Below are 57671 nucleotides of genomic sequence, written 5' to 3'. Positions count from 1 at the left end.
GCTTTTCAAAACTGACGATACGGGCGACCAAGTGCTGGAATTTTGCCAAGGTTTCGGCAGGCGTCAGTAAGAATAAAATCGAGTTTAAATCGGCTTTTTCTGGAATGACCGAGCTTTCACGCAGATAATGCGCCAAAATCGCGGCAGGAATCCCTGTCGCTTCATACTCACCGGTTTGCATATCAATACCTGGCGTGGTCAGTAGCAATTTACAGGGGTCGATAAAGTATTGGTCATCGGCATAATGCTGAAAATCATGCCAACGTGCGCCTGCCTCAAAGCGGAAGAAACGAATATCATGGGCAATGGTTTCGGTATCGTAGTCTTGCCAAGCTTGCCCATCTACTGTAGGCGGAACAAACGGCAAAATCATGGTACAAGTGTCTAGCAGCATTTTACGTGCTTCGATACCACCGATGACACACTCATGCCACATGCGCTGACCGGCTTTTCCTTCATGCATTTTGGCATTGACATCAAGTGAGGCAAACAATGGGTAAAACGGCGAGGTCGACACATGCATCATAAACGAGTTGTTAAAGCGTTTGTGATTGACATAACGCGCTTGCCCGCTGATATGGTTATCTTTTTTATGGATTTGTGAGGCTTGAGAAAAGCCCGCTTGTTGCTTATGTACCGATTGGGTCACCAAAATTCCAGGATCATTTTCACCGAGCTCAAGCAGCAGTGGCGAGCAATCACGCATCATCGGGATAAACTGCTCATAACCCACCCAAGCACTGTCAAACAAAATATAGTCACACAGATGCCCGATGCGATCTACTACTTGGCGTGCGTTATAAATAGTGCCATCATACGTGCCCAGCTGAATTACCGCCAAGCGAAATGGGCGGGCATCATCGGCTTTATCGGGCGCAACTTCACGAATACGCTCACGGATTTCGGCTTCCTCAAAACAATGGGCAGGAATGCCGCCAATCAAACCATAAGCATTGCGGTCGGTCTCTAAATACACAGGCGTACCACCTGCCATGGTTAAGGCGCCTTGGTACACAGATTTGTGATTGTTACGGTCAAACAGTACCAAATCACCATGCGCCACTAAGGCACCAATCGCAATTTTATTGGAAGAGGAAGTGCCGTTGAGCACAAAGTAGGTTTTATCCGCATTAAAAACTTTCGCCGCATGCGCTTGTGCCTCAAAAGCTGGTCCTTCATGAATTAGCAAATCGCCAAGACGGACATCGGCATTACAGGAATCGGCACGAAATAACGTTTCCCCAAAGTATAAATAAAAGCGTCTGCCAGAAGGATGCTTACGAAAAAACTGTCCGCCTTGGTGTCCAGGACAGTCAAACGCCGCATTGCCATAGTCGGTGTAGTCCATCAAGGCTTGGAAGAAAGGCGGATCGAGCGTGGCGATGTAATCCGCCGCTGCTGCATTGACCAATTGTCCGTTATAAAACTTTTGGTCATCTGCCAGCTCTAGCACACCATACACATTGGGTAGCCATTCATCAGGCACTACATCACCATATTCAATCGCCACAAATATCGGAATAGCAAAACCCAAATCTTCAATATCTTGATACACACGCGGTAAGTCTGTCATGGTGACCACAATCGCTGCAATATTGGTATAGTCGGTCGATTCAATATCGATGGTACGATAATTAAGATTTAGGGCGTATTCGATGCCATCACTGATGACTACTTTCATAATTATTTTCCTTGCTGCAACCGTGTCAGTTGCCAAAGCGTTTTTTAGACAATTATCTTAACGTAAAAATATGAAAAAGTGAAAAAAGTGCTTTTGTAGACGCTTATTACAGTGTTTGAAAATAGCTAGTAACATCGCTACCACACATCATTACGTGAATGACGTAAAATAGCTGTTAAGACCTGTTACACTAATGCTAACAATAATAAAAAGGAGTCTTTCATGGGCGTAGATAACAGTATTTGGACTACTATTATTATGTATATGATTGCTGCCGTAATCTTAGGCATATTAACATATTTATGGCTAACGTTCCGACTCAAGAAAAAACAGCGCGATGATGCGATTCGTAATCAAACAATGGGAGCTAATCAAAGTATTGATAGCCAGCGCATCGATAATCAGCGTTAACTTAGATTGTCTCACAAGGATCAAGTATGCAAGTAGATAGTCAAATCTGGATGACCATTTTAGGTTTTATCAGTTTATCGATTGTGATTAGCATCGTAACCCATTTTTGGATTCGCTATCACTTAAAAAATAAAGCCGCTAATCTGCCGCCGCAATCTCATACGACGCGTGCTCATACAACATCTGAGTCGCATCAGAAAAATCACTAATAAGCACGGTGTGAAATTTTTAGACAACACTTTTTAGACAACACTGTAATTAAGCGCATTAGTTAGCTAATGCGCTTGTCCTGCCTCTCTACCAAGTATCATGAGGTACCGAATTGTGGGCTAATTTTTAAAAATATAAAAAAATACATAAAAAACAGTTGACGGCAAAAATAAAAATATATATTATACGCTCCACTTCGACATTAACGGTGAAAGCGGTCGAGGTCGCGCTATAAACTAAGCGTGCTAGTGTCCCCATCGTCTAGAGGCCTAGGACATCGCCCTTTCACGGCGGTAACCGGGGTTCGAATCCCCGTGGGGACGCCAATCTTTTTTAGTGTTAACGCTAAAAAATACAGTTAAAAAGCCATGCTAATTTAGTATGGCTTTTTTGTTTTTGTAGCTTTATAAATTCTCTTTCCCGTTTTTTGCTCGTGCGCTTTTTTTATTATGGGCTTCTTTTCTTTCTTATGCGGTTTTTAGCGGTAACCTCAATTTGTTGCAAAGCCATTTTTGCTAAGGTTTTGCCAAATACACCTGCGCAAACTGCAAATCCTCTGGAAACGTCAGTTTGATATTGCTATGACTGCCTTCCACCAATAACGGCTGTTTGCCAAAATGCTCAAATAAACTGGCTTCATCAGTAAATGCAATCGTTTGCTCAATAGCTTGGCTCAGATAATCATACAGTGTTGCCAATGGGAAAATCTGCGGGGTTTGGGCTAGCCACAACTGACTGCGATCAAGCGTTTTTTGTGACAACACTTTGTCTTGTGCATGGATGATTTGTTTGACCGTATCGCGTACCGGTATTGCTAATAAGCCACCCGCCGACTCCTGCGCTCGTTCTTGTTGTGACTGTTGATGCGACTGTTGCGAAAATTGCTGCGTGGTCTGTGTGATCAATTTTTCTATATCGCTCGGATTGACACAAGGACGCGCAGCATCATGAATCAGCACCCAATGATTATCATACGCATGATGACTAGCTTTTTCACTAAAGGCTTTGTCATTGAACGCTTTATCATTGGAGGTCTTGTCACTCAACGGATTCTGATATTGTTGCCAAATCGTTTTCACGGCGTTAAACACCGAATTCATCCGCTCTTTGCCACCTATCACCCACTCGATTGGCATGCTAAAGCCCAGTGTTTTGGCAATCGTATCTTCTTCAGAAACTACCAAATAGCAAGTGCTTAGCTGGTGGACTTTGCTTAGCGCCGCTATGCTGTGTTGTAGCACCGTCTGACCGCTAATATGGGCGTACTGTTTTGGCATTTGACTACCAAAGCGTTTGCCAACGCCTGCAGCGACGACCACGGTGTCAATCGTAAAGTTGTTAGATAAATTGGCAGGTATTGTGCTAAGTTCTGACATGGCGTCTTTTCAACAATAAAGTAAACAGTTGACAGTAAAAATTGAGACAAATATAACTTTGGCAGTTTTTATGGTTGAGGCGTGGCGGTGTTGTGGGCGGTCGGTGTGACCACATCTGTACTATACACACTGCTAGCGGTCGACATTTGCACAAAAGTTTCGCCTTGTTTGATTAAACCTAAATCAGAGCGAGCGTGTTCTTCCACCGCTTCAAGTCCGTTTTTTAAGTCTTTAACATCGGCAAGCAATACCTCATTGGCTTTTTGCTGATCACTATTGATGGATTGCTGTTCGCTGATTTGTTTATTTAACGCTGCCAAATCGCCACGACCATTGGTGCCAAACCAATACTGGTATTGTAGACATACCAACACAATCACCGCAAAAATAATCATAAACAGTTGACGCAAATAAGTCATGACAGCACTCAATAATAAAAACTTTTGGCATAAAAAAACCTTACCCCACGCATTGTAGCAAATTCAATGTCATGGGTTAAGGTTTTTATCACTTCAATGCTTCATCAAGCTTTAAAATTTAAGCTTTAAAATTTAAGCTTTTAAAGTTAGGCTTTTGGATTGCGTAAACCGATAAACTCGTCAGCACCGTGGTAGCTTGCAGTGACCATCTGCTCGATACGAAGCAGTTGGTTGTATTTGGCAACACGGTCAGAACGGCACAGTGAGCCTGTTTTGATTTGACCTGCAGCTGTCCCCACGGCTAAGTCAGCGATGGTGCTGTCTTCAGTCTCACCTGAGCGGTGTGAGATGACGGTGGCATAGCCATTTTTCTTCGCTAGATAAATGGCGTCTAAGGTTTCTGATAAAGTACCAATTTGGTTAAATTTAATCAAAATCGCATTGGCAATGTGTTTGTCGATACCTTCTTGTAGAATTTTTGGGTTGGTCACAAACAAATCGTCACCCACGAGCTGCACTTTGTCGCCCAATTTTTGCGTTAAGTACGCCCATCCATCCCAATCGCTTTCATCTAGACCATCTTCAATCGAGATAATTGGGTATTGGCTCACAAGACTGGCTAAATAATCCGCAAAACCTTCTGAACTAAAGGCTTTATTACCTTCGCCTTCAAGTACGTATTGACCGTTTTTGTAAAACTCTGATGAGGCACAATCAAGCGCTAAGTAAATATCTTTACCTGCGGTATAACCTGCCTGCTCAATCGCTTGCATGATGACAGTAATCGCTTCTTCGTTTGAGCGTAAGTTTGGTGCAAAACCACCTTCATCACCGACTGCGGTATTTAAGCCTTGTTTTTTTAGCACAGATTTTAGGCTATGAAACACTTCTGTACCCGCACGCAACGCTTCACCGAAGCTGGTGAAATTAACAGGCTCAATCATAAACTCTTGGATATCAACGGTGTTGTCCGCGTGGGCACCGCCATTTAGGATGTTCATCATCGGTACAGGCATGGATAGTGATGTTTGCCCACGTAGGTTGGCAATGTACTGGTGAAGTGGCAGTTTTTGTGATTGTGCGGCGGCACGGGCTGCTGCTAAAGATACTGCTAAGGTCGCATTGGCGCCCAATTTTTCTTTGTTTTCTGTGCCATCAAGCGCTAATAATTTGTTGTCAATGTCTTGTTGTTTTGATACGTCCATATCAACGAGTGATGAACGAATTTCACTATTGACGTTGGCAACGGCTTTTTTGACCCCTTTACCTAGATAGCGTGATGCGTCACCATCACGCAGCTCAAGCGCTTCACGTGAGCCTGTCGATGCCCCCGATGGTGCTGCTGCACGACCTATAGTACCATCCGCTAAAATCACATCGGCTTCAATGGTTGGGTTGCCGCGTGAGTCCAAAATTTCGCGGGCAATGATATCTTTGATTTGGTTATTGGTGGTGGTTTCTTCAGCGTACATGGTATTTTCCTTGGCTGTCACAATCAACAATGGGATTGTTAAAATACAAATGGGGTGGGTTTATCATAGCACATTTTAACAGGTTTTAGCAGCTTATCACTATCGCCTATAGGTGATGCATAGTCATGCCTAGCCAAGTAAAACCAGCCCCAACAGGTTGTCAAAACAACCATAAGCCGTTAGGAAATGACCTTCATGCGGGTGAGTCGCAAGGCATTGAGTAGTACAGAAATTGAGCTCAGCGCCATCGCTGCGGCTGCAATCATTGGATTGAGTAGCCCAAACGCCGCTAACGGTATACCAAGGCAATTATAGATAAACGCAAAAAATAGGTTTTGCTTGATATTACGCAGGGTTGCGCGAGCAATTGTGACCGCATAATCGACATGTTTGAGCGACTCGCCCATCAGCCTTGCCGTGGCGCTATGCTTGGCAATATCGGTTGCCCCTTCTACCGCAAAACTTGCAGTCGCCGTCGCCATCGCGGGGGCATCATTCACCCCATCGCCCACCATTGCCACCTTTTTGCCTTGTTGTTGCCATTCATCAATGCGCTGCGCTTTGTCACGTGGCGACAGCTCGCCAAGTGCCTTGCTGGCGTTAATCTGCTGACCCACATAATCCACCACCGATTGCTTGTCACCACTCATCACTACCACATCTAGATGATGGGCTTGCAGCGACGCAATCACCTTAATGCTGTCTTGTTTAAGCTCGTCGGCTAGCGCAAAAGCTGCCACAGGGGTGTCATTGATACTTACCGCCCCTTGACTGGCAATTTGCCAAACGGGATTGGCTTGGATAATCGCTGCAGGCAACTGAAGGTTGGCAAAACTTGGCGTGCCGATTTTCACCCGCCCAATCGTGGCTACCTGTGCCTGTATCCCCTGCCCCAGCACTGTCTCTACATGGCTTATGGTAAATGCCGCTGGACTTTGAGGCGTATCAGTTTGCTTAGTATAGGATTCAGCATAGTTCACTAGCGTGGTCGCAAGCGGGTGGTTCGCATGACGCTCGACACTGGCAACGAGCTGCAGCAGTGCGGCTTTGTCTAAGTTAAACAGTTTTAGATTGTCATCTATCAGGTACGCTGCAGATAATTGGGGTTTGCCTTGGGTGATGGTGCCTGTTTTATCGAGTACTACTGTATCAATTGCGCCTGCCGCTTCTAAGGCTTGCGCATCTTTAAACCAAACCCCTGAGCGTGCTGCCACACCCATGCCCGCCATGATGGCTGCCGGCGTCGCCAGTCCCAATGCACAGGGGCAAGCAATCACTAACACGGACACCGCGCGCATAAGTGCCGTGTCAAACGCGCCTAAGAACCAATAATTGGCAAAAAAAGTTAACAAAGCGATGGCAACCACCACCGGCACAAAGATACCTGCGACTCTATCTGCGAGACGGGCGATGTGAGCTTTACTGCCTTGTGCGTCGTTGAGCGCCTGTATCATATCACCGAGCCGTGTTTGGCTACCTTTGGCGGTGATTTGGTATTCAAAGCTGCCGTTTTCTACCATGGCACCTGCCAGCACCGTGCTGCCAATATGTTTAGACAGGGGCACTGATTCACCCGTCAAATGGCTTTCATCACACCAGCCTTCGCCAAAGGTGACGATGCCATCAGTGGCAATGCGAGTACCTGCTTTAGCACGTAAAATTTGACCAGCCGTGACTTGATCAAGGGGCAGGGTTTGCCACTGTGCATCTTGGCTTTGTGGATTGGGGCTTTTAACTTCCACTTGCTCAGGGGTGAGCGCTAATAGCAAATTGATGCTATTTAGGCTGTGTTTTTTGGTACGGGCTTCTAGGTATTTCCCCATTTTGACAAAGGCAATTACCATCACGCTGGCTTCAAAATACACATGGGGCATACTATGCGCCATCCCATCATGCCCCATTTGGGCTGTGGTTTGCAGATAGCTCAACCAACTATAGGTCGAGTATGCCCAAATTGTCAGTGTGCCAAGCACCACCAGCACGTCCATATTGGCAAGACCGCCTTTGATACTCGCCCAGGCACTTTTGTAAAACCCCATCGCCAAGCCAAACTGTACGATAGTTGCCAACACAAATTGTAGCCACAGCGGCGGCATCAGTGCATGACTGCCCATCATCATGCCTGCCATGCCAATCAAAAAAGGCAGCAAGCAAATCCAAACCGCAATCAAGGTGTAGGGCACTGTCTGCTCATGGGCTTCATGCTCAAATAGCGCGTTCTGCGGCTGTACTTTTGCCTCATAGCCTGTCTTTTTCACCCATTCTACAATCTGCTCGGCGTTGGTTTGTGATGCATCAAACTGCACCTGCGCTACTTCATTGGCATAATTGACATCGGCTTTCACTATCGCAGGCTTTTTATTGAGCACTTTTTCGATGCGGCTGGCACAGGCTTGACAAGTCATGCCATCAATATCAAGAATGATTTGCTCGGTATGGGCGTTGTCTGACGCGTGGGTGATCGATTGGGTAGTCATGATAGTGTCTGTCTTGTATGGAGTCCTTGTATGGTGTCTTTGTATGGCGTCGTTATACTACGTCAAAGCCAGCGTCTTCAATCGCTTCTTTAAGCGCGCTTTGTTGTACTTGGCTGTCATCAAAGCTGATGGTTGCGTTGTTATGATCAAGGCTGACATCGACAGATTGCACCCCTGCCACTTGATTGAGGGCATTGGTTACGCTTTTGACGCAGCCGCCACAAGTCATGCCTTGGATATTTAATGTGATGGTTTGGGTTGTCATACTACGCTCCTTTTTTTTGGTGGTTTTAGGTGGCTATTTTTTTAGTTAATGGGCTTGTTTGCTAAGCCAATCTTGCATTTGTTTGATTTCTGGCGTTTGCGCTTGTTTAATCTGCTTGGCGAGTGTTAGCATCGCTGGATTTTTACCATAGGTTTGCTCTATCGTTGCCATATCAATTGCGCCTTGGTGATGCGGTATCATACCCTTGGCAAAGGCAATATCAGGATTGGCGTCCATAGTCCCTTGCATCATGGTATCATGGTTGCCCATATCTTTTTGCTGATAGGCTTGCGTTATTTCTTTGGCATTGCTCGCCGCTACCTGACTTGATTCGTTTTTAGCTAACCAGTTTTGCATGACGCTGATTTCACTTTGCTGGGCATCGACGATTTTTTGCGCAAGGGCTTTCATCTCGGCATCTTTGCCATATTGCAGCTCCACTTTTGCCATCGCAATTGCGCCTTCATGATGCGGTATCATGCCTTTGGCAAAGCCGACATCGGCATTCTTAGCTTGCACCCCTGCTGACATGGCTTGGTGCATTTTATTCATGATATCCATATAAGCCATGATATGCGGCGGCTGTGATTGTGACTGCGTATCCGCTGCCGAAGCCATATGATGCATTGACTGCGCTTGGGTCATGCTCGCATCGGCACTTCTCGCATTGGTACTTGTAGCATGGCTACTTGATGCTGTCGCTGCAGTTTGGGTAGTGTCATTTTTTGTACACGCCGTCATACCTAGCACTAATGCCACCAGCCATGGCAAACCCATGATGTTATTCATATTCATATCCTTCAGGTTGATTTTTTTACGTTCTTTAAAAAAAAGATTGATTTATCACACTGTGGTATTACTATAAACCTTAACATTAGGTCAAGGTCAAGCAAAAAATGAATATTAATGAAGTCGCTAAATTGACTGAGTTATCGCCTAGACAAATTCGTGAGTATGAAAAACTCGGTTTATTACAAAGCATCCAACGCACTGACAGCGGTTACCGTATTTTTAGCGATACCCAATTACAGCGTCTAAAATTTATCAAACATGCCCGTGATGTGGGATTTTCATTAGCGCAGATTGAAGCGTTATTGGCTCTACAAGACAACAAGCAGCGTAGCAATGCCAAAGTCAAAGCATTAACGCGCAATCACATCGATGAACTAAACGATAAAATACAGCGGTTACAATCAATGAAAGCCACCCTGCAAGGATGGCACGATAGTTGTTTGGGAGACGGCTCGCCTACCTGTAGTATTCTAGAGGGCTTACAAGATGGCGTACAGGATAACTCAGTGACCAAGCACACTTGCCACACCGAGCGTAGCTACTGAACAAGCGATTTAGTTTAGGAAAGTCTACCATCTTTTGCCAAATCACCCGCTAAAGTACGATTGTTGGCAGGGTTGGCAGGTGCTTCAATCGGGAAAGGCTCGGTAATATAGTCAACATTGGTCAGCGCAGCTTTGAAAGCAAAAACTGACGTCTGGGTATCATCAAAGCTGACAATCACGCGATGATTTTCAGGCTCAAGATGTACTGCCTGCACCCCGCCGATGGTGGTTAACGCTTTCATGACTTCCTCATAGCCTGCAGGGTCATTAATGCCTTTTAAATCATACGCGACTGTTTGAATTGCCATGGTTATTCCTGTATTTATGCGGTGGGTGATAAAATATTTTTCTAGTCCTGTAATCTAGCACTATAACATAGCCAAAAAAAAGCCTCGTTATTGATTGATAGCATTTTAATAACAAGGCGTTGCAAATTTGTGTTTAAAACTTGCGTAAAAATTAGTGGGTATCTAACACCTCAAACCCTTTGACTAAGGTATCAAGCTGTTTTAACTGGGCCAAAAACGGCTCAAGCTGGCTCAGCCGCAGCGCACAAGGACCATCGCATTTGGCAACATCAGGATTTGGATGCGCTTCCAAAAATAACCCTGCCAATCCTGTTGCCATGCCAGCACGTGCTAACGTGGTAATCTGTTCTCGGCGACCGCCTGCACTATCTGCTCTTGCCCCTGGCTGCTGCAAGCTATGGGTCACATCAAAAAACACGGGAACCTGCATTTTTTTCATAGTGTCAAACCCCAGCATATCGACAACGAGATTGTTATAGCCAAACGCGCTACCGCGTTCACATAAGATGATTTTATCATTACCGGCTTCAAGGCATTTATTGATGATATGCTTCATCTCATGGGGTGCCAAAAACTGCGCTTTTTTGACGTTAATAATCGCACCGGTTTTTGCCATCGCTGCTACCAAGTCGGTTTGGCGGCTCAAAAACGCGGGCAACTGGATAATATCCGCCACCGCTGCCACAGGCTCAGCTTGGTACGGCTCGTGTACGTCAGTGATAATGGGCACATTGAAGGTTTTTTTGATATCGCTTAGCCATTCGATACCTTTTTCCAGACCTGGACCACGAAACGAGTACAAGCTTGAGCGATTGGCTTTATCAAAACTTGCCTTAAACACATAGCCGATATTTAAGCGCTTACAGATTTCAATATAGCTTTCAGCAATTTCAAATGCCAAGTCTTTGCTTTCTAGTACATTCATGCCGCCAAACAGCACAAACGGTTGATCATTGCCGATGGTGATATCATTGAGCTGAATATGGGATTGTGGTGTCGGTAAGTTAGTGGTCATAGGGCTCTCAGTATGTTGTCAAAGTTTTTATTGATTGTCACTATAGCATAATTGGCTATAGGCAATGGCTAAAAACAAAAAACCACCTGTAACAGATGGTTTTTTGTGCATCATAAATACTATTTTTTGGTTTGTTTCGCCGCTGCAACAAAGCTATTGAACAATGGATGACCACCGCGTGGCTGGCTGGTAAATTCTGGATGGAATTGTACCGCCACATACCAAGGATGATTGGCAATTTCCACTGACTCGACCAAATGCTGTTTGGCTGAATAACCAGAAATTTTCATACCGGCATTTTCCAGCTGTTCAATATAGCGACCATTCATTTCATAGCGGTGACGATGACGCTCAGTAATCACAGGGCTGCCATAGATTTGACGCAGTTTGCTGTCTTCCACAAGCTCGGCTTTTTGGGCGCCCAAACGCATGGTACCGCCTAAGTCCGAGGCGTCACTACGCACTTGTAGTTCACCTTTTTCATCAAACCATTCTGTAATCAAACCAATCAATGGCGCCTTGGTTTTTTTATCAAACTCTGTTGAGTTGGCGTCTAAACCTAATACATTGCGCGCAAACTCAATGACGGCTAATTGCATTCCCAAACAAATCCCCAAATAAGGCACATTGTTTTCGCGGGCATAGCGAATTGCTTTCATTTTACCCAAGGTGCCGCGCTCACCGAATCCACCAGGAACAAGCACAGCATCGGCAGATTTAATATGCTCAAACAGGCTGTCATCATTTTCAAGTTTTTCAGCATCGACATAGTCAATATTGACTTTGACATTGTTTGCCACGCCCGCATGTAGCAAGGCTTCATTGATTGACTTATAAGCATCAGGCAGTTCGACGTATTTACCCACCATCGCCACAGTTACGGTTTCTTGGGTATTTAACAACGCTTGGGTAAACTGGTGCCAATCACTCAAGTCCGCCTCTGGGGTATCTAACCCAAAGCGTTCACAAATCAAATCATCTAAATGCTGGGCATGCAGGATACTTGGAATTTGATAAATGGATTTGGCATCTGGGCAAAGGATAACGGCACGTTGCTCAACATTGGTAAACGATGCAATTTTTAGGCGATTATCATCGCTAATCGCATGTTCACTACGACAAATTAGCACATCAGGCTGCAAGCCAATGCTGCGTAATTCTTTGACTGAGTGCTGTGTTGGTTTGGTTTTGCTCTCGCCTGCACTCGCGATATAAGGCACTAGGGTTAAATGCATCAGCATCGCATTGTTGCGGCCAAGTTCAACTTGCATTTGACGCACCGCTTCCATGAATGGCAAGCTTTCAATATCACCGACAGTACCACCGATTTCAATCATCGCAATATCGTAGCCTTCGCCGCTGGCACGAATACGCGCTTTGATTTCATCGGTAATATGCGGAATGACCTGTACCGTACCGCCCAAATAATCCCCGCGACGTTCTTTCTCAATCACTGCCGAATAAATACGCCCACTGGTAAAGTTGTTGCGCTGGGTCATTTTTGAGTGGCGCAAAAAACGCTCGTAATAACCCAAATCAAGGTCAGTCTCTGCGCCATCTTCGGTAACAAATACTTCACCATGCTGAAACGGGCTCATTGTACCTGGATCAATATTGATATAAGGGTCCATTTTGGTCATGGTGACTTTCAGACCACGTGCCTCGAGAATCGCGGCTACCGATGCAGCGGTGATACCTTTGCCAAGTGAAGAAACGACACCGCCAGTTACAAAGATGAATTTTGTCATGTTATCTATTTCGCTCGTTGGTAAAAAAGAATTTTACTCGAAAATGCCTAAGTTTAGCAAAAAATTATTTTTATCAATAAATAGTTCACTCATAAAAAAATCCACTCATCGCTGAGTGGATTTTTTGATAGCAAATTCTAGTAAAGATTAGAATCTGTATTCGATACCAGTACCGATACCAAAACCGTCTTGGTCATCTTGACCTTCTTGCTCTAGATTTGAGTAGCCAGCGTATACGTGACCCGTTGCATTGGCATTGAATGCATACTTACCACCTAATACTAAACGCTGTGCGTCATCACCATCAACACCGCCAACATTTGAGGTCATTTCAGCTTGCGCATAGGCTGTCCAAGGCGTTGCAGTTTTGTAGGTTGCACTTACTGCAGCCAAGTTTTCTTTGTCACTAGTGTCTAAATCACTGATTTGATACAATGCACCAAGACCAATTTGGTTATTTAAGTCATAGGCACCGCTTAAGCGAGTAGTATTGAAATCACCTGATTTGATGTAGGTTGCACCAGCACGGAATGGTTGATTTGCTGGCTCATACTTCACACCTACACCAAACGCTTCTGCATCTGTGGGTAAATCAGATGCGTTATCCTCTTTAAATGCATACATACCCATGAATTGAAGACCGTTATAGGCTGGTGAAAAGTAAGCCATCGCATTGTTTACACGGTCACCATCCCAAGAGGCCGCATTGAAACCGTCGTATTGACCTACAGTTTGGCTAACGTAATTGATGTTGTCATCGATTGCAGACAAACGACCAGCAACCAAAGTACCATATTGTTTGTTAGATAGACCTAAATAAGTGTCACGTGAATGAAATTGATTTTGTGATTTGCCTTTCACAGTGCCACCGTTGTCACTATCAATTTCAACACCATACTCTAATTGGTATACCAAGTCAGTATTAGCTGTTAGTGCTTCGGCACCTTTAAAACCAATACGCGAGGCAGTAGAATTCAACTTAGTAGTTGATTCATCGTCAAAATCAGAATAATCAACTGTAACTAACGCTTTACCGTAAACTGTTGGAGCAGCATGGGCAGCAGAAACTGAAAGTGCAGCGACGGCTGTGGCTAAAAGTAATTTTTTCATAGGACATCTCTATAAGGAAAAACAAATTTTAGATAACTGGTGACTTGTCAGCACCACTACCTCTCCGAACGACCAAAGCAAGAAAATCTTTACTTTGATTATTATTAATAGCGTCAACTATTAACTGTATAAGTCTAGCAATAAAGTATGAATATATTTACATTTTATTCGTACTAATTACTAAAAACCTACTTCTAACTACTAGGATAACAATTTTGAAATATTTTGCAATAGTTTTTTTAATTTTTACGTGATTGTAAGTTTATTTTTAATCTTAGTGACATAATATTCTTTCTAGTATTAAATCATATTTTTTTTAATTAATTTTTTAGCGTTAATGAAAATAAAAAAGCTAACTAAAAAATTAGTTAGCTTTTACAGCAATCTAAAAGTTAGATATATTAGAACTTATATTCTAAGCCACCACCCACGATTGTTCTATCTGAAACATTATCAGTATCGATTTGTGCAGCGTACAAGTGACCTTTGGTAGCTTTGTTAAAGCTATATTCAGCACCTAACGCAACTTCAGTAGCATCACGGTCTTTCACGCCACTTTGGTTTGAAGTGTCAATATATTGTGCTTTAACCGCCCATGGCGTTGCCCCAATTTTGTATTTACCGCTTAACAGCCATGATTTCTCATTATCATCAGTGTTAAAGTCATAATCTTGATATAGCGCACCCAGTGTTAGACCATCAACCATGTTCATTTTGCCCATGTCTACTGAGCCCGCTAAACGCCATCCACTTGTATCTTTACCATATACTGAATTGTCATAACCTAAACCGATATATACACCATTTTGGTCATAGTTTACCATTGCAGAGTAAGCATTTTTCTTGTCACGATAGACGGCAGGTTTTGCTGGTGTACCTTTAGTGTAACCAATAATATCTTTACCAGTCACATCATAAATCGCTTGTGGTGCAACGGCTGCAACAGCTGGCGTAGCTACACATTTATCATCATCATTTTTAGAGCATTCATCGAGGCTCACCGCGCCTAAAAAGGTAACTGGCATACCTACCAATGTTGGTGATTTATAAGCAATCACGTTGTCAACGCGTTGTTCACCCGCCATTAGCTTACCTAACGCTACGTTATCGTAATCATTGAATACATCAACACTGCCTTTAGTTAGTTTAAATGGTGTGTCGTGACGACCGGCAAGTAAAGTACCCATAGTGTTATGAGCTAAACCGATGAATGTATTACGAGAGTAAAATTGTTGGTTGGTTTTACGGGCATTGCTATCAGCATCAACATCAATACCGTATTCCAATTGATACACAAGTTTAGTAGTATCAGTAAGATCATCTTCACCTTTAAAACCAATACGTGAAGAGTTAGAAACTAATTTTGTACTAGAAGTATCATCATTTTTAGCAGTTTTATCATCAACATCTGTATATTCGCCAGTTAATAAGACTTTACCATATACAGTAGGTGCAGCATGGGCAGCAGTGATTGAAGCTAAAGCGATGGCTGAAGCGATTGCGATTTTTTTCATAAGGATTTCTCCACAGTATCCTAGGTAAAACTACACAGATGCGTAGCAATTCTTTTGTCTAGATATATTTTGCCAACAATTTGTTACAAAACAATGAAAAAGTTAACAGAATCTAAAACTTTCCTTGTGAAATCAGAGTAATTCACTCTGAAACATTTTGCAATATTTTTATGCCATAAAAAAACCATCAGTTACAAATCTGATGGTTTTTTGAATGATTGATATGTTTGATTTGCTAAAATCTAGTTAGCTTTGAGATTAAGACGAGCTTGATGTAACAATGGCTCAGTATATCCGCTGGGTTGTACTGTACCTTTGAAGATAAGATCACGCGCTGCATTGTATGCCCAAGTGTTATAGTCATTTGCCATTGGGATATAGGCGGGATCGTCTTTGCTTTGCTCATCGACCATTTTTGCCATACGTTTGAGTACGTCATCCACTTGCTCAGGCGTCACAACCCCATGCGCTAGCCAGTTGGCAACGTGCTGGCTAGAAATACGCAAGGTAGCACGGTCTTCCATCAAGGCAACGTCGTCAATATCTAGTACTTTAGAACAGCCAACGCCTTGGTCAACCCAGCGCGCTACATATCCTAAAATACCTTGAATATTGTTTTCAAGCTCGGCAGTTTTTTGCTCATCTGTCCAGTTGGTATCCGTAGCAAGTGGCACGGTCAAAATGTCATCAAGCTTGGCGGGCTCGCGGTTTTTGATATCATCTAACACGTCCATGACGTTGGTTTCATGGTAGTGCATGGCGTGAAGCGTCGCGCCCGTCGGCGATGGTACCCAGGCACAAGTCGCGCCTGACTTTGGATGATTGGACTTGGTGGCAACCATTTCTTTCATGTTGTCAGGTTTTGCCCACATGCCTTTACCGATTTGCGCTTTACCAGGTAAGCCTAATTTGACGCCCATGTCTACGTTCCAACGCTCATAAGCATTGAGCCAATCGGTATTTTTCATGTCGTTTTTACGGACAAAGGGACCCGCCTTCATACTGGTGTGCATCTCGTCACCAGTACGATCCATAAAGCCTGTGTTAATAAAGATAACGCGGTTTTTAGCAACGCGGATACATTCTTTTAAGTTAACGGTAGTACGGCGCTCTTCATCCATGATACCGACTTTTAAGGTATTCTCGGGTAGGTCTAACGCTTTTTCTACCGCTGAGAATAAATCTACCGTAAATTGCACTTCTTCCGGACCGTGCATTTTTGGTTTTACGATATACATTGAACCTGTACGTGAATTGCTTAAGCTATTTTTACCCAAAATATCTGGCAGGCTACACAGTGGTGTGATTAGCGCATCCATGATACCTTCATAAATTTCTTCTTGTTTGCCTTCAAAATCGACTAAAATCGCGGGGTTGGTCATCAAGTGACCGACATTACGAATCAGCATCACTGAACGACCGTGCAAGGTGATTTTTCCACCATCTGGCGCGGTGTATTCACGGTCAGGGTTCATGGTACGAGTGGTTTGTTTGCCATTTTTTTCAAAGGTGTCAATCAAATCGCCTTTCATCAAGCCAAACCAGTTGCGATATACTTCTACTTTCTCTTCAGCGTCAACGGCAGCGACTGAGTCTTCACAGTCTTGAATGGTGGTAACCGCAGCTTCCATCAAGACATCTTTGATGCCTGCAGGGTCATCTTTACCCACATGGCTTGATGGGTCAATTTGGATTTCGGCATGCAAGCCGTTATTTTTCAGTAAAATACCCGTTGGGTTGGCCGCATCGCCTAGGAAACCCGCGAATTTTTCTGACTGGGCTAGTGAGGTGGTTTTATCGCCTTGGAGTATCACTAATTTACCGTCTTCAACTTTAAAACCGGTGACGTCAGCATATTTACCCTCAGCTAAGGCAAAGTTGGCATCCAAGAAGTTTTTGGCGTATTTTACGACTTCGGCACCACGAACAGGGTTGTAGCCTTTGCCTTTTTCTGCGCCATTGGTTTCATCGATGACATCAGTACCGTATAGCGCATCATACAAGCTGCCCCAACGCGCATTTGCTGCGTTTAGCGCATAACGTGCATTGCGTACAGGTACCACTAACTGTGGGCCTGCGATATGGGCGATTTCGTCATCCACGTTTTGGGTTTCAACCAAAAAGTCATCGCCTTCTGGGACGATGTAGTTGATGTCTTTTAAAAATTGGGTATAAGCGGCTTTGTCGATTTGGCCGTTACTAGCGGGGTTGTTGTCATGCCAGTCATCGATTTGGGTTTGAATCTCGTCACGTTTTGCCAACAATGCTTTATTACGGGGTTGGAATGTTTGGACAATTTTTTCAAAATCTTGCCAATATTTTTCGTTATCGATGCCTACGACTGGTGTAACTTCATTGGCAATGAAGTTATAAAGCTGTGTATCAATCGCTAGACTACCCTTTTGAACGCGTTCTGACATGGCATTTTTCCTTATGTTATGACCTAAAATAGCAAAAAATTCACATTTGATTATACGAACATCATTTATAAAAATAAAGAAATAAAAACTATTTATTTTTTAAATAATCGTTATATATAAATTTTTGTGCTAAGGGTTTTATCGCTGATTTTTGGTAAAATATCACTTTATTAACTTGTGAATAAGTGAGTAACCCCTTGTCAAATTCCGCTCTTATCAATAATCCAGTACAAACGGACAGCAGTTTTGATGAATTAGCCGTCATCGACTTGGATAACGATAACTCTGTCTATCAGCCAAAACCCATTGATATCACCCCTGTTTTGGCGTTTTTGGGTTGTACGACGTCGGATAAATGGCTAAAAGCCGCAATGGCAGATTTGCCGACCATCATCCAAGATCATGCCAATTGTGAAAAAAAAGCCGCAGGCACCGCGATGAATTTGATTTTTCGCTATATGTCGCATACCGAGCTGCAATTAAAGCTTGCTCAGCTGATTCGAGAAGAAATGCTCCATTATGAGCAAGTGATGGGATTGATGGCAGAGCGGGGACAAGCATGGCAACATATTGCTGCAGGTCGCTACGCCGCAGGTATGCTCAAACATAAACGCACTTACGAGCCGCAAGCGATGATAGACACGTTAATTATTGGTGCTTTCATCGAAGCGCGATCGTGTGAACGTTTTTGGGCACTGTCACAAGTGATTGAGGATGAGCGTTTGGCAAAATATTATCGCTATTTGCTAAAATCAGAAAGTCGACATTTTGAAGATTATTTGGCATTGGCACAAAGTATCAGTGACGAGCCGATTGATGCGCGGGTGGCGTTTTTTCGTCAAGTAGAGGCGCAGCTCATCAATGAACCCGATGATGAATTACGCTTTCATAGTGGGGTACCCAGTTGGATTGCATGAGGTTGGATTGCGTGAGATTTTTATAGACTGTAACGATAAAAAAAGCTAACCATCAAATGGGGTGGATGGTTAGCTATTACAATTACAATTTAATCCTTAAACTGACTCACTGCCATTTACTGTCACTCACTACCAACGCTTGGAATAGAGCCATCAGGATTAATAGTGCGTTTTTGGGCATTTTCTGGGGTACTATAAAGATTGCGCTCATTAATGGTGTCGCTTTTTAGCTGTTCATTACCAACCGCGTCCCCGCCAATGGTATGTTCATTAACATTATCATCGAACGCTTGTCCCGGTTGATTACGACGATCGACAAACTCGGCAGACTTATCGCCTAAATTAACGTGTTTGGTTTGTGCTTCTGGTAAATTCATGGTCATTCCTTTTTTGGTATCAATTTTGCTATCCACCCAACAACATGCTTAAACTCAACTTAGTGATATCGAAAATTACTGATCTCGGTCGATATCTACACTACCATCTGATAACGTATGAAGTGAATTTTCTGCATTGAGATTGGCTTGGGCAGTTTGCTGTAATTTCTGCGCCTCTTCCTCAGAAATACGTGCTACATTTTCATCCGATAATTCGCCATTCGCCACGTCTTCTGCGGATTGGACTTTTACCGCCGCTTGTGGGGTATTATCAAAAATATCGGGCGTTTCCATTGACGGCGACATGCCTGTGGTCAATCCATCACCCGATTGGTGGGTGACACTGTCTTCTACTACAACGGCTTGCGGGGTCACAGCGACACCTGTTTTTGGGTCTACAATCTCTACGTTATTTTGATTTTGCATTTTTTATTCCTTTAATTAATTGTTATCGCTCAATGAGTTATTATTTTTATAGGTTGAGCTGTATAAATTAGTTATTCAAAATTTAATGATTAAAAGCTTAGTATTTAAAAGTTTAACAATTAAAATTCTAGTGGTTATCAGTACGCAATGACTCGTCAATAAAAGGGGTGTTTTCACTTTTGTCTAAGTCTTGTGGCTCACCTTTCACGCTATTTTGTTTATCCAAATTTTCTGATAATTGACTAGGATCCACATTTTCTGTGGCTTTTTGAATCTCGGTTTGGTTGCTTGACTGATTCTGTGCTTGGTTTTGTGCTTGATTCTGTGACATGGTAATTTTCCTTATGTTTTTTATTAATATCAATTCAAGTCAAAGATTTTAATCAAAGACTTTTAAATAGAACGCGATTAAATTTATGTAAAAAAAATAGCCAATTCAATCGCTTTTATACTTATAATTTCATGATTTGATAGTAGCAAATAAAGGCGGTTAGTGATAAGTATTCGCGTAACAAGCTGTTATCACTATGTGATAAGTGTTTAGCTGTGTGAAATTTTGGCAGATTTATTACTATTCGGTAAATTTTGAACTTTGAGTGTAATTCAAGCAGTCATCAACAAAAAACCGCCATCTTCTGTAGATAGCGGTGTAATTGACTCAAACTTGTGATTAGCAAAATTAGCCTTTTCTGGTGATTTTGGTCAATAAATAATCTTGTGCCGAGAATGCTGCTTCACCTTCACCAGGGGTAATCGCTCGCCATGTACCTTTGGCATCAAGCTCCCATGCATTGACATTGTCTTTGAGATAATTGTGTAAATCTTCCATAATGCGTTTGAAGACGATGGGGTCTTCAATGGGGAAAGCCACTTCAACACGGCTAAACAAATTGCGATCCATCCAGTCTGCACTGGCGCAATATAAACGGTGGGTACGTTTGCCATTAGCATTGGGATTTTGATGCCCATTGGCAAAATAATACACGCGGGTATGCTCCAAAAAACGCCCGACGATAGAGCGCACGGTGATGTTATCGGATACGCCGGGTAATTGCGGACGAATACAACACATCGACCGGATAATCAGATTGACTTTAACGCCTGCTTGCGATGCTTCATATAGCTTGTCAATCAGTAATTTTTCGGTCATCGCATTGACCTTGATGATGATGTGCGCCTCTTTGCCTGCTTTGGCATGGGCAATTTCGTTGTTGATAAAGCCCATGAGTCTGTCATGCAAGGTGAAGGGGGCATGCAGTAGTTTTTGCACTTTGGCTGGTTTGCCCATGCCTGTGAGTTCGTTAAATATTTTATGCACATCTTCGGTGATTGCTTCATTGGCGGTAAATAGACCGTAGTCGGTATAAGCTTTGGCATTGCCCGCATGGTAGTTGCCTGTGCCCAAATGCACATAGCGGCGGATTTTATCTTCCTCACGGCGTACAATCATCATCAGCTTGGCGTGGGTCTTGTAGCCGACGATGCCATACACCACCACTGCCCCAGCCTGCTGCAGAAAGTTTGCTACTTCAATGTTGGATTTTTCATCAAAGCGCGCGCGTAGCTCAATCACCGCGGTGACTTCTTTGCCTTTACGCGCAGCTTCCGCCAGCGCTTGGACAATTTCAGAGTTTGTCCCCGAGCGATAAAGGGTCTGTTTGATGGCTAATACATGGGGGTCATTGGCGGCTTGGCGCAAAATGTTGACTACGGGTGAAAACGAATGAAACGGATGATGCACCAATACATCTTGCTTACGAATGGCATGGAACACATTTTCATTTTTATCCAAGCTATCACGGCGAAACGCTTTGGGAATGGCATGATTAAACGACTGATAACGCAAATTTGGGATTTTAAAATCAAACAACAAGCGCGTCAAATTGACAGGACCATTGACACGGTATAGCTGCTCTTGGCTTAAACCAAACTCATCAAGTAGATAATCCACCATCGGCTGTGGGCAATAGGTCGTCACTTCTAAGCGCACTTTGGCACCAAATCGTCGGTTCTCTAACTCACCTTCCAACGCTTTCGCCAAGTCTTCGACATCATCGGATAAATCTAAATCGGCGTTACGGGTCAAACGAAATTGGTGGCAGCCAGTGACCGTCATGCCAGGGAACAAGTCTTCGATATGCCCGTGAATCACTGCGGTGAGCATGATATGATGTTCTTTACCGCCTGTCAGTTCATTGGGTAAGCGAATAACCCGCGGTAAGCTTCGGGGTGCAGGGACAATCGCCATGTTAATATCGCGACCAAAGCCATCTTTGCCCTCTAAGCCCACCATAAAATTCAAGCTTTTATTCACCAATCTAGGAAAAGGATGTGCAGGGTCAATACTAATCGGCGTCAGCACGGGCGCGACTTGCTCGGCAAAGTATTTTTTTACCCATGCGGCTTGCTCTTGGGTCAATTCATCACGTTTTAGGTAGCGAATGTCTTGCTCCGCCAGTGCAGGCAGAATTTCATCATTTAAAATACGGTATTGCTTATCCACCGCATGATGGGCGATTTCAGAGATATATGACAAAACCTTACTGGGACGCATACCATCGATACTGCTCACCACATCGCCCATTTGTACTTTTTGCATCAAGCCTGCGACACGGATTTCAAAGAATTCATCTAAATTGGATGAAAAAATGATCAAGAAAAACAGTCGTTCAAGCAGTGGGTGGCGGGGATTGGTGGCTTGGGCGAGTACCCGCTGATGAAATTGTAACAGTGACAATTCACGATTAAAGTACAGCTCACTATCGTCTTGTTGGTATTCAAACACGTTTGGGTAGCAAATGCTGTTAAAGCCTAGTATCGGATTAATTTCTGATACATACTCTTCGCTGGGTTTATCTTGTTTGGCAGTGTTTGGCATAGCACAGTCCTTTTATGGTCAAGCATTTTTAACAGTGTAAAGTTAACAATGTAATGATAAGCGTGTAATGATACATGAGTTTCTTCACTATTCCGTGTCGGGCAAATCTGCCGCACCCATGCGCCGTAAAATAATTTGGGTTTTGTTAAGTAGGCGGCGGTCGTTACGGTTGTCTTCAAAATATTTGGGATTAGGTAGCATGGCAATCAAAGATGCGGCTTGTCGCTTGGTTAAATGCGCTGCCGACTTATGGTAGTAGTGCTGAGCGGCTGCTTCAATGCCATACACGCCTTTGCCAAACTCTGCGACATTGAGATAAGCAAGCAAAATCCGCTCTTTGGTCCACATATTTTCAATCATCAAGGTAATTAACGCTTCTTCGCCTTTGCGAAAATACGAGCGATTGGGGTATAAAAATAAATTCTTGGCAAGCTGTTGGCTAATGGTTGAGCCGCCCGCGCTGATAGCCCCCGCTTTTTCATTTTTCTTAATCGCATTCTCAATGCCCTGCACATCAAAGCCAGCATGATTGACAAAGTTGGCATCTTCACTGGCAATCGCCGCGCGTTTTACATTCACCGAAATTTGATTATCATCCACCCAGGTCTGACTGACAGGGGCAAAATTGCCCAAGCGATACAGTATCATGAACATGCTGTTGTTGATAGGCTGGGTTTTCCAGACAACCAATAAGGCGGCAACTATGACATGAAACGCAACAAAACAGGCAATAACAATGAGCAAAATACGCTTGAACCAGCCGCCAACACCGATACCGCGGTTGGTGGGTGGTAAAGCTGTGTTGACACGTTTGGGCTTTAACGACATTTTGGTAGCGGGTTTGGTCACGGTGTGTTCCTAGCGGCGGGGGCAAAAGCAGCGATGGCTTAAGCTAAAAATATAACGTATTATGGCATTTTTGGCTATATGCTAAGGCAGAATATGTCCGACTTCGACACGCAAAACATGACAAACATCCACGAGCAAATTATGCCTGACCCAACTACTTGGCGATTATATGGCACAGTGGGCTGTCATCTGTGTGAAATCGCTGAAAGCTTATTGCTGCAAGCACAAGCCGTTGCCGATATACGCTGGCAGTCGATTGATATTGCCGAGCTGCCAGAACAAGAGATGCTGGAATTTGCTGATAAAATACCTGTGCTAGTTACCGCTACCAAGACGTTATATTATCCTTTTTCCATCATGGATATTATAGCGTTAAGCTGAAAAGCCCATATAGATTATTGGCATAATATTAAAAATTTAATTCATTATGTCTTGGCAGATTTTTTTATCATCAACGCCATGCCACTAGCTGCGAGATTTTCTTGGGCAGTGGCGTACGCTCAGGTCAAGAGGTGCTCAAAGCCATTGCCCTTGGTGCAAAAGCCGCCATGATTGGTCGGTCGTTTTTGTATGGCTTGGGGGCATATGGCGAGGACGGTGTGCGCCGCGCGCTTGAAATTATCTACAACGAGATGGACATCAGTATGGCATTTGGTGGCTATACCAATATCCAACAGGTGAGCAAAGATATCCTCATCAAAGGCACGTATGAAGACTTGCTGACTCGTCCCTTCATTGTGCGAGAGCGTACTTAGTTGACCGTAGCAAACGAAAGGACGGATGTGAAGTGTTTTGGCACTTTGCCCGTCCTTTTGCTAATCTCTTGTTAACAGCTTTTTTTAAAGCTGATTTTAAAGCTTAGGTAATTGTTTTTTCAGTAAGCTTGCATCCATTTCCCGCGCTTCAAAACCCTGCGCTTCTTTCCAGCCTGCTTCATCAGCAAAGTACAAGCGATTAAATTGTTCATCACGATAAAACCGCATGGGCTGACCACTGTCGCCTTGAATCACAAAATTTTGCACAACTTCGTGAAATTTGGCACGGATATTGGCTTCATTGTGGTCGCTTGCGAGCGTCGGGGTGATGATATAAGCCAAATCATTGTAAAGTTGTGGACTTAACTGTCTAAACACCGCCTTGTTCTCAAGTAACTTGTGGACGATACGCTTTATATCGTCCAAACCAATCGTGCCTTCATGAAGTTCAAGAAACATCATTTTGATTGCCTCAATGTGTACCAGTGTGTATCGCCAAAAAAATGCTAGTATAACGATTAGCAGTTGAAAAATTAGTGGTTTAACGATTAGTAGTATAAACCCTTAGAAGCTGTATTCACAAGCACATATTTCTCAACAATTGAGTGATATGAGCAATTTTAATAAAAGATTCAGCAGATAAAACCGTAATTTCAAAATCTTTAGCGAGACGACGAGCATTATTTAACCAAGCGAAATTACGCTCGACCACCCAACGTTTAGCAATGATTCTCCACTCACCATTGATTTTTGTAGAAATATCAACAGGGATATTATGATTGTTCATAACATCTTGCTCAAAGGTTTTGCGATAACCTGCATCTGCTGAAATAGCTTCAATGGTTGGATAGGTTTTTAATGCCTTATCAACAACCATAATACCCGCTCTAGTGTCATGAATGTTAGCCGCATGAACAACAACGCCTAGTAGATTACCGATAGTATCAACAAGGATATGTCGTTTTCGACCTTTAACCTTTTTACCACCGTCAAAGCCCTTTTGCTCTGATTTACTGGTGGTTTTAACACTTTGAGAGTCAATGATGGCATACGTGGGTGTTGCTTCTTTACCAACGCTCAATCGTTTTTTTTAACCAATGTTTGTAGTATTTCATCCCAAAGCCCTGCTTGATTGGCTCTGCGATAGAAACTCCAGACTGTCGCGTATGGTGGAAAATCATTGGGTAACATTCGCCATTGACAGCCTGTTTTGGTAATATAAAGCACGGCATTGATAAGCTCTCGTTTTTCCCATTTGTAGCGTCTTTGGTTGCTAAAATGTGGTGCGATGAGTTGCCATTGTTCGTCTGTTAGGTCGGTTGGATAGCTCTTATTTGTCATCCGTAGATTTTAACATAACAAGTTAATATATTTAATGAAATATATTATTTTTATTTATGAATACAGGTTCTTAGAGGACACCTGCGTTCTCTACCTTCTTTTGGCTTAGGATAAAAAACAATTCGCTACCTTGTCTGGGCTTAATTGAATTATAGCAAGGCGCCAGTTTATCAATGGTGAAAAACTGCTGAAATAATGTTTCATATTCTTGCTTGTCGCCACCAAACGGTGGATTGCTTTCAAAATGCTTATCTAGCAACAAGCCTACCAATTTACCCGTGGGTTTGAGGAGCTTTTGCATTTGCTTGGCATAATCGCTGCGTCTACTAGGGTCAATCGCGCAAAAAAACGTCTGCTCAATAATATAATCAAACTGATACTGCGCAGGGTCTAAGCCAAAAAAATCCGCTTGTAGCAAGTGCGTTTTGGGAAAACTGGGATAGCGCTTGGCAAAATTATCCAAAGGGAGATTGGCAAAATCCACCACATAAACATGGCTAAAACCTTGTTCGTGAAGATAGCCTGCTTCGTAGGCGTTGCCCGCCCCAGGGATTAAAATCTGCACCGATTTACTCACGCCGTTGTCGAGTAAATGCTCGATATAGGCTTGCAGGGGTGGCGAAATTTTACCGATGTCCCACCCAGTATAGCCATTATCATAGCGTTTTTGCCAAAATTCGGCGTCGTTGACCGAGTGTTCAGTTAGCGTGTTGTTATCTTCCATGATTGCTGCTCCTGATAGTTTTTTAGGCTTTTCGAATGGTTAAAATTTGCTCGCTTCGACCAAATGCGCCGTGTGCGTCATGCAGCACGCTACTGGTCAGACCCACGCCATCGCTCCCAAATTGTTGCACAGTCTCAAGTCCCAGCCAACGCCCAACAGGCATACGGTGCAGATGGATTTGCAAATCTAAATTGGGGAAAAACCATTCAATGGTATTGGGTTGATGAATGCGCGGTACCACGCCATTGGCGGTATCGACCATGCCCATCAAATGCACAAAGTCGGATGTGGGCTTTGCTTGACCGTTTTCTTCGACCATGTCGATATCGGTATTGATCCACACGATACCATCACCTTGGCGGTTGTCGGGGTCGGCTTTGAGATAAATACTGTCAATATAGCCACCGCCCCAATGCTTCATGCCGTCCCAGTTCGGGTAGCTTTCTGGATGACCGATTCGCTCATCTTCAAGCCCAGCAATCTCTGAGGTATCGCTGGTTTGCATACGCCACGCGCGGGCAACGATACAGGTTTTGCCATTGGCTGCCATGGTGGTTTCGACCAGTTCGATAGTGCGACCCGGACGGATAATGTGGGTGGTCACGCTAACATCACCAAAATGAATCAGCCCAAAAATATCCAGACTGATGCGCCCGATACGCATGTCACTGCGCGGTTTGAATTGTTCAAGCTCGTAAGCCAACAGTCCTGTTGCTGCCGCCATGTGCTGTTCGTTATCATTCCATGCGCCTTGGCAGTGGATATTGCAGCGGTAGTTTGATGTGGTGATATCATCGGTCGTGGTGCAGTCAAGCAGTGTGTAATAGCTATTGCCCATAAAGTTCCCTTTTATGCCTAAAAATTGGTTGTGCCTAAAAATTGGTAAAACGCCTAAAATTGCTAAAAAATTGTAGCACATTGGCTATCGGCTATTGGTGGAATTTTTGCAAAGTTGCCGCCATGACGACCCGCCAAACTTGGCACTTGCTTAGCATAACCCCGATTGGCATCCGCCAAAATCTATCCACCTTCGGCTAATGAATGAGTTTGAAATGCTTAACGATTAGCCGCAAAAAGCCAGTATAATACGCGGATAATATAAAATTTTTCCCTATATTTTGACACTGTCTTATATTTTGATACTGCCTGTATTTTGACACCATATTTTAACAACATAAAGATAAGTAATCCTATGACTGCAACTGCCCTACTTGATACCGATCACATCAACACCGATAAGCCGCCGTTTATCTTGGTGGACGGCTCGTATTATATGTTCCGCAATTTTCACGCCTTGCCTGTCACCATGCAAACCACCCAAGGCTTGCACACCAACTCCATCCGCGGCACGCTCAACGCCCTCAAAAAACTGATGGAAAAATACCGCCCAACCCACATGGCGGTGGCGTTTGATACCAAAGCGCCCACCTTTCGCCACAAGCTTTCCCCTATTTATAAGGGCGACCGCCCAGAAATGCCCGCCGAACTTGCCGAGCAAATCCCTTACATTCACAAGATGATACAAGCGATGGGCATACCGCTACTCGCGATTGAAGGCGTAGAAGCTGACGACATCATCGGCACACTCGCCCACCGTGCTTGCCTAGAAGGTCACCATGTCATCATCTCGACGGGCGACAAAGACATGTGCCAATTGGTCAATCCTTGCGTCATCGTGGAAAACAGCTTTGATGACAAACGCTATGACATGGCAGGGGTCAAAGAAAAATTTGGCGTCGAGCCGCGTCAAATCATCGACTATCTCACCCTCATGGGCGACGCGTCTGATGGTATCAAGGGTGTCGCAGGCATCGGCGCAAAAACCGCGCAAAAACTGCTTGAGCAATACGACAGCATTGACAATATCCTTGCCAATGTCGACCAGTTAAAAGGCAAGCAACAACAAACCTTTTTGCAAAGCACCGACAGCATTGCGCTGGATAAACGCTTGGCGACCATTATCACCGACCTTGATATCGTGCCTGACTGGGAGACGTTGCGGCTACCGACAGACCCAAGTTTTAACATAGAAGAAAAACGCGCAATTTTTACCGAACTGGAATTTAAAAGTGAAATCGCGTCGCTCAATCATCCTTTTCACCCATCCAATAACGGCAATTTTAAAGCCGCTGAGTCTACTCAAAATGCTGTGGTGGAAGCGATTAAAGCGAGCCAAGATAGCAAAAATACTGCCAACAAGCAGTGGCATACTGTCACTACCCAAGCGGATTTTGATACGTTAATCCAACGCCTTGGCGCATCAAAGCATTTTGTTATTGATACCGAAACCACCGATGTGAATTGGCAACATGCCGAGCTGGTGGGCTTGTCGTTTGCGCTGCAGTCGCATGAAGCCTATTATGTGCCTGTTGCCCACGTTGATGAGATGGGCAATCGGATTGAACAACTTGACCGTGAGGATGTTTTAGCCCAGTTAAAACCGATTTTACAAAATCCACAAATCGGCAAAATCGGTCAGCATTTAAAATACGACGCGCATATTTTGGCAAATTATGATATCGACTTAATCAATGAGCCAAAAAACTGGGCAATGGACACCATGCTTGCCAGCTATGTGATTAATGCTGTTGCCACCCGTCACGGTATGGACGACTTGGCGCGTCACTATCTACACACCCAAACCATTACCTTTGAAGATGTGGCAGGCAAAGGCGCCAAGCAAATCACCTTTGACAAAGTCCCTTTAACCATGGCAAGTGACTACGCCTGCGAAGACGCCGATATCACCTATCAACTATTTGAACTGTTTAGCGAAAAACTCAAAGCCGAACCGAACAACGCCAAGCTACTCCATGAACTAGAAATCCCCGTTGCCCAAATCCTATGCCAAATGGAGCATGATGGGATTTTGCTCAATAAAGCGTTTTTGGGGGAACTATCCGCGCGCTTTGATGAAAAAATCCAAGCACTTGAAAAAGTCGCCTTTGCGCAAGCCGGCGAAACCTTTAACCTTGCCAGTCCAAAGCAGTTGGGTGAAGTGCTGTTTGACCGCTTAGGCATTACAGGCGGTAAAAAAACCAAAACCGGGCAATACTCCACCAGTGAAGCGGTGCTTGCCACCATCGACCATCCGTTAATTGAAACCGTGCTTGAGCATCGCAGTCTGTCTAAGCTTAAAAGCACCTATACCGACGCGTTGGCAAACGTGGCAGACAGCAACGACCGTGTGCATACCAGTTATCATCAAGCGTTGACAACCACAGGACGGTTGTCCTCCACTGAGCCGAATTTGCAAAATATCCCGATTCGCACCGATACTGGGCGGTTGATTCGTGGCGCGTTTATTGCCCCTAAAGGTCGCAAAGTGCTATCGGCAGACTATTCGCAAATCGAGCTTCGGCTGATGGCACACTTTGCCAATGACCCTGTGCTCATCCGCGCGTTTCAAGAAGGGCATGACATTCACCGCGCCACCGCCGCTGAGATTTTGGGCAAGGCGTTTGATGACGTGACGAGCGAAGAACGCCGCCAAGCCAAAGCGGTGAACTTTGGGCTACTCTACGGCATGAGTGAATTTGGGCTTGCCAAGCAGTTGGGCTTTACTCGCCAGCAAGCGCAAGACTATATCAAGCTGTACTTCGCCCGCTACCCTACGGTGCGTGCCTATATGCAAGCCACCCGCACGGCTGCGCAAAACCAAGGCTATATCACCACGATTTTGGGGCGTAAGCTATTCACCCCCGATATGCAGCATCCCAACCGCGGCGTGCGCCAAGCGGCAGAACGCGCGGCGATTAATGCGCCACTACAAGGCAGTGCTGCCGATATCATCAAACTTGCTATGATTGCGGTGAATGAGGTATTGCCCACAGAGCACGCTAAAATGCTACTACAGGTGCATGATGAGCTGGTGTTTGAAGCGGATGAGGATAAAGCCGAGGCGATTGCCGAGTTGATAAAAAACGCCATGCAAGAGGTGCTATCTAAGACAGCCAAAGATAAAGGCTGGGATGTGGATTTTGCTGTGCCGCTGGTGGTTGAAGTGGGCATTGGCGATAATTGGGATGAGGCGCATTGATTTTTTAAGCTTAAAAGAAAACCCACAGATTTTGTGGGTTTTTTTACTTTAAGTTAGTACTATATTTTGCCTTTAGTGTCTTTGTAACAGCTTGGTGTTCAAGTGGGATTAAGTCTGGATTGGCGTATTGGGCAAGTCCGCCTGCACGAGCGAGTTTTTTGGCTCGGATTTGCTCGGTGGTAGGCTCGGTTGTGACTGGCTTTTGCTCGGCGTTGGCGGATAGTTGGGCGACAAAGTGTTGAAAGGCTTGGGCAGGTTGTATGCCAAGCTGTTGGCAGGCTTGAATGAGTCGAGTTGCGTCATTGCCTGTGATTTCAAAATGTAAGGATTGATTTATCATTTTTCACCTTTTTTTACCTAGATATCCTATGGAAAAGTGATTTTTTAATAATTGATTTTAACGTAATTTTTTAAATTTAGGTAGGTAAAAGAAAACCCACAGATTTTGTGGGTTTTTTATTAGGTTACAAATTATCTACTAAAACTTAAACGGTGCTTTACTCTATTTCGACGATTTAACGCTTCTGCTCGATATACCGAAAAGGTACGCAAAGCTAAACGTTTTGGCTTTTTGGCGGTTGGAGTTGAGCTTGAAAATGCCGAAAGTTCATTAATTGATTGAGCAAAAGCAGATTGTTCTGACTGTTGAAGTCGTTTTTCTAACTCATCTGCTGGTGTCGATTTAATCTCTTGAACAACGGCATTTAAGATTTCTTGATTAATCATCATATTTTCACTTTTTCAAGATTTCTTATCTATGCTAGGAAATCTAGGGGCTGATGTATCATGTTTAATTATTGAAAACGTGATGAAAACCTTTATTAAATAAGGTTAAAAATGTCTTTCTAACAGATTAAATAATTGCATTCCGTGTTCCAATGGTGGGACAGGGATGGAAGCTACTTGTTCATCGCATTCGTTAATTAACTGATTTATTAGCCTTAAATCATTATTCCCATATGACAAAACCTTTTCATTGCCAAATTTACTCAAACATATAATTAAAGCTTTATCTGTTAAGTCTCTCACTATTCTTTGGTTTGCTTGATAATCACTTAACCCCACGCTCATCATAGAATTATGTTTTGCTGACATTACATTTGAAAATTCAATACATAAATCTTCAAACGCTAAACTAGCAATTTTATTTCGATAAGTATAAATTCCTTGATGGGTTTCAACATCTAACGTTGGGTTAAAAGGGTCAGTAATTAATACTTTAGCTTCAATATTTTCATTTGTTTCTTCTTCATCAAAATCCTCATCATAACATTCTTCATAATAAGAATAATACTCCTCAAGATCTTCTTCAGAAATATCATATTCTTCTATTTCTTCATCGGAATTTTCTTGATAGTATTTTCCAAACTCAAACTCTTGCATGACATTATTTACAATTTTAATTCTCAACTCAACCGCTAAATCCATCATCGGCATCAGCCTACTACTTATATTTTGAATAATATTTTGGGCAATATCTAGTTCTGGCGTATCATTTTTTAAGCTCCCAAAATATGCTCCCTTTGGTATTCCACAGTTCTTAGCAAAGTCCTGAGCATAATTATTGCCTTGTCTTGCCCCATCTAATTCTTGAAGAATGAATTCATATGCCATTTCTTTGTTTGGCAATCCATTTTCAATTAGTATTTCAGACATTCGTTTTGCAACGTAATCCACTCCATCTTTCTCAATACGTTTTAGAAAATCAGGGTCATTAACTTTTTTCTTTTTAAATAATCCAAACACGTATAAATCCTCCTATTTAAATTTAAAATCAAATCGCCTTTAACTGCTCAATTTGCTTATGCATTTCCGCCAGTTGCGTATCCATCTCAGCAAGTTTCGCTTTCTCGCTTTCCACCACATTGGCAGGGGCTTTGCTCACAAATGATTCATTGGACAGCTTACTACGCAGACTTTCCGCTTGTTTGGTAAGTTTTTCTTGCGCTTTGGCAAGGCGATTTAACTCCGCCGTTGGGTCAATCAAGCCTTTCATCGGCACTAGCACTTTTAACTGACCGACCATACTCGATGACGACAACGGTAACTCTTTATCAGAACCGTCACCCGCATTCACAATAGTCAGCGTATCGACTTTGGCAAGCGATTTAAACTGATTTTCAATACGGCTTAGGCGTGCAGTTTCCTCATCGCTGATGTTGTCAAGTAACACAGGCAGACGCACCGCATTGCCAAGCTTCATCTCACCGCGGATGTTACGAATCGCCCCAATCAGCGCTTGTAGCCAAGTCATGTCATGCTCGGTCTGTAGGCTGATTAGGCTGTCATCCGCTGTTGGGAAAGCAGCAGTCATGATACTGTCAGTCGCTTTTTTGTCGATGATAGGGGCAATGGTTTGCCAAATGCTCTCAGTGATATACGGCATAATCGGATGGGTAAAGCGCATGGCGACTTCAAGGCAGTTGAGCAGTACATAGCGGATTTGGGCTTTACGCTCAGCACTCACCGATTCATCGTTTAAGCTCGATTTGGCAAGCTCGACATACCAGTCGCAGTATTCATTCCAGATAAACTCATAGATATCTTGGCTCACCAAGTCAAAACGATACTGGCTCATGTGCTCATGGATGGCTTTCACCGTGGAGTTTAGACGGCTCATAATCCACTGCTCTGGCAATTCCCACAACTCGGTATTAGCGGTTTTATCGATGTTTAGTGCATTGCCTTCCTTATCGACACAGTTCATCAGCACAAAACGGGTCGCGTTCCAAATTTTATTACAAAAATTGCGATTGCCTTCAATGCGCTTGAGGTCAAAATTGATATCGCGTCCCGTACTGGCAAGCGAGGTAAAAGTAAAGCGCAGCGCGTCCGTGCCAAACGCAGGGATGCCATCGGCAAATTCTTTGCGCGTGGCTTTTTCGATTTTTTGCGCGTCTTTGGGGTTCATAAGACCTGTGGTGCGTTTGGCGACTAGGGTTTCTAAATCAATGCCGTCAATCAGGTCAATCGGGTCAAGTACGTTGCCTTTGGATTTGGACATTTTTTGCCCTTGTCCATCACGCACCAAGCCATGCACATACACCGTCTTAAACGGCACTTGCGGGTTGCCGTCTTTGTCTTTGATAAAGTATAGGGTCATCATCATCATATGGGCGACCCAGAAGAAAATGATGTCAAAACCTGTGACCAATACACTGGTTGGGTGGAAGGTTTTGAGCGCTTGGCTATAGTCGTCAAAACTGGTTTCGCCTTGCCAATCCAACGTGCTAAACGTCCACAATGCCGAGCTAAACCAAGTGTCTAATACGTCACTATCTTGGCGCAGCGCTAGGCTATCAGCAAGGTGGTATTTTTGGCGGACTTCCGCTTCATCACGCCCGACATAAATATTGCCCTCATCGTCATACCACGCAGGGATACGGTGCCCCCACCAAAGCTGACGGCTGATACACCAGTCTTGGATATCACGCATCCAAGCCATATACATATTTTTGTACTGGGCAGGGACAAACTCGGTGCGCCCGTCTTCCACCGCGTCGATGGCAGGTTTTGCCAGTTTTTCGATGGATACATACCATTGGTCAGTGAGCCACGGCTCAACGATGGTGTTACTGCGGTCGCCTTTGGGCACTTTTAAATCATGTGGTTTGATTTCTTCAAGCCAGCCTTCAGACTCGCTTTGCTCAACCATTTTTTTACGCGCGGCAAACCGCTCAAGTCCTGCATACTCGCTAGGCGTGGTCTCAAGCTGTGGCTCTTTGGTTTGCAAATCAGTAAAAATCTGCATCTCTGGCAAGATATGCGCTGAATTATCAAAGATATTAATCATCGGCAAATTGTGGCGCTTGCCTGTTTCGTAGTCATTAAAGTCATGGGCAGGGGTGATTTTGACACAGCCTGTGCCAAATTCCATGTCCACCGCCTTGTCATCGCCCACAACCGGCACAATGCGACCGGTAATCGGCAGCGTGACGGTTTGCCCGATAAGGTGCTGGTAGCGTGCGTCTTCTGGGTTCACGGCAACGGCGGTATCACCGAGCAAGGTCTCTGGACGGGTGGTGGCAACGACAAGGTAATTTTTACCGTCTTGGGTTTTGGCATTTTTATCGGTCAAATAATAGCGAAAATGCCACAGTGAGCCTTTTTCATCATGGTTTTCTACTTCAAGGTCGGATAACGCGGTTTGTAGCTTAGTATCCCAGTTGACTAGACGTTTACCGCGATAAATCAGCCCATCTTCGTACAGACGCACGAACACTTCTTTGACGGCATTGGACAAGCCATCATCCATGGTAAAACGCTCACGGCTCCAGTCCACCGAGCTACCTAGACGGCGGATTTGGCGGGTGATGTTGCCACCGCTCTCGGCTTTCCACTCCCAAATCTTTTCAAGGAATTTTTCACGACCTAAATCATGGCGCTTGATGCCTTGGGCGTTCAATTGACGCTCAACGACCATTTGCGTGGCAATCCCTGCGTGGTCGGTACCTGGTTGCCAGAGGGTATTTTCGCCCAGCATTCGGTGATAGCGGGTGAGCGTGTCCATGATGGCATTGTTAAAGCCATGCCCCATGTGCAGTGAGCCTGTGACATTCGGCGGTGGCAGGGCAATAGAAAACGATTGTTGTTTATCATAGCTTGGCTGAAAGTAGCCTTTGTCTTCCCACACTTGGTACATGCCGTTTTCGACGTCGCTTGGGTTGTAAGCGTTTTCTAAAGACGTTAAGGCTTGGGCGATTTGATGTTGCGTGCTCATAGATGTTCAACTTTTGCAATAAAAAAGGAAGGAATGTCAAAAAGATAATTAACGGATTTTACCGTAACTAGGCAGTTTTAAAAATGTTTGGTGATAAAAAAAGGCTTAACCCAACTGATTAAGCCTTGCTTCAAAATGGTAAAAATTAAAATAACGTTAATGTCTTGATTTCGCTCTTAATATTCTGCCTTGCTTGCTGCTCATACTGTGTAGAAAATCGTTCGGTAAAATACAGCCGCTTTCTATCCAAAAACCTTTTTAAGGCTTTTTTACGAGAAAAATTGTACAAGACCTTGGCAACGTGTTGATATTCAAGGCGAATTTGTTGGCAATAGGCTTGATAAACCAAGTCAGTCTGCCCCAAAATACGCAAATCCATATCCAAAAAATACGCCATATCGCTGTCGTTCGTGTCGGCAAGTTCGTGTTTTTCGGTGGCGATAATCAATTCAACAACCCGATTTTGCAAGTCTATTGGCAAAAAACCGCCCAATTCGGCGATAAAATACGCCGCGCTTTGGCGTTCGTTGCTCATGGCTGGTTTGCCTTGGGTTTGATAGATGACATCATGGTAAAAAATCGCCAATAGCACGCTTTCAGGTTGCTTTAGCTGATCTTTTATCCCGTCAAACTGTTCTAATAACGCCTGAATATGGTGAAGCGTGTGATAATGGCGGTGAGGCTGCTGGTAGTGAGTGACTATGTTTTGCCAGCAGTCAGCAATAGTTTGATGATCAATTGCATAGACTTGTAACAGCTTAGCAAATGCGGTTTTCATCGCTCATTATCACATCAAGCCTGGTGTCGGATTATCCAAAATTGTTTGGGTTTGTTTGGCGCGAAAATCACTGATTTTTTGCGCAAGCGTGCTATCACCAATCGCCAAAATTTGCGCTGCCAGTAGCCCTGCATTTGCCGCACCCGCTGCCCCGATTGCAAGCGTACCCACCGCCACCCCTTTGGGCATTTGCACGATGGATAGCAAACTATCCCAACCGCTTAGGATGGAGGACTTGACAGGTACACCAAGCACAGGCAAATCCGTCTGAGACGCACACATCCCGGGCAGATGCGCCGCGCCGCCTGCCCCTGCGATAATCACAAACAGTCCGCGAGCTTTGGCAGTTTTGGCATAGTCAAACAATCTATCAGGGGTGCGATGTGCCGATACTACTTCACACTCAAATGGCACCCCAAAATCCGCTAACATTTGCGCGGCGTTTTGCATGGTTTCCCAGTCAGATTGACTACCCATGATGATACCCACTTTGGCTTGACCTTGTGGCGATGGGATGGGAGGTGGTAGCTGGTGTGTCTGGGCGTTTGGCTGACTTGCTGACATGGAAAATTCCTTTTGCCAAAAAATTGACGGACTTAAAATAAAAAAACGTGCATGAAATGCACGGTTAAAACTTAATATAGCATGATTTTTTACCCTTGAAAATCAAAATCTATGAGGTAACTATATCACCACATTGGCGGGTACTCGCGGCTTTTGTTCAGGAGCAAATTGTTGGTGACTGAGCATGGCTAGCTGCGTCTCAATCGTATCGCACATCATCCCTAGCGGCAATTCGTTTTCCCCCGTACCAAACGGCTCGCTGATTTCATCGACGATTTCATTGAGCGCCATAAAGGTGTAGCCAACAAAGCTAACTACAAATGGCGTTACCCAGCCAATCGCATTGCCCAGTCCAAACGGTAGCATAAAGCAATACAGATACACAGTACGATGCAGCAGCACAAAATAGGCATAGGGAATCGGTGTGTTATTAATGCGTTCACAGCCCGCTTGGATATGGGCAATCTCCCCCAAGGTGTTATCCAAGCTTTGCCATTGCCAAACATCGATTTTTTGCTCGGCTTGCCAGTTGGCGAGCATCTGCCCCATGATTTGGGTCAAGCGTAACGCAATAAAGTTTTGCCCAACCACGGCTTGCTGTTCTTCAACCGTTAATAGCCGCTGCAGATTTGCTGTATTATCCTCAGCCCGTAGCTGTTGGCGTAGACTGTGCACAAAAGCGATTTGATGACGGATAAAGGCTTGTTTTTCCGCCATGCTGACATTCGGCAGTGTCAGCACTTGGCGTGCAATATTGCGGCTTAGCCAAACCAGCGTGCCCCACAGCTTGCGCCCTTCCCAAAACCTGTCATACGCTGCGTTATTACAAAACCCGTGGAAAATCGCAAGAGAGATACCGAGTATCGCAAACACCGAAGGATTGAGCGGTACAGGCTCGGTAGCGATGTGGGTTTGATAAAAATAAATAAGAAAGGAGAAAATAAACAACAAAACTTGTGGCACAATCAGCCGTTTAAAATACGAGCCTTGCATCACAAATAGCATCTTTAGCGGCTCAATCGGACGTCGAATCATACCTAACTCATCTTAATTTTTTGCTCACTAGCTATCATTTTTAGCCGTAAGCTTTAAACAAATATTTTAATTTATGTTACACCCAATTTACCGTTTAGCTTTGGGTTAATGCTGATATTGCATAAAATTCGCTGACGTCAACGTCGGATGATCGGTATCAAATTGATAAGCCGTCAAAAAACCATCTTTGGCAGCAGAATAATCCACACAGACGACTTGATGACTAAGTAGCTCAGGCGTGCCATTAAGCCAATAATGCCCGACAAAAATAGGTTTATCATGGTCAAGCCCAAACAAAATCTCAGCGGTCAACGTGTCTTTAGGGATATGAATCAAATCTTCTTGACTGGCGCGCGCAATCTGGTGAATCGGCTGAAACGACAAACTCGGTTGCCACCACTGTACCCGTACATTTTTACGTTGATGACCTTCTTTATCCACTAGATGAATTCCCTCAGGTAGTGGCGCTTCCACACCTTTTAGCACTCTTTCCAGTGCCTGAAAAGGTAGCGTGCCTTCCTCACTGGTTTTTTGTAGCGCAACGGGCGTCAAGCGATTGTCGGTTGTTAATAGGGGTTTTAAAATCGCCATCGCGTCACTGTCCCAACAAGCATGCACAAAACACGCATCATCCAACGCTAACCACAGGGGCAATTCATAAAACCGCTTGAGCCAAAACTGGTGCAACTCACTAGCAAACCCTACTTCATCAAGGAACGCTTGATGCTGCGAGGTATTTTTATCATCATGTCGTCGTAAATATTGGCTAGCATCGCGGGCATCGGGTGTGGCGTAAGCTAACGCATTATACTCGTGATTACCCATGACTGCGAGCGCTTGCCCGTGGTCAATCATCGCAAATACGATAGATAAGGTTTGCAGCTGTTGACCTCCCCGATCAATCAAGTCGCCGATAAAAATCGCTTGGTGATTAGGAGGTGCTTGAAAACACTGACCATCATGTTGATAGCCCAACTGCGTCAGTAACCCAATGAGTTTATCTGCCTGACCATGTACATCACCAATCACATCATAAATCATGTTTTTTACCTTTTACTGCTTTTTACGACTTTAGCGTTAACTAGCCAAGCAACTGATAAATAGGCAACCTATAACTGGGCAAGCGGTGCCACGCAATTTTTGCCCCCAACTGTTAGCCGCCAAAGCCTAAAAATCTAGGATGCATTAATTGGTTAAAAAAATGCGCCACAATACCTGGTTCAATGGCAATGGTGGCTAACATACCAAAAATACCACCCACCAAATGTGCCGAATGATTGATACTACCGCGACCTTGCCCATCCGCCCACACACTATACGCCACATACGCCACCGCGAACACAATCGCAGGTACAGGAATCACAAACAGCAATAATGTCGACCAAGGATTCATCAAAATATAGCTAAAAATTACCGCTGAAACAGCGCCCGATGCCCCTAGGCTGCTATAGCGAGGATTGTTCTTTTGTTTTAGATAGGTTGGCATAATCGCCACCACCAAAGCGGCAAGATAAAACAGCACAAACCCTAGACTGCCAAGTTTGGACATGAACAACCCCTGCACCGCTTGTCCAAACGAATACAAAGTAAACATATTAAAAAATAAGTGCATGCCATCGGCATGGATAAAACCGTGGGTGACAAAGCGATCAACTTGCCCTCGCTGCACCGCAGGCGGATAAAAAATTAACCTTTGCATCAGTTGGGGTGATTGCCAAGCTAATAAACTGACAACCACCGTAATGATAATGATAAACAAAGTATGGTTAGAAAAAAGTGACATAGCACCTCAAAATAGCAATAAATAATGGATAAGTAGGATTATGATAAAGATAGCGTATTATCTCAATAAGCCAAATGTGAATTTATAAATATAGGTGATACCTAAAGCTGCCTTGTAGCATTACTTTCACCTTGTAGCATGCAACTAATGACAAAGCCTTCAAATTTGAGCAACACACTTTTACCCAAGTTTACCCAAAATGGGGACGATTTGAATTTTTAACACAATATTTACGCAATAGTTACCTTAACATAACTGAAGGCATGCCGATTTTGCTTTAATTTATTAGCTATATTTGAGTAATACTGCAAAAGACTTAACAAAATCTGTTGAATTGCGGCAGTTTTTCTCAGTATTGTTAAGCGTAAATTAAATAGCAATGCAATAAAAAACCCAACAACCATAAATAATAATTTTTGAAAATATATAATAGAATTATTGGCTAGTGTGCTGGATATAAAAATAATACATTGGTTTTATGGTGGTTGATAACCCTTCATTTTCTTGAGGATTGAATTATGAATATCATTGAACATTTAACCCGTACAGTAACACCCGTTGTTTTAAATAATGCAACTGATGAAAACCGCTCATCTTTATTAGAAAAATTATACGCTATTATGGTTGCCCGTCTTGCTGACGGTACCGTCTCTAACAGCTTTGCTAATGCAACCATCGCTGATGATGACCACGGCTTTTTTGACCGTGTACTACCAGATACTACCCACCGCACAGAGCTAGTGCAACAGCTTTCACGTCATTACAGTGTACCAGAGCAAGAAACTAGTTCGTTGGTAAGCCGTGCCGCGCCGCTGGTACTGCGTGAATTACGCTCACTTGCGGGTACGACCCCACTTAATACTTTCTTATCAAACAATATTGCTTCTGTGGCTTCTGTGATTCCTGCTTGGGCATATGCATTTATCCCAGCGGGCATTTTAACTATGTTGAATTTGGCGCCTGTGCATGCAGCGACCACGCCTACTGTCCAAACCACTACTCGTACAGAGGAGCATTTGGTTGCTACACCTAAAGCTGAAGAAGGCGGCCTGATGAAAATGTTATTGCCAATCATTGGTTTATTGATTTTAGGCGCGCTCGCTTGGGCATTGTTAAAATCATGTAATAAAACTGAGCCAGTCGCGACGCCAGTTGTAGCTTCTACCACTGCGTCAACAACGACAACCACTACCACAACTGAAGTCTCTGCGGCAAGTGCTACAAATAACATGGCAATGCCTGTAGCATCAACCACTGACATGGCAGTAGCAAGCATGCCAATGGCATCTGGCACCACGATGACCACCACTGAAACAACGGCAACAACTATCTCTAGCACTGAGCCTTCAGTGGTATTTGAAAATGGTCGCCTAAGCTTCTACTTTGCTACTGGTAAATCACAAGTTGCTGGTAATGCCAAAGAAAAAGCCAATGATATCCTTGAAGCCGCTAAACAAGGCAAAAAAATCGGTATCAGTGGTTATACTGACAGCACAGGTAATGCTGCTGCCAATGAAAAATTAGCAAAAGAGCGTGCCCAAGCGGTTAGATCATTCTTGGTAGCCAATGGTGTGCCACAATCACAACTTGAATTGATCAAACCACAAGACACCACAGGTGCTGCGGGTAAAGACCAAGAAGGTCGCCGTGTCGATGCATACATTATTGATGACAATGCTATTCCTGCCACTGGTACTACAACTGTTACGACGGTTGCAAGCCCAGCGAAATAAATCACCTTTCCCGGTTGATTGATTGTTAAAAATCCTCGATAACTTATCGAGGATTTTTTTTGCTGTTAAAAATTTTTAGATGCCACTGGCTTTTTGGGTAAAAAATTTCATCAAGGGTGTGATTTTGCTAACCATGCTCACGCCTTCACTACGTAGCTGCTGAATCGGACGCAACTGTGTACCAAAAATCCAATTAATCCCTGAAAAACTGTGCATCATCATCGCGTTATTAGCGTAGCGTTGACGCTCATAACGCTGTAAGGTGGCAAAACTTGCCCATAGCTTGTTGCCTGACCGCTGATAATCTTTTTGTAAAATATCGCTCAAGGCAATGATATCGAGCATACCCAAGTTTAAGCCTTGTCCCGCCAAAGGATGCACCCCATGCGCCGCATCGCCAATCAACGCCAAGTTGGCTTTGACATAATTTTTGGCATGTTGGGCACCCAGTGGGAAACTGGCGATTGACTCAATCTCAGTGATGTCCCCTAAGGCATAGCCACTGGCAAAGGCGAGTTCTTTGGCAAGCTCTTTTGGCGTGAGTGTGAGTAAATCAAGTGCAGCATTGGTCGGCAATGTCCATACCACTGATTGCCAATGTTGCGGATTTGCCTGATCGTCAGCGGTCACATCTGCCAGCGGTAAGAGTGCCAAAGGCCCTGTCGGCAAAAACACTTGTCTGGCTGTCGCCTTATGTGGCTGCTCGGTTTTGATGGCGCAGCAGATTGCCGTTTGTTGATACGCCAAGGTATCTAACCCAATCCCTGCCGCTTGGCGTACCATAGAGCCGCGCCCGTCAGCCCCGATTAATAGCTTACCTTGATGAGTAGTGCCATTATCTAAGCTAACTTGATACCCCAAATCTTCACCCTGCCACGCAATATCAGTGACCTTATGCCCTGCAATATGGCGCAAATAGGATTGACCCTGATGGACAAGACACTCATCGTCAAAACCGTCATACAGTGCTTTTTCGATGATAAATGGCTCAACCATACTGCCCAATAATTGCGGTGTTTGAGCATCTCCAAAATTTAGCTCGCCCACGCCATTGGTCTGCCATACCTGCATTTGGGTATAGTCGGCTTTGCGTTTGCTTTGTTCGATACGCTGCCATGCACCGACCTCTTTGAGTAGGTTGATACTGGCAACACTTAGCGCATAGACACGAGCATCACGCTCGGTGAGTTTGTCGCGCCAATCGGCTGCTAAAAGTTCTGGTCGAGCATCGATTAAGGTGACAGGATGGCGCGCTTGGGCAAGCTTTAATGCCAATGTCGCGCCAACAACACCACCGCCGATGATTAATGTAGTGTTTTTCATGATTTCAGCCCCATCGCAAAGGTAGCCACAGCTGGTTTCACAAATGGCACTTTATCAAAGGCAATGAGTCCGACATTACGCGCGATTTTGAGCAAAGGATTTTGGTGCATAAAACCATACACCACGGTATCGCAGAAAATTTCTACCCGTTTTTGGTCGACTTTACGGCGTTTGGCATAAGTTTGTAGCATGCGACTATCGCCAATATCTTCGCCGCGCATCACTTGCTGTGCCAGCATTTTGGCGAGCGTATCAGCATCGCGCATACATAGGTTAAAGCCTTGTCCTGCCACAGGGTGCAAGGTGTGGGCGGCATTGCCCATGATGACGCAGCGACCTTTGACTTGACTATCTGCCAATATTTTGACCAGTGGATACGCGCCGCGTTTGCCTGCTTTGACAAACTTGCCTGCTAGGGCGCCAAAGGCTTGTTGAATAGTGTCAAGAAAGTATTGGTCGTCATCCAAATAGCGCTGTTCTTCGCCTTTTGGGCACACCCATACCACAGAGCGGCGGTAGCCTTGCTGGGCTTGTCGTCCATCCCCTTGACCGATATCAAACGCATCAACCAAAGGCAACACGGCAACTGCGCCCATTTTATTAAAGCGTTCAATCGCTTGATGCTGGTGCGGTTTGTCCGTCATGACCACGCCCACGACACCGACTTGGTGATAATCGTGTGCAGTTGCGCCAATGCCCAGTAGTTGACGGCTTGGCGAATGCTGACCATCACAAGCCACCAATAAATCAGCCGTTAAGGTTTGACAAGCTTGGTGGTCTTGGTCAAAGCGAATGGTGACATCGGTTGCCGTCTGTTGTATATCGGTCAAGGTGGCGCCGTCTAGCAAAGTTATCAGCGGATTGTTTTGCACGGCGAGCAGTAATTTTTTGCCAAGCCATGCGTTTTCCATCACTTGTCCAAAACTTTCCACCCCTTCGGCTTCTTTGTTGAGCGTCGCTTTACCAAAACTACCTTCTTCACTGATACTAACTTCATCGATGCGGCAGGCATGGCTTTGTAAATCATCCCATAGCGCTTTGCCATTAAAGGTTATACCACGATAAATTTGTACCGTACGGCGTGACAGCGCAATGTTACGGCTGTCAAATTGCGCGCGGTCTAAATCATCATCAGGGCTAATGGTCGGATAGTTGGCTTTTTCTAGTAGCGTACTTGAGATGCCTTTATCAGCAAGCAGTAAAGCAAAGGATAAACCCACATTGCCGCCGCCGATAATCACCACAGTTTGGGGGGTAAGAATATTCATGCTTGTTCTCTTTTTTAAAGGGCGGTTAAAGCGCACCTTATCAGAATTTTTTACCAGTTTAGCACAAATCCTTACGCGCTTTGTGGCGGCATTTGGGTAAAATCCATAAAGCAAATGTTGAAGGAATAAGCAAAATGCCAGTACTGCAATGGTTGTTGCTGTTTTTGCTTAGCAGTATATTTTATGGTTGGGTGCTGCTGGGAAATGGCGCAAAATGGCTAGAAGGTTGGCAATCGTGGTGGCTAATTGGCTGGTTTTCGCTAGATTGGACAGCCGAGCAAATCCGCTTGTATGTACTGATCATTTGGATTGTTCAAACGATTTGGTTTGTGGTGGGTTTGTTTCAACCAAGTTTGCGTACTTTTTAGACTGATTTCGACAAAAATTTTGGCTACCTTTTTTTGTGATGTTCTGTTAAAATAGGCAAAATCAAACCTTAGCGAGTTGGCATGATAAAGTTAATGGCACAGACTGGTAACGCATTAAAACCAGTTAGCTATTTTCTTTAAAATCAATGTCTTCTCGCTTTTTTGTGGGCGATACTTTTTACGGTATGTGCATTGACTGGGCATATTATACCATCGCACACATAGGTAGAACACAGGATACGAGCGGAGGCACTAGGTGAACACGAATTACGCAAAAGCAATTTTGGCATTGGCAGATGGTACGGTTTTTTATGGTCGCAGCATCGGTGCTAGCGGACACACCGTTGGTGAAGTCGTGTTTAATACAGCGATGACAGGTTATCAAGAAATCTTGACCGACCCAAGTTACGCCCAGCAAATCGTCACCTTAACCTATCCGCATATCGGTAACACTGGCACCAACGATGAAGACACAGAGTCAGGTCGCATTCATAAAGTGTGGGCAAACGGACTGATTATCCGTGATTTAACCATGGCAACCAGTAACTTTCGCTCAAGCCAATCACTAAGCGAGTATCTGATTAACCATAACACTGTTGCCATCGCTGATATCGACACCCGTAAACTCACTCGCCTACTGCGTGAAAAAGGCGCACAAAACGGTTGTATCATGACCGCCGATAGTGACGGTCATCTCGATGAGGCCAAAGCAATCGAACTTGCCAAAAGCTTTGCCGGTATCAAAGGCATGGACTTGGCGAAAGTCTGCTGTGACCAAGCAGGTTTTACTTGGACGCAAGGCTCATGGCAATTGGTAAGTCCAGAAGTGAGCCCAACTTGTGGTCGCTTTAAAGAATTGGGCACTGACATCGAGCAAAAATTTAACATTGTGGCGTATGACTTTGGCGTCAAAACCAACATCTTGCGCATGCTCGTTGACCGCGGCTGTCATGTCACCGTTGTGCCAGCCCAAACGCCTATCGATGAGGTGCTCAAACATAACCCAGATGGTATTTTCTTATCCAATGGTCCTGGTGACCCTGAACCTTGTACTTACGCCATTGAGGCGATTAAGCACATCATCACCGAGACTGATATTCCGCTGTTTGGTATTTGTCTAGGTCATCAGCTATTGGCACTGGCTAGCGGTGCACAAACCTTGAAGATGAAATTTGGTCACCATGGTGCCAACCACCCTGTACAAGATATCGAGCAAGGCACGGTGATGATTACCTCACAAAACCACGGTTTTGCGGTGGATGAAAGTACGCTTCCTAGCAATATTAAAGTGACGCATCGTTCGTTATTTGATGGCTCAAATCAAGGCATTGAGCTGACCGATAAGCCTGCGTTTAGTTTTCAAGGACATCCAGAGGCCAGCCCAGGACCCCATGACTGTGCACCACTATTTGATAAATTTGCAGCTATGATGGCAAAGGCGAAAGCATAAATGCAACAATACCCTTTCCACCTGGTTAATGTCTTTGCCGAAAGCCATTTTGGTGGTAATCCGCTTGCCGTATTTCCCCATGCCGATGGGCTAAATGATGAGCAAATGCAGTCGATTGCTCAGCAGTTTAACTTGAGTGAAACGGTGTTTATCTTTGCGCCAACTGATTTACATGGTACAAAAGCCGTCGCCAATTTACGTATTTTTACCCCAAATTATGAAATGCCACTGGCAGGACATCCCACGCTTGGCTCGGGATTTATTTTAAAAAGTCTCAATGACTTGCCCAGTCAATTTGTGGTTAATACACGAGCCAAGGCAGTAGAAATTTTTACCAGTAATAGCCGTATACAAATCAAAATTCAGGGTTATCAGGCTAAGCACATTAATGCTGATAAGGCTAGTTTGGCAGCATTAAGTGGCATAAATACGGACGATTTTGTAGGTCATGCTTATTTCATCAATAGCGGCACACAACAAATCTTGGTTGAACTAACCAATCGGCAAGCGCTAGCCAATGTGCAAATTGATATGGCAAAACTTCGTGAGTTACACATTGATAATCCCTTTAAAACCACCGAGGAGCCGTCTATTTATTATTGGTTTGCTGATGGTGACATTATCCATTCACGGATGTTTTTTGAGCAAAATAATAGCTTGGTAGAAGATAGCGGCACAGGTTCGGCATGTGCCAATTTGGGGGCGTATTTTATTAGTCAAAATCACTATCCGATAAGCAAAGCCATTCACCAAGGCGATGACATGGGCAGACCCAACCGCTTGACGCTCAACGTCGATAACGAGCAAAACATTTTTGTGGGTGGCAATGTCATCGAGGTGGGCAAAGGTGAGTTTTATTTATAATAAAAAGTGCGTTAATCGCGCTTTTTTTAAAATTAGGGTTTTAAACATCAGTTAGTACTCAGTTTTTTATTTTAAATTTTACGTAATGCAGTTAAAAAGGGTGTAAAGCAATGCCAAAACGTACCGACATCAAATCCATTCTTATCATCGGCGCAGGTCCTATCGTCATCGGACAAGCCTGTGAATTTGACTACTCAGGCGCACAAGCCTGTAAAGCCTTACGTGAAGAAGGCTACCGCGTCATTCTGGTTAACTCAAATCCAGCTACCATCATGACCGACCCCGTCATGGCAGATGCCACCTACATCGAGCCCATCACCTGGCAAACGGTAGAGCGTATCATTGATAAAGAACGCCCTGATGCCATCTTGCCAACCATGGGCGGACAAACCGCGCTCAATTGTGCGTTAGACTTGGACAAGCATGGCGTACTCGCCAAATATGGCTGTGAGCTGATTGGCGCCACCAAAGATGCCATCGAAAAAGCTGAAGACCGTAACCTGTTTGACCAAGCGATGAAAAAAATCGGCTTAGAGTGTCCACGCGCCGAAGTGGCCGAAACCATGGAACAAGCCTTTGCCATTCAAGCCAAAGTCGGCTTTCCTTGCATCATTCGTCCGTCGTTTACCATGGGGGGTTCGGGCGGCGGTATCGCTTACAACCGTGACGAATTTGTCGAGATTTGTGAGCGTGGTTTTGACTTATCACCCACTCACCAACTATTGATTGATGAAAGCTTAATTGGTTGGAAAGAATACGAGATGGAAGTTGTCCGTGACAAAAAAGACAACTGTATCATCGTCTGTTCGATTGAAAACTTTGACCCTATGGGTGTGCATACAGGCGACTCTATCACTGTGGCACCTGCTCAGACTTTGACGGATAAAGAATACCAAATCATGCGTAATGCGTCATTGGCGGTGCTGCGTGAGATTGGCGTGGAGACCGGTGGTTCAAACGTACAATTTGGTATTGACCCAAAAACAGGTCGTATGGTGGTCATCGAGATGAACCCACGTGTCAGCCGTTCATCTGCCTTGGCATCTAAAGCCACGGGTTTCCCGATTGCCAAAATCGCAGCAAAACTTGCGGTCGGTTATACCCTCGATGAACTCAGCAATGACATTACAGGCGGCTTGACCCCAGCTAGCTTTGAGCCTGCCATTGACTATGTGGTGACCAAAGTACCGCGCTTTAACTTTGAAAAATTCCCCCAAGCTGACAGCACCTTATCTACCCAAATGAAATCAGTGGGTGAAGTGATGGCGATTGGTCGTAACTTCCAAGAATCGATGCAAAAAGCGTTACGCGGTCTTGAGATTGGCGTGAATGGTTTTGATGAGTATCTTGATTTCAATCAAGACGAGGATACCATTCGCAGCACCTTAAAAGTTAAGTTAAAAACCCCTACACCTGACCGTATTTTCTACATTGCTGATGGCTTCCGTTTTGGCATGAGCGTAGATGAGGTGTTTGAGTTCACTCGCATTGACCCTTGGTTTTTAGTGCAAATTGAAGACATCGTCAAAACGGAAAAATTGGTGAAAGAAACTGGCTTTGGCGGTTTGACCAGTGACAACTTGCGTCAATTCAAACGTAAAGGGTTATCAGATTTACGCTTGGCAACGCTCTTGGGTATTTCACAAAAACAGCTGCGTAAGAAACGTTGGGATTTGGGCGTGTATCCTGTGTACAAACGCGTGGATACCTGTGCCGCGGAGTTTTCGACTTCGACCGCTTATATGTATTCAAGCTATGATGACGAATGTGAAGCCAATCCAACCAACAACAAAAAAATCATGGTTATCGGCGGCGGTCCTAATCGCATTGGTCAAGGTATTGAATTTGACTATTGCTGTGTGCATGCCGCCTTGGCAATGCGTGAAGATGGTTATGAGACCATCATGGTCAACTGTAACCCTGAAACAGTTTCAACTGACTATGATACCTCTGACCGTCTGTACTTTGAGCCTATTACGTTAGAAGATGTGCTTGAAATCGTGCGCATCGAAAAACCCGAAGGCGTAATTGTGCAGTACGGTGGACAAACGCCATTAAAATTAGCACGCGCACTGGAAGCTGCAGGTGTGCATATCATCGGTACCAGCCCAGATGCGATTGACCGTGCAGAAGACCGTGAACGTTTCCAACACATGATTCAGCAATTGGGCTTTACTCAGCCACCTAATGCCTTGGCGACCAGTACCGAAGACGGTATCGTCAAAGCGACGCAAGTAGGCTATCCCCTAGTTGTCCGTCCCTCTTATGTGTTGGGCGGTCGCGCGATGGAAATCGTCTACAACGAAAACGAACTGCGTCGTTATTTGCGTGAAGCCGTACAAGCGTCCAACGAAGCCCCTGTGTTACTTGACCGCTTCTTAGATGATGCGATTGAAGTAGACGTGGATTGTATCTCTGACGGCACCAATGTGGTGATTGGCGGTATCATGCAGCACATCGAACAAGCGGGCGTGCATTCAGGCGATTCAGCGTGTTCAATCCCGCCGTATTCACTCAGCCAAGAGATTTGTGATGTGATGCGCGAACAAACCGTGGCGATGGCAAAAGAGCTGGGTGTGGTGGGCTTGATGAACGTCCAATACGCGGTCAAAGATGGTGTGGTTTATATTCTTGAAGTCAATCCGCGTGCCTCACGTACGGTGCCTTTCGTATCAAAATGCATCGGCACTTCACTTGCACAAGTCGCTGCGCGTTGTATGGCTGGCACAACCTTAGTGGAACAAAACTTTACCACTGAGGTGATTCCAACATTTTTTGCGGTCAAAGAAGCGGTCTTCCCTTTTGCCAAATTCCCAGGCGTTGACCCCATTTTAAGCCCTGAGATGAAATCAACGGGTGAAGTCATGGGCGTGGGTCAGACCTTTGGTGAAGCTTACTACAAAGCCATCATCGGCAGTAATGATAGATTGCCCGGTTTGCCAGTGGACAATGAAGTTAAAAAAGTGTTCTTATCAGTGCGTGAAAGCGACAAAGCCAACCTGGTACCAGTGGCAAAACAATTTGCCGACTATGGCTTTAAACTTGTGGCAACTTCAGGTACACAAAAAATCTTGACCGAAGCAGGTATCGCCTGTGAGCGCATCAACAAAGTCACCGAGGGTCGCCCACATATCGTCGATGCCATCAAAAACGGTGAGATTGCGATTGTGGTCAATACCACTGAAGGCAAACAAGCGCATGAAGACTCATTCTCGATTCGCCGCTCAGCCTTACAGCATAAAGTATTTAATGTGACCACCTTAAATGCCGCGGCAGCAGTTACCCAAGCGTATAAAGTGCAGCTACCATTTGATGTGTATAAGCTCCAAGCGCTACATACACAGACACAGGGATAACCACCGCTAGTCTAAAATACTGATAGCCAGTGCTATCAGTATTTTTTTATGGGTTAAGATAATCCTAAGGTTTGGGGTGTATACTAGGTTTGCCCTAAGTATAGCCATGTTTATCAATGTTTTGACCACCAACCACAATCAGGGTGTGAATGCCATGAGACAACCTTCTAAGACCTTTAACATCATACTGCTCGCTGCTGTATTAGCGCCAACCACAACGGTATATGCCAAAAGCGATAGCGAAAAAGCGGGCGATATATTGCATATTGCTATCCCGGTAGCAGGCTTAGGCATGGCACTTGCCAAACATGACCAAGAAGGCGTGTATCAATTAGGCAAAACCATGGCAACCAATTTGGCGGCTACCTATGCGCTCAAATACGCCACCAATGACACCGCATGGGGCGAACGTCCCAATGGCGAAGATTACTCATTTCCATCAGGGCATGCTAGTGATTCTTGCGCGGGCGCAACTTTCATCGGTCAACGCTATGGCTGGCGCTATGGCTCGATGGCAATGATTCCTGCCGCCTATGTGGGCTGGTCACGTGTGGATGCCGACAAGCACCATACCCGTGATGTGGTTGCTGGCTGCGCGCTGGGTGTCGTCAGTGGTTTGGTGATGACGCAACCGTTTGACAATGCCACTATTTTACCTTGGTATGAAAATAAAGCCGTGGGTGTTACCATCAGCTCAGCTTGGTAATGTCAGGCTCATGCAGTCAATTGAGTGAATGCTTTGCATCACAAGCCGTTATCAAGTAAAATACCGTTATTGTGGTGATTGACACAGCACAGCAAATTTTTTACTAGAACCTTGTTAGGCAGTAGCCCTGTCTAGCATGGTTTTTTTCATCTATACAAAATAGATAATGGTTAATCACGAGAGTTGATGACCATTTTTTGTGACTTGTTACTTTGGCAATCTTGCCGTTTGAATCCCTATTTGTGACAAAAGGAATCCCCTATGCAACGTTATCCAATGACGCCTCAAGGTCACGCGGCTTTAGAAGAAGAGCTCAAACAGCTCAAAACCGTTGACCGTCCACGTATTACCGCGGCGATTGCCGAAGCGCGCGAACATGGCGATTTAAAAGAAAATGCCGAGTACCATGCTGCCCGTGAGCAGCAAGGATTTTGTGAAGCCCGTATTCGCGATATCGAAGCCAAACTGGGCGGGGCTGAAGTCATTGACCCGCTAAAACTACCGCAAGAAGGTCGCGTGGTGTTTGGCGTTACGGTAGTGATTGAAAATCTCGATACGGAAGAGCAAAAACGCTATAAAATTGTGGGTGATGACGAAGCGGATTTTAAAGCCAACAAAATCTCGATTAACTCGCCTATCGCGCGCGGTCTGATTGGCAAATCAGAAGGCGATGAAGCCAAAATCCAAACCCCAAGCGGCGAAGTCGAATACGAAATCGTCGAAGTGTTGTACCAATAACCGCTATTTAGCCGATAAAGCCAATCATTTGATTGGCTTTTTTATTGTGACAAATTATGGGTAATTGTCAAAAAATGGCGAAAAACACGTTGACAAAAATGTTACAATAATTCGATAGGTTGATTTTACAGATTATTTTTTGAGAATTGGATAGGGAAGCTTATGAGCCACGATACCACAAACAATGCCACCAATAACGCCACCATTTTACAATCTGTCCCCGTCGGGCAAAAAGTCGGTATCGCGTTTTCAGGCGGACTTGACACCTCAGCTGCGCTACTTTGGATGAAGCAAAAAGGCGCGCTGCCATACGCTTATACCGCGAACTTAGGTCAACCTGACGAAGACGATTACAACGCCATTCCCAAAAAAGCCGACCAATATGGTGCGGTCAAAGCACGTTTGATTGATTGCCGTTTGCAATTAGCGCTTGAAGGTATTGCCGCAATTCAATGCGGTGCGTTTCATGTCAGCACCGGTGGTATGCCCTACTTTAACACCACGCCACTGGGTCGTGCGGTCACAGGTACCATGCTAGTTACTGCCATGAAAGAAGATGATGTCAACATTTGGGGCGATGGCTCAACTTATAAAGGCAATGATATTGAGCGTTTTTATCGCTATGGTCTACTCACCAATCCTGCCCTTAAAATCTATAAACCGTGGCTTGACCAAACCTTCATTGATGAATTGGGCGGTCGTAGCGAGATGTCACAGTTCTTAATCGACAATGGCTTTGATTACAAAATGTCCAAAGAAAAAGCCTACTCAACCGACTCAAATATGCTCGGCGCGACGCATGAAGCCAAAGATTTGGAGTTTTTGGATGCCAGCATGCACATCGTTGAGCCGATTATGGGTGTGGCATTTTGGGATGACAATGTCAAAATCGACAAAGAAACAGTGACAGTACGCTTTGAACAAGGCATGCCCGTGGCAATCAATGACGAAACCTTTGATAGCCCAGTGGATTTGATTTTAAAAGCCAACGAAATCGGGGGTCGTCATGGTCTTGGTATGAGTGACCAAATTGAAAACCGTATCATCGAAGCCAAATCACGGGGTATCTATGAAGCCCCTGCTATGGCGCTGTTGCACATTGCCTATGAGCGTTTGGTCACTGGGATTCATAACGAAGACACCATCGAGCAGTACCGTATCAATGGTTTACGCTTAGGTCGCTTGTTGTACCAAGGTCGCTGGTTTGACTCACAAGCCTTGATGCTTCGTGAAACCGCCCAGCGCTGGGTCGCCAAAGCTATCACGGGTGAAGTCACCATCGAGCTACGCCGCGGTAATGACTATACCATCTTAAATACTAAATCTGACAACTTGACCTACCAACCAGAACGCCTATCGATGGAAAAAGTTGAAGATGCGGCGTTCACGCCAATGGACCGTATCGGTCAGCTCACCATGCGCAATCTAGATATTTCAGATACCCGGGCTAAATTGGCGTTATATAGCCAATCAGGTTTGTTATCCAATGCCCATGGCTCAGACGTACCGCAACTAGAGCAAAAATAATGCGGTAAATAAAAAAAGGGCAATCGATGCGATTGCCCTTTTTTGTGACTACCATTAATCATTGGTATGAAAGAGTAAGAACAGCTCAACGATATTTTTTTCTATGGCTTGTGCCATTTGACTCATGGTTTCTGGGTCTTTGAGTAGCTCTTGCATATCAGGTTGGTCTTCATCAATGCCACTAAACAAAATCATCGGTAACGTCAGCATTGCCACATCTTCTTCGCTGTCGTCATCATCAAACCAATCATCTTCTTCGTCATCGCTGGCATACATGGCATCAACAAAGCCCACCGACCATTCGCTGATTTCTGAGTTTTCAATATCGAGATAGTCAGTTTCTTCGACATCAAAAGGCAGCTCAATTTCACGCTCATCTTGCAGCATGGCTTGCAGCTCATCACGCCACTGTTCAATGGCTGCTAGCACCTCTGGCTTGACTTGTTTTTCATGCCCTTCAAAAAGATAGGTTTGCCAATTGTCTAAAGGTTTGCCGACAATAGAGGCGGTTAAAAAGCCGTGTGTAGCGATGCTCGATAGCCCAAATTCATTGTCATCACTGTCTAAAAAATCGATTAAATCATCAAAATCCATGGTGGTTATCCTAGTATTTTATCAAAAAAGCGGATTGAAAAAAGAAAGGTTAATACCGACTGTATTAACCTTTTGCTTGACTTACAACTCATCATCATCAAAATCGTCGTCATCGTCTAAGTCATCAAGATCGTCATCAAAGCTGTCTTTGAGTGAGCGCTCTAGACGCTTTTCTTCCAATAAATTGTCAATCAAACGACGTTTTTCAAGACTACTTGCCCGACTTCGACCCGATGCGTCGTCATCCACGAGTCGCGCGTCATCGTCATCATCAAAATTGTCATCTTCAAAGCTATCATCAATATCTGGATCAGCCATTTATTGCTCCTTTCGCTGGTCGATTCGATAAATTTGCAATTTCATAAAGCCTTATAATGGGTTTTGTCGGTCAAGTCAAGTGGCGAAAGAAAAAATAGCCATGATTCTTTTATTTTTCTGTGGCTGTCAAAATATCATCGCGTTTGGCAATGAGTTCGGTCATCAAGGTTTCTGATAAACCGTTGTACCAAACCATTTCACGCTCTGTGATAGTGGTCGGATGTTGCAAGTTTTTAAACTGCACTTTACCATCTAACGTTTTAAGTAAATCGAGTGGATACAGGAGTAATAAACCATCTTCTTTGGCGTGGTTTGCCATTAGTTTTTGTACGTCATCGAATTGATGACTGATACTGGTACCGATGGTTAATGGCAAGGCAAAACGCGATAGCTCACGGTGTTTTTCGTATACCACTTGGTTGAGGATAATCAACAATTTTGACAACAGCACCGCTGCCAGTGGCAATTGCTCGGCTTTACCTGCTAGATGAATGACCGCGCCGTTGGCATTAAAATGCGAGTTGTCTTTGATATACACGTCTTTGATATAGCGATTTAACACATTGTTTGACGAATTAAACAAGCTGTTTGATGCGCGCATCAATAGCTGATTACACAATTGAAAATACGGTTTTGCAACTTCAGGTGCCACCCGTTTTAGCAGATGATACTGGTCGTAAAAATGAATTTGTAATTCAATTTCAGGCTGTTTTTGGCTGTCTACTGTATTTTCTTGAGCCAGATTGTCAGTCGCCTCAGTCGCTGTGGGCTGGGCTTGGGGAATGTCTTTAGCAGATTTTGATTTTTCTCGATTTAAAAAATCATTGATGGTTTTGCCAGTGGCGGCAGGTTGCGCGGTGGCGCTGCTATCCCCTGCTTTATTGTACAAGGTGTCTTCGTCTAACTGCAATTCACCACCCGCTGTCAATGCAGGGTTGGTGGGCGCTAAGCTGCCACGGGCAAGCGCGATATGCTGCTGGACTTTTTCACCCAATTGTGCAAGCTGTTCCTGCGTTGGGCGCGCCATATAGCCATAAATCAGCCATAAAAACCCATGCAAAATTGCTGACCCTAATACAAACAACCATTGACTACTGACAATCTCGCCTTTGGAGACCGCTTTCATGGTGATGATGGCGTGACCGAGGACTTGGTTGTTTTGGATAATCGGTTTGTCAATCACCTGCCCTACTTCGTTTTGTGCTTGTCCGGTTTGCACCAGCGGCTGATTGTTTTGGTCACTGATGACAAGCTTGGCGACTTCCTGATCAACTTGGTAGCGGTTTGCCAAGACGCTCAGGCTAATTCTATCTTGGCTGGTGATGCCCACCATGGCTTCTTTGGCTAACTGTTCAACAATTTTTTCACCCTTTTGGGTACGCTGCTCGTATTGGGATTTTTCACTACTAAAAGTAAGCATCAAAAAATGTAAACAAAAACTAATAAGTAGCACAATAGCGAATTTGCCTTGACGGGGGGCTAGATGATTCATGGGTAGATTAAACTTTCTTTAGGAGCGATTAAATGCTACATTATCATGTTTATTTTTTTGGCATACAAGGGGTAAACTACCATGACGACAAATTTTTTGTATCAACTTAATCAGCATTTTCCCCATAGTTACGCGATTACCCTAAGCGCCGCCAAGTTTGAATTGGGGCTATTGAGCCAAATTAGCCAAACCCTTGCAAGCCTTCATCCTGCCATTCGCCTCTTACATCAAGACACCTTAGTCAATGAGCTTGATTGGCAAGCCAATGACACACGCGCCCAAGCTGAGCAAACCAGCCCTGTGACAACGATTCGCTGGATTGTGACGCTAGAATTAGATAGCGATATCAGCGACTTACCGCAACGGATCAAACAAATCGCCGCCAACAACCTCTATCATGTAGATGTCAATGTCATGCCCCTTGCGACATTGGTGCGCCCGCATAAACTGGCGTTGTTTGATATGGATTCGACCTTGATTGAGCAAGAAGTGATTGTGGAATTGGCAAAAAAAGCCGGGATTGGTGAGCAAGTCGATACGATCACCGAATCTGCCATGCGCGGGGAAATTGATTTTGCCGAAAGCTTTACTCGCCGTGTGGCTTTGCTTAAAGGGTTATCAAGTGAGGTGCTCGAAGATATTATTGCCAATCACATTACCTTTAGCCCAGGGGCAAAACGCTTGATTAGCGCACTAAAAAATCATGGTTACTATGTGGTATTGGTCTCAGGTGGCTTTAACTATTTTGCCGAATACGTGAAAAACAGCTTAGGGATGGATGAGAGTTATGCCAATGACCTAGATATCGTCGATAATCTAGTGACAGGTGAAATCACCTCAGCGATTGTAGATGGCAAGCGTAAAGCCGAAATTTTGCAAGCCGTAGCACAGCGTCTAGGCATTAAGCTGTCAGAGACTGTTGCTGTCGGCGATGGCGCTAATGACTTGCCAATGCTAGGACTAGCTGATATCGGTATTGCCTATCGCGCCAAACCGATTGTGCGCGCCCAAGCAGATTATGCGGTAACAGTCGCAGGACTCGATGGGGTGATGACTGTCTTGGGATTGAGCGGTTCATGTTAGCGGTTAGTTTTAAGCATTAGTGTTAAAGATGAGTTTTAAAGATTATAAAAAAGCCACCCAGATTATCGAGTGGCTTTTTTGTTTTTTTGGATAAAAAAGCTAAATTGGCAATTTCGCCACGATTTTATCGACGATGACTTGTAATTTTTGCCTCACTATCGGTGATAAAATGACAATACCGCCTAGCACACCCATGAGACAGCCGAGCACGGTGTCCCAAAACCGCATGACGATAATCTCACTGATTGCGGTAGGCTGTACCGCGCTGTACTCTGCCAAAAAGATGGTCAGTGGGGTGATAAAAATAACCGCCACCCCGTAATGGCGTACCACAAAAGTCTCAATGCAAAACATCATGCCAAAAATGCCTAGCGCCACACCCATATCGCTCAAATGCACCGATAGCAATAGCCAAGCTAGCAGCATACCAATCGCTGTACCCACAATACGATGTATCTGCTTGATCCATATGCTTTGAAAATTCATCCCTTGCATGATGACATAGCAGCTCATCGGCACCCAATAGGGCTTGGGCATCTCTAGCCACAGCGCGAGCAGCAATGATAAAGCAATAAACGACGATACAATAAAAGTATCACCCAAAATCTCCCGCACGGGCATCGGTGTGTTTACCGGTAAGACAGGCTTGTTATAAATTAGCAGTAACGCATAAAAACACGCCACCATCCCCGCAAACAACGCGCCCAATGCCACCACGCCAATCAGCTGTGGGATTTGTGACACCGGTGCAGGCATAAACAGCGCAATCGCTGAAGCCATGATGATAAACAGCCCAGCAGGCGGTGGTAACTTATAATAACGGCTAAACAGCGTACACCAAAAGGTCACAAAAAACATCAAGGGAATCGTCAGAATGGGCACGTTGTGGGCGACCAAGCCAACGGCAAAACACGCGACCATCCCAAAACTACACGCCAATACCGTGGTCATGCGAGACAATAACGACCCAGTATAGGGTAAGTTTAAAATCACCATCGCACCGAGTGACGCGAGTAGCCCCATGCGCAAATCACTCAGATACGCGCCTATCATCACTGGAAAACTAATCGCAAATGCCACAAACAACGGCATATGCCAAGGTCTAGGATTGCGATTGAATTGGGTCAAGGTGGTGAGCGGGTGCTTGATATATTGGTGAGTGATAATGTTGTCCAAATGAAAGACTCTTTTGTTAATCATATTGAGGGCTAAAAATTTAAACTTAAATTTAAACTTAAATAACCTGCTAAAAACACAAAACTGGAGCAAGCCCCAGTTTTAGATGTTTATCTATTTCACATGTCATCCAAATTTAATTGGACTTAATTAGATTCGCTGTAGCGATTAGCTAGCTTGATGAATGCGTCCGATTTATCGACCTGACTCATCAACCAAAGACACGCCAATACGCTGGGCAACTTCTTCATAACCTTCGACCACATCACCTAGGCTTTGACGGAAACGGTCTTTATCCAGTTTTTTCTTGGTTTGTTTGTCCCAAACGCGGCAACCATCTGGCGAGAACTCATCGCCCAGTACGATACGGTCTTTGAATACCCCAAATTCTAGTTTGAAATCCACCAACATCAAACCACCGTCATCAAACATTTTTGATAACACGTCATTGACTTTAAAGGTTAAGGCTTTCATTTCATCCAGTTGAGCTTGCGTTGCCCAGCCGAGTGATACCGCTAACGAATCATTTACCATCGGGTCGCCCAGACCGTCATCTTTATAGAATAATTCAAAGGTAGGTGGGTTTAAGGGTTGACCTTCTTGTAAGCCTAAGCGACGTACTAGGCTGCCTGCCGCATAGTTACGCACCACACACTCGACAGGAATCATTGTTAGGCGTTTGACCAGCACCTCTTCATCCGATAATTGCTGTTCAAAATGGGTTTC

54 protein-coding genes, 1 tRNA gene and 1 pseudogene (2 of these 56 running past the window's edge) are annotated in these 57671 nt (G+C 44.5%); 17 read left to right on the top strand and 39 right to left on the bottom strand.

Annotated elements, in window-relative coordinates:
• Positions 1–1681, bottom strand: the 5' portion of a protein-coding gene (speC, locus tag RT422_RS05170) for an ornithine decarboxylase (protein ID WP_313421552.1). Its footprint begins 473 nt before the window's first position; 1681 of the gene's 2154 nt are visible here — the first part of the coding sequence; it begins with the start codon at positions 1679–1681; its stop codon lies off the left edge, out of view.
• Positions 1682–1903: 222 nt separating this feature from the next.
• Here speC and RT422_RS05165 point away from each other — a divergent pair, with 222 nt between their 5' ends.
• The 3 genes from RT422_RS05165 (at position 1904) to RT422_RS05155 (ending at position 2628) form a co-directional block, all read left to right on the top strand.
• On the top strand, positions 1904–2092 hold the full coding sequence (locus RT422_RS05165; RefSeq protein WP_007116099.1) for a hypothetical protein: 189 nt from the start codon (positions 1904–1906) through the stop codon (positions 2090–2092).
• A gap of 26 nt (positions 2093–2118) precedes the next feature.
• Positions 2119–2301 carry a hypothetical protein gene (locus tag RT422_RS05160; protein ID WP_313421551.1) on the top strand — a complete coding sequence of 61 codons (183 nt, stop codon included), beginning with the start codon at positions 2119–2121 and terminating at the stop codon, positions 2299–2301.
• A gap of 251 nt (positions 2302–2552) precedes the next feature.
• Positions 2553–2628, top strand: a tRNA-Glu gene (locus RT422_RS05155).
• A gap of 189 nt (positions 2629–2817) precedes the next feature.
• Here RT422_RS05155 and RT422_RS05150 read toward each other — a convergent pair.
• The 6 genes from RT422_RS05150 to RT422_RS05125 all read right to left on the bottom strand — a co-directional run bounded on the left by RT422_RS05150 (position 2818) and on the right by RT422_RS05125 (position 9100).
• Positions 2818–3678, bottom strand: coding sequence for a 2-C-methyl-D-erythritol 4-phosphate cytidylyltransferase (locus RT422_RS05150; protein WP_313421550.1), 861 nt, complete (start codon positions 3676–3678; stop codon positions 2818–2820).
• A gap of 68 nt (positions 3679–3746) precedes the next feature.
• A complete protein-coding gene (locus RT422_RS05145; RefSeq protein WP_309575468.1) occupies positions 3747–4097 on the bottom strand; it encodes a septum formation initiator family protein in 351 nt (116 codons plus the stop codon).
• 146 nt (positions 4098–4243) lie between these two features.
• Positions 4244–5569 carry a phosphopyruvate hydratase gene (eno, locus tag RT422_RS05140; RefSeq protein WP_007116104.1) on the bottom strand — a complete coding sequence of 442 codons (1326 nt, stop codon included), beginning with the start codon at positions 5567–5569 and terminating at the stop codon, positions 4244–4246.
• Between the two features lie 179 nt (positions 5570–5748).
• Complete coding sequence (locus RT422_RS05135) at positions 5749–8046, bottom strand: cation-translocating P-type ATPase (RefSeq protein ID WP_313421549.1); 2298 nt, start codon at positions 8044–8046, stop codon at positions 5749–5751.
• 52 nt (positions 8047–8098) lie between these two features.
• Positions 8099–8311, bottom strand: a complete 213-nt coding sequence (locus tag RT422_RS05130; RefSeq protein ID WP_099807608.1) for a heavy-metal-associated domain-containing protein — start codon at positions 8309–8311, stop codon at positions 8099–8101.
• Between the two features lie 45 nt (positions 8312–8356).
• The gene (locus RT422_RS05125) at positions 8357–9100 is read right to left on the bottom strand and encodes a DUF305 domain-containing protein (protein WP_313421548.1); all 744 of its coding nucleotides are present in this window, start codon (positions 9098–9100) and stop codon (positions 8357–8359) included.
• 107 nt (positions 9101–9207) lie between these two features.
• On the opposite strand from RT422_RS05125, the gene RT422_RS05120 reads away from it, so the two are divergent.
• Positions 9208–9648 (top strand): MerR family DNA-binding protein, encoded by a 441-nt coding sequence (locus RT422_RS05120; RefSeq protein ID WP_313421547.1) that lies wholly within the window; start codon positions 9208–9210, stop codon positions 9646–9648.
• A gap of 14 nt (positions 9649–9662) precedes the next feature.
• Here the strand turns inward: RT422_RS05120 and RT422_RS05115 are convergent, their stop codons facing one another.
• The 6 genes from RT422_RS05115 to RT422_RS05090 all read right to left on the bottom strand — a co-directional run bounded on the left by RT422_RS05115 (position 9663) and on the right by RT422_RS05090 (position 17763).
• Complete coding sequence (locus RT422_RS05115; protein WP_135888454.1) at positions 9663–9956, bottom strand: heavy-metal-associated domain-containing protein; 294 nt, start codon at positions 9954–9956, stop codon at positions 9663–9665.
• A 151-nt stretch (positions 9957–10107) separates the two neighbouring features.
• A complete protein-coding gene (gene kdsA, locus RT422_RS05110) occupies positions 10108–10971 on the bottom strand; it encodes a 3-deoxy-8-phosphooctulonate synthase (protein WP_313421546.1) in 864 nt (287 codons plus the stop codon).
• 119 nt (positions 10972–11090) lie between these two features.
• Positions 11091–12719 (bottom strand): CTP synthase, encoded by a 1629-nt coding sequence (locus tag RT422_RS05105; protein ID WP_065262630.1) that lies wholly within the window; start codon positions 12717–12719, stop codon positions 11091–11093.
• Between the two features lie 147 nt (positions 12720–12866).
• Positions 12867–13829, bottom strand: a complete 963-nt coding sequence (locus RT422_RS05100; protein ID WP_313421545.1) for a porin — start codon at positions 13827–13829, stop codon at positions 12867–12869.
• A gap of 401 nt (positions 13830–14230) precedes the next feature.
• Complete coding sequence (locus tag RT422_RS05095) at positions 14231–15343, bottom strand: porin (RefSeq protein ID WP_313421544.1); 1113 nt, start codon at positions 15341–15343, stop codon at positions 14231–14233.
• A 242-nt stretch (positions 15344–15585) separates the two neighbouring features.
• Positions 15586–17763 (bottom strand): malate synthase G, encoded by a 2178-nt coding sequence (locus tag RT422_RS05090; protein WP_313421542.1) that lies wholly within the window; start codon positions 17761–17763, stop codon positions 15586–15588.
• A 269-nt stretch (positions 17764–18032) separates the two neighbouring features.
• Between RT422_RS05090 and RT422_RS05085 the strand changes: the two genes are divergently transcribed.
• Positions 18033–18680, top strand: a complete 648-nt coding sequence (locus RT422_RS05085) for a tRNA-(ms[2]io[6]A)-hydroxylase (protein WP_405029438.1) — start codon at positions 18033–18035, stop codon at positions 18678–18680.
• A 122-nt stretch (positions 18681–18802) separates the two neighbouring features.
• Here RT422_RS05085 and RT422_RS05080 read toward each other — a convergent pair whose 3' ends face one another.
• The 5 genes from RT422_RS05080 to mtgA all read right to left on the bottom strand — a co-directional run bounded on the left by RT422_RS05080 (position 18803) and on the right by mtgA (position 23210).
• Positions 18803–19057, bottom strand: a complete 255-nt coding sequence (locus RT422_RS05080) for a hypothetical protein (protein WP_284034610.1) — start codon at positions 19055–19057, stop codon at positions 18803–18805.
• Positions 19058–19132: 75 nt separating this feature from the next.
• Positions 19133–19483, bottom strand: coding sequence for a hypothetical protein (locus RT422_RS05075; RefSeq protein ID WP_313421540.1), 351 nt, complete (start codon positions 19481–19483; stop codon positions 19133–19135).
• Between the two features lie 127 nt (positions 19484–19610).
• Positions 19611–19814 carry a hypothetical protein gene (locus RT422_RS05070; RefSeq protein WP_138018778.1) on the bottom strand — a complete coding sequence of 68 codons (204 nt, stop codon included), beginning with the start codon at positions 19812–19814 and terminating at the stop codon, positions 19611–19613.
• Positions 19815–20162: 348 nt separating this feature from the next.
• On the bottom strand, positions 20163–22361 hold the full coding sequence (ppk1, locus tag RT422_RS05065; protein WP_313421538.1) for a polyphosphate kinase 1: 2199 nt from the start codon (positions 22359–22361) through the stop codon (positions 20163–20165).
• Between the two features lie 87 nt (positions 22362–22448).
• Entirely contained in the window at positions 22449–23210 is a 762-nt protein-coding gene (mtgA, locus tag RT422_RS05060; RefSeq protein WP_284034607.1) for a monofunctional biosynthetic peptidoglycan transglycosylase, read from the bottom strand.
• A gap of 93 nt (positions 23211–23303) precedes the next feature.
• On the opposite strand from mtgA, the gene RT422_RS05055 reads away from it, so the two are divergent.
• Both RT422_RS05055 and RT422_RS05050 read left to right on the top strand, forming a co-directional pair.
• On the top strand, positions 23304–23591 hold the full coding sequence (locus RT422_RS05055; RefSeq protein WP_284034606.1) for a glutaredoxin family protein: 288 nt from the start codon (positions 23304–23306) through the stop codon (positions 23589–23591).
• Positions 23592–23680: 89 nt separating this feature from the next.
• A pseudogene (locus RT422_RS05050) lies at positions 23681–23965 on the top strand (alpha-hydroxy-acid oxidizing protein); the annotation flags it as partial.
• 96 nt (positions 23966–24061) lie between these two features.
• Here the strand turns inward: RT422_RS05050 and RT422_RS05045 are convergent.
• The 5 genes from RT422_RS05045 to RT422_RS05025 all read right to left on the bottom strand — a co-directional run bounded on the left by RT422_RS05045 (position 24062) and on the right by RT422_RS05025 (position 26868).
• Complete coding sequence (locus tag RT422_RS05045; protein ID WP_050325813.1) at positions 24062–24427, bottom strand: hypothetical protein; 366 nt, start codon at positions 24425–24427, stop codon at positions 24062–24064.
• Between the two features lie 115 nt (positions 24428–24542).
• Positions 24543–25046 carry an IS5 family transposase gene (locus RT422_RS05040; RefSeq protein WP_050325023.1) on the bottom strand — a complete coding sequence of 168 codons (504 nt, stop codon included), beginning with the start codon at positions 25044–25046 and terminating at the stop codon, positions 24543–24545.
• Positions 25043–25306 carry a transposase gene (locus RT422_RS05035; RefSeq protein ID WP_050325022.1) on the bottom strand — a complete coding sequence of 88 codons (264 nt, stop codon included), beginning with the start codon at positions 25304–25306 and terminating at the stop codon, positions 25043–25045. The genes RT422_RS05040 and RT422_RS05035 overlap by 4 nt, the downstream gene beginning before the upstream one ends.
• 70 nt (positions 25307–25376) lie before the next feature.
• On the bottom strand, positions 25377–26030 hold the full coding sequence (locus RT422_RS05030; protein ID WP_313421536.1) for a methyltransferase domain-containing protein: 654 nt from the start codon (positions 26028–26030) through the stop codon (positions 25377–25379).
• Between the two features lie 22 nt (positions 26031–26052).
• Positions 26053–26868: a thioesterase family protein gene (locus RT422_RS05025; RefSeq protein ID WP_007116127.1), complete on the bottom strand. Its 816-nt coding sequence runs from the start codon at positions 26866–26868 to the stop codon at positions 26053–26055.
• A gap of 354 nt (positions 26869–27222) precedes the next feature.
• On the opposite strand from RT422_RS05025, the gene polA reads away from it, so the two are divergent.
• Positions 27223–30069: a DNA polymerase I gene (gene polA, locus RT422_RS05020; protein ID WP_313421535.1), complete on the top strand. Its 2847-nt coding sequence runs from the start codon at positions 27223–27225 to the stop codon at positions 30067–30069.
• Between the two features lie 43 nt (positions 30070–30112).
• On the opposite strand, the gene RT422_RS05015 is transcribed toward polA, so the two are convergent.
• From RT422_RS05015 to RT422_RS04975, 9 genes are all read right to left on the bottom strand, one after another.
• On the bottom strand, positions 30113–30409 hold the full coding sequence (locus RT422_RS05015) for a hypothetical protein (RefSeq protein ID WP_007116130.1): 297 nt from the start codon (positions 30407–30409) through the stop codon (positions 30113–30115).
• A gap of 131 nt (positions 30410–30540) precedes the next feature.
• Positions 30541–30798, bottom strand: coding sequence for a hypothetical protein (locus RT422_RS05010; RefSeq protein WP_007116131.1), 258 nt, complete (start codon positions 30796–30798; stop codon positions 30541–30543).
• Positions 30799–30900: 102 nt separating this feature from the next.
• Positions 30901–31815, bottom strand: coding sequence for a hypothetical protein (locus RT422_RS05005; protein WP_007116132.1), 915 nt, complete (start codon positions 31813–31815; stop codon positions 30901–30903).
• Positions 31816–31843: 28 nt separating this feature from the next.
• Positions 31844–34789 (bottom strand): valine--tRNA ligase, encoded by a 2946-nt coding sequence (locus RT422_RS05000; protein ID WP_313421533.1) that lies wholly within the window; start codon positions 34787–34789, stop codon positions 31844–31846.
• Between the two features lie 145 nt (positions 34790–34934).
• Positions 34935–35567: a hypothetical protein gene (locus tag RT422_RS04995; RefSeq protein WP_007116134.1), complete on the bottom strand. Its 633-nt coding sequence runs from the start codon at positions 35565–35567 to the stop codon at positions 34935–34937.
• A 9-nt stretch (positions 35568–35576) separates the two neighbouring features.
• A complete protein-coding gene (gene purE / locus RT422_RS04990; RefSeq protein ID WP_007116135.1) occupies positions 35577–36131 on the bottom strand; it encodes a 5-(carboxyamino)imidazole ribonucleotide mutase in 555 nt (184 codons plus the stop codon).
• A gap of 120 nt (positions 36132–36251) precedes the next feature.
• Positions 36252–37166, bottom strand: a complete 915-nt coding sequence (locus tag RT422_RS04985) for a bestrophin family protein (RefSeq protein ID WP_313421531.1) — start codon at positions 37164–37166, stop codon at positions 36252–36254.
• A gap of 105 nt (positions 37167–37271) precedes the next feature.
• Positions 37272–38207 carry a metallophosphoesterase gene (locus tag RT422_RS04980; protein ID WP_313421530.1) on the bottom strand — a complete coding sequence of 312 codons (936 nt, stop codon included), beginning with the start codon at positions 38205–38207 and terminating at the stop codon, positions 37272–37274.
• Positions 38208–38319: 112 nt separating this feature from the next.
• Entirely contained in the window at positions 38320–38949 is a 630-nt protein-coding gene (locus RT422_RS04975) for a rhomboid family intramembrane serine protease (RefSeq protein ID WP_128680960.1), read from the bottom strand.
• 518 nt (positions 38950–39467) lie between these two features.
• Between RT422_RS04975 and RT422_RS04970 the strand changes: the two genes are divergently transcribed.
• Positions 39468–40682: an OmpA family protein gene (locus tag RT422_RS04970; protein ID WP_313421528.1), complete on the top strand. Its 1215-nt coding sequence runs from the start codon at positions 39468–39470 to the stop codon at positions 40680–40682.
• Between the two features lie 75 nt (positions 40683–40757).
• On the opposite strand, the gene RT422_RS04965 is transcribed toward RT422_RS04970, so the two are convergent.
• Positions 40758–42005, bottom strand: coding sequence for an FAD-dependent monooxygenase (locus RT422_RS04965; protein WP_313421526.1), 1248 nt, complete (start codon positions 42003–42005; stop codon positions 40758–40760).
• On the bottom strand, positions 42002–43273 hold the full coding sequence (locus RT422_RS04960) for an FAD-dependent monooxygenase (RefSeq protein ID WP_313421525.1): 1272 nt from the start codon (positions 43271–43273) through the stop codon (positions 42002–42004). The genes RT422_RS04965 and RT422_RS04960 overlap by 4 nt, the downstream gene beginning before the upstream one ends.
• Before the next feature lie 134 nt (positions 43274–43407).
• Between RT422_RS04960 and RT422_RS04955 the strand changes: the two genes are divergently transcribed.
• From RT422_RS04955 to argG, 7 genes are all read left to right on the top strand, one after another.
• On the top strand, positions 43408–43641 hold the full coding sequence (locus RT422_RS04955; RefSeq protein WP_313421524.1) for a hypothetical protein: 234 nt from the start codon (positions 43408–43410) through the stop codon (positions 43639–43641).
• A 256-nt stretch (positions 43642–43897) separates the two neighbouring features.
• Positions 43898–45091: a glutamine-hydrolyzing carbamoyl-phosphate synthase small subunit gene (gene carA / locus RT422_RS04950; RefSeq protein ID WP_313421522.1), complete on the top strand. Its 1194-nt coding sequence runs from the start codon at positions 43898–43900 to the stop codon at positions 45089–45091.
• Entirely contained in the window at positions 45092–45955 is an 864-nt protein-coding gene (locus tag RT422_RS04945; protein ID WP_313421521.1) for a PhzF family phenazine biosynthesis protein, read from the top strand.
• 110 nt (positions 45956–46065) lie between these two features.
• Entirely contained in the window at positions 46066–49311 is a 3246-nt protein-coding gene (gene carB / locus RT422_RS04940) for a carbamoyl-phosphate synthase large subunit (RefSeq protein ID WP_313421520.1), read from the top strand.
• Between the two features lie 154 nt (positions 49312–49465).
• Complete coding sequence (locus tag RT422_RS04935; protein ID WP_040403597.1) at positions 49466–50017, top strand: phosphatase PAP2 family protein; 552 nt, start codon at positions 49466–49468, stop codon at positions 50015–50017.
• 261 nt (positions 50018–50278) lie between these two features.
• Positions 50279–50755, top strand: a complete 477-nt coding sequence (gene greA / locus RT422_RS04930) for a transcription elongation factor GreA (protein ID WP_007116148.1) — start codon at positions 50279–50281, stop codon at positions 50753–50755.
• A gap of 162 nt (positions 50756–50917) precedes the next feature.
• Positions 50918–52282 carry an argininosuccinate synthase gene (gene argG / locus RT422_RS04925; RefSeq protein ID WP_076774885.1) on the top strand — a complete coding sequence of 455 codons (1365 nt, stop codon included), beginning with the start codon at positions 50918–50920 and terminating at the stop codon, positions 52280–52282.
• A 54-nt stretch (positions 52283–52336) separates the two neighbouring features.
• Here argG and RT422_RS04920 read toward each other — a convergent pair whose 3' ends face one another.
• The 3 genes from RT422_RS04920 to RT422_RS04910 all read right to left on the bottom strand — a co-directional run bounded on the left by RT422_RS04920 (position 52337) and on the right by RT422_RS04910 (position 54686).
• A complete protein-coding gene (locus RT422_RS04920) occupies positions 52337–52876 on the bottom strand; it encodes a UPF0149 family protein (RefSeq protein WP_007116150.1) in 540 nt (179 codons plus the stop codon).
• 81 nt (positions 52877–52957) lie between these two features.
• Entirely contained in the window at positions 52958–53194 is a 237-nt protein-coding gene (locus RT422_RS04915; protein WP_007116151.1) for a PA3496 family putative envelope integrity protein, read from the bottom strand.
• Positions 53195–53303: 109 nt separating this feature from the next.
• Positions 53304–54686, bottom strand: coding sequence for a hypothetical protein (locus RT422_RS04910; RefSeq protein WP_007116152.1), 1383 nt, complete (start codon positions 54684–54686; stop codon positions 53304–53306).
• 81 nt (positions 54687–54767) lie between these two features.
• On the opposite strand from RT422_RS04910, the gene serB reads away from it, so the two are divergent.
• Positions 54768–55769: a phosphoserine phosphatase SerB gene (serB, locus tag RT422_RS04905; RefSeq protein ID WP_313421519.1), complete on the top strand. Its 1002-nt coding sequence runs from the start codon at positions 54768–54770 to the stop codon at positions 55767–55769.
• 99 nt (positions 55770–55868) lie between these two features.
• On the opposite strand, the gene RT422_RS04900 is transcribed toward serB, so the two are convergent.
• On the bottom strand, positions 55869–56969 hold the full coding sequence (locus RT422_RS04900; protein ID WP_313421518.1) for an FUSC family protein: 1101 nt from the start codon (positions 56967–56969) through the stop codon (positions 55869–55871).
• Positions 56970–57140: 171 nt separating this feature from the next.
• On the bottom strand, positions 57141–57671 hold the 3' portion of the coding sequence (gene purC, locus RT422_RS04895) for a phosphoribosylaminoimidazolesuccinocarboxamide synthase (protein WP_095356156.1). It continues 198 nt past the right edge of the window; 531 of the gene's 729 nt are visible here — the last part of the coding sequence; its start codon lies off the right edge, out of view; the stop codon is at positions 57141–57143.

It is taken from the genome of Moraxella sp. CTOTU49803 (genome assembly GCF_032097965.1).
Lineage (GTDB): Bacteria > Pseudomonadota > Gammaproteobacteria > Pseudomonadales > Moraxellaceae > Faucicola > Faucicola tetraodonis.
Note: the sequence above shows the minus strand (reverse complement) of the source record. Positions and strands in the feature narration are given on the sequence as shown.

Coding starts and splice junctions, on each gene's coding strand:
- RT422_RS05165 (WP_007116099.1), top strand. CDS start 1,904: ATGGGCGTAGATAACAGTATTTGGACTACTATTATTATGTATATGATT.
- RT422_RS05160 (WP_313421551.1), top strand. CDS start 2,119: ATGCAAGTAGATAGTCAAATCTGGATGACCATTTTAGGTTTTATCAGT.
- RT422_RS05150 (WP_313421550.1), bottom strand. CDS start 3,678: ATGTCAGAACTTAGCACAATACCTGCCAATTTATCTAACAACTTTACG.
- RT422_RS05145 (WP_309575468.1), bottom strand. CDS start 4,097: ATGACTTATTTGCGTCAACTGTTTATGATTATTTTTGCGGTGATTGTG.
- eno (WP_007116104.1), bottom strand. CDS start 5,569: ATGTACGCTGAAGAAACCACCACCAATAACCAAATCAAAGATATCATT.
- RT422_RS05135 (WP_313421549.1), bottom strand. CDS start 8,046: ATGACTACCCAATCGATCACCCACGCGTCAGACAACGCCCATACCGAG.
- RT422_RS05130 (WP_099807608.1), bottom strand. CDS start 8,311: ATGACAACCCAAACCATCACATTAAATATCCAAGGCATGACTTGTGGC.
- RT422_RS05125 (WP_313421548.1), bottom strand. CDS start 9,100: ATGAATAACATCATGGGTTTGCCATGGCTGGTGGCATTAGTGCTAGGT.
- RT422_RS05120 (WP_313421547.1), top strand. CDS start 9,208: ATGAATATTAATGAAGTCGCTAAATTGACTGAGTTATCGCCTAGACAA.
- RT422_RS05115 (WP_135888454.1), bottom strand. CDS start 9,956: ATGGCAATTCAAACAGTCGCGTATGATTTAAAAGGCATTAATGACCCT.
- kdsA (WP_313421546.1), bottom strand. CDS start 10,971: ATGACCACTAACTTACCGACACCACAATCCCATATTCAGCTCAATGAT.
- RT422_RS05105 (WP_065262630.1), bottom strand. CDS start 12,719: ATGACAAAATTCATCTTTGTAACTGGCGGTGTCGTTTCTTCACTTGGC.
- RT422_RS05100 (WP_313421545.1), bottom strand. CDS start 13,829: ATGAAAAAATTACTTTTAGCCACAGCCGTCGCTGCACTTTCAGTTTCT.
- RT422_RS05095 (WP_313421544.1), bottom strand. CDS start 15,343: ATGAAAAAAATCGCAATCGCTTCAGCCATCGCTTTAGCTTCAATCACT.
- RT422_RS05090 (WP_313421542.1), bottom strand. CDS start 17,763: ATGTCAGAACGCGTTCAAAAGGGTAGTCTAGCGATTGATACACAGCTT.
- RT422_RS05080 (WP_284034610.1), bottom strand. CDS start 19,057: ATGAATTTACCAGAAGCACAAACCAAACACGTTAATTTAGGCGATAAG.
- RT422_RS05075 (WP_313421540.1), bottom strand. CDS start 19,483: ATGCAAAATCAAAATAACGTAGAGATTGTAGACCCAAAAACAGGTGTC.
- RT422_RS05070 (WP_138018778.1), bottom strand. CDS start 19,814: ATGTCACAGAATCAAGCACAAAACCAAGCACAGAATCAGTCAAGCAAC.
- ppk1 (WP_313421538.1), bottom strand. CDS start 22,361: ATGCCAAACACTGCCAAACAAGATAAACCCAGCGAAGAGTATGTATCA.
- RT422_RS05055 (WP_284034606.1), top strand. CDS start 23,304: ATGTCCGACTTCGACACGCAAAACATGACAAACATCCACGAGCAAATT.
- RT422_RS05045 (WP_050325813.1), bottom strand. CDS start 24,427: ATGATGTTTCTTGAACTTCATGAAGGCACGATTGGTTTGGACGATATA.
- RT422_RS05035 (WP_050325022.1), bottom strand. CDS start 25,306: ATGACAAATAAGAGCTATCCAACCGACCTAACAGACGAACAATGGCAA.
- RT422_RS05030 (WP_313421536.1), bottom strand. CDS start 26,030: ATGGAAGATAACAACACGCTAACTGAACACTCGGTCAACGACGCCGAA.
- RT422_RS05025 (WP_007116127.1), bottom strand. CDS start 26,868: ATGGGCAATAGCTATTACACACTGCTTGACTGCACCACGACCGATGAT.
- polA (WP_313421535.1), top strand. CDS start 27,223: ATGACTGCAACTGCCCTACTTGATACCGATCACATCAACACCGATAAG.
- RT422_RS05015 (WP_007116130.1), bottom strand. CDS start 30,409: ATGATAAATCAATCCTTACATTTTGAAATCACAGGCAATGACGCAACT.
- RT422_RS05010 (WP_007116131.1), bottom strand. CDS start 30,798: ATGATGATTAATCAAGAAATCTTAAATGCCGTTGTTCAAGAGATTAAA.
- RT422_RS05000 (WP_313421533.1), bottom strand. CDS start 34,789: ATGAGCACGCAACATCAAATCGCCCAAGCCTTAACGTCTTTAGAAAAC.
- RT422_RS04995 (WP_007116134.1), bottom strand. CDS start 35,567: ATGAAAACCGCATTTGCTAAGCTGTTACAAGTCTATGCAATTGATCAT.
- purE (WP_007116135.1), bottom strand. CDS start 36,131: ATGTCAGCAAGTCAGCCAAACGCCCAGACACACCAGCTACCACCTCCC.
- RT422_RS04985 (WP_313421531.1), bottom strand. CDS start 37,166: ATGATTCGACGTCCGATTGAGCCGCTAAAGATGCTATTTGTGATGCAA.
- RT422_RS04980 (WP_313421530.1), bottom strand. CDS start 38,207: ATGATTTATGATGTGATTGGTGATGTACATGGTCAGGCAGATAAACTC.
- RT422_RS04975 (WP_128680960.1), bottom strand. CDS start 38,949: ATGTCACTTTTTTCTAACCATACTTTGTTTATCATTATCATTACGGTG.
- RT422_RS04970 (WP_313421528.1), top strand. CDS start 39,468: ATGAATATCATTGAACATTTAACCCGTACAGTAACACCCGTTGTTTTA.
- RT422_RS04965 (WP_313421526.1), bottom strand. CDS start 42,005: ATGAAAAACACTACATTAATCATCGGCGGTGGTGTTGTTGGCGCGACA.
- RT422_RS04960 (WP_313421525.1), bottom strand. CDS start 43,273: ATGAATATTCTTACCCCCCAAACTGTGGTGATTATCGGCGGCGGCAAT.
- RT422_RS04955 (WP_313421524.1), top strand. CDS start 43,408: ATGCCAGTACTGCAATGGTTGTTGCTGTTTTTGCTTAGCAGTATATTT.
- RT422_RS04945 (WP_313421521.1), top strand. CDS start 45,092: ATGCAACAATACCCTTTCCACCTGGTTAATGTCTTTGCCGAAAGCCAT.
- carB (WP_313421520.1), top strand. CDS start 46,066: ATGCCAAAACGTACCGACATCAAATCCATTCTTATCATCGGCGCAGGT.
- RT422_RS04935 (WP_040403597.1), top strand. CDS start 49,466: ATGAGACAACCTTCTAAGACCTTTAACATCATACTGCTCGCTGCTGTA.
- greA (WP_007116148.1), top strand. CDS start 50,279: ATGCAACGTTATCCAATGACGCCTCAAGGTCACGCGGCTTTAGAAGAA.
- argG (WP_076774885.1), top strand. CDS start 50,918: ATGAGCCACGATACCACAAACAATGCCACCAATAACGCCACCATTTTA.
- RT422_RS04920 (WP_007116150.1), bottom strand. CDS start 52,876: ATGGATTTTGATGATTTAATCGATTTTTTAGACAGTGATGACAATGAA.
- RT422_RS04915 (WP_007116151.1), bottom strand. CDS start 53,194: ATGGCTGATCCAGATATTGATGATAGCTTTGAAGATGACAATTTTGAT.
- RT422_RS04910 (WP_007116152.1), bottom strand. CDS start 54,686: ATGAATCATCTAGCCCCCCGTCAAGGCAAATTCGCTATTGTGCTACTT.
- serB (WP_313421519.1), top strand. CDS start 54,768: ATGACGACAAATTTTTTGTATCAACTTAATCAGCATTTTCCCCATAGT.
- RT422_RS04900 (WP_313421518.1), bottom strand. CDS start 56,969: ATGATTAACAAAAGAGTCTTTCATTTGGACAACATTATCACTCACCAA.